We start from the raw sequence: 42941 nt of genomic DNA, 5'->3' as shown, positions 1-42941 counted from the left end.
ACCTGGGGCTGCTGCGGCTGCTGGCTGGGGGCCGGCGGCGGGGTGGGGGCTTGCGGCTGCTCGGAGCCTTTCGGCTGCTCGCGATCAGTCATAGGGCCTTCCTTTCCTCATGCGTCTCTTGGCGCTGCGTTTCGACGTTTTCGTCGCCTTGGCCGTCCGCGTCCGGCAGGAACAGCTCGGCTGTCGCCTCCACGAGCGCGACGGCGCCGAAGGTGCAGGCGGGCACGCACAGCCCGCATCCGATGCAGTAGCGCGCGTCGAACGCGAGCCGTCCGTCGGCGGGGTCGGGGAATCGCGCGCCGGTGGGGCAGGCTGACGCGCAATCGAGCGTGTTTTCGCAGAGCGCGCAGTCGGTGGCGGACACCGCCACGGGAACGCGCGGGGCGATGGACGGATCGCGGTCGATGGCTTCGAGCAGAAGCTGGCGCTTCGGCTGCATGGTCTTGCGCGTGAGCCCGTCGGGCACGAAGTCGTTGAACTGCACGCCGTCGGCGAGGTTGAGCCGCGCGCGTGCCCGCGCGCGCTCCTTGCGCTCGTAGAACTGCTGGAGCACTTCGGAGTTGCGCAGACGGCGCTTGCCCGTGGCGATGTCGCCCACGTCGCCGACGAGGTTCGCGAAGGCGCTTCGCCGGTCGAGGCCCTCGGGGCTCGCCAGGTCGCGCACGAGGTTCTCCTTTTCAGGGATGACGTCGGTGAAGCCCACCTTGCCGCCGCTCCACTCCTCGGCTGTCGCGATGGCGTGCGAGTACAGGGCCTCGCCCATCTCGCCCGCACGGTCGCAGTCGGCGCAGTAGGACAGATCGGCCGCCACTTTCACCGGCACGTTCTCGGACAGCACGAGCGTCCAGAACTCGGGCGAGAGCGCGGCGAGGCAGGGCAGCACCACGACGTTTGCCGCCGGCTCGAGGCCGGGGAAGACGTTCTCCTTGCAGGTGAGCACCACGTCCTCGCCGCGCAAGGCGATGCGGCGGATGCGCGCGTGCACGTCGATCATCGTCACGCGCGTGGACGAGAACGCGTCGCAGATGCCGAGGCAGATGCCGCAGCGCGTGCAGGCGTCCTCGTCGATGGTGGGGCGCCCGTCTTGCTGGAAGGAGACGGCGTCGTGCGGGCAGGCGAGCGCGCACCGCGCGCAGTCCGCGCCGCGGACGCGGACGCAGAAGTCGCGCAGCACGACGATCTGCCCGGAACCGCCTCGCTCCTGCACGCCGTCCGTCCGATCGGAGGCGCGTTCCGATCGGACGTCGGCGGCCTCAGGCACCGAACGCCTCTTTTGCCACCTGGTCGATGCGCGCCAGCACGTCGGCGCGCTCCAGAAGCTCTATGCTCTCGAAGAGCGGCGGCGACACCATGTTGCCGCACACGGCCACGCGCAAAGGCTGCAGCACGAGCTTGAGCTTCAGGTCGAGTTTATCGGCAAGCGCCCGGCACGCCTCCTCGAGCGGCGCGGCCTCCCACGGCCGGCCCTCGTCGGCCAGCACGGCGCGGCACGCGGCCAGCGCCTCGTCGGCCCGCGCGCCCTCCTTTTTCAGCACCTTGGCGACGCTCTTCTCGTCCAGCTCGCGCACCTCAGGCCCCCAGAACAGGAACCCCAGCTTGGCGGGTATCTCGTCGAGGCGCGCGAGGCGCTCGGCCACGAGCGGGTAGAGCTTGCGATACCATTCGGGGCGCGCGTCGAGGTCGGCCGCGGCGCGCGAAATCGCGTCCTCGGACAGCTCTTCGTCGGCGGCGAGGCCCGCATGCGCGCGCCAGAGCCACGGCAGCGACGCGCGCACCCATGCGCTCGCGCCCATCTCCTTGATGTACTGGCCGTTCATCCATTCGAGCTTCGTCTCGTCGAACACGGCGTCCTTCTTCGTCACGCGGTCGAGGCTGAACTCGCGGCAGAGCGTGGCGCGGTCGATGATCGTCGTCTCGCCGTCGAGCGACCAGCCCAGAAGCGCGAGGAAGTTCACCATCGCGTCGGGCACATAACCGCGCTCGCAGAACTCCTCCACGCTCGCCGCGCCGTGGCGCTTCGAGAGCTTCTTGCCGTCGGGGCCGAGGATCATCGACAGGTGCGCGAACGTGGGCACGGGCAGCCCCAGCGCCTCGTAGATGAGTATCTGGCGCGGGGTGTTGGACAGGTGGTCGTCGCCGCGGATGACGTGCGTGATGCCCATGTTCGCGTCGTCGCACACCACGGCGAAGTTGTAGGTGGGGCTTCCGTCGGTGCGCACGACTATCATGTCGTCCATCACCTCGGCGGGGAAGCTCACGTGGCCGTACACGGCGTCGTCGAACTCGATGGGCCCGTGATCCTCGGGCACGCGCAGGCGCCACACGTGCGGCTCGCCGGCCTCGATGCGGCGGGCGGCCTCGGCGGCATCGAGGCCGCGGCACGTGCGGTCGTAGCCCGCGTAGCCGCCTTCGTTCGCCTCGGCGGCGGCGCGCTTGGCGTCGAGCTCCTCCTTCGTGCAGAAGCAGGGGTACGCGCTCCCGCGCTCCTTCATAAGCTCGAGCGCCGCGGCGTACGTGTCCGTGCGCTGCGTCTGGAAGTAGGGGCCGGCCTCGCCGCCCACCTCGGGGCCCTCGTCCCAATCCAGCCCGAGCCACTTCATGGCGTTGAGGATGACCTGCACGTTCTCCTCGGTGGAGCGCTCGGGGTCGGTGTCTTCGATGCGCAGGATGAAGTCGCCGCCCATCGCGCGGGCGAACGCCCAGTTGTAGATGGCCGTGCGCGCGCCGCCCACGTGGAGGCGGCCGGTCGGGGAGGGTGCGAAGCGCACGCGCACGCGCGCGCCGGTTGCGTTGGTCATGGAGAGGATCCTTTACGTCTCGTCGTTCGTCGTGCGTGGGCCCGCGCCTAGTGGGCGGGCGTGCGGCGGCGCAGCAGGGCGCCGACCACGATTGCCAGTATAGATGACAAGCCGGTGGCCGCAAGCCACACGGCCCCCATCCCCATCCAAAATTCGGGAGGGTACATGGTGATGAGCAGCGAATCGTAGGAGAAGGTCCAGGTGCCGCTCGCGAAGAATAGCGAATGGAAGGCGGCGAAGAAGCCGTTGAAGTCCGCGACCACCCATGCGGCCAGCAGCGCGAAGGCCGCCACCACGACGGCGCCCGCAGCTGAAAGCACGCCGCCGAGCGCGCGGCGCCCCACGCGGATGGCCACGTGGGCGCAAGCCGCGACGGCCAGCAGGGCGACGGCGGCGAGCGCGATGCGCGCGGCTGCCACGACGCGGTAGACGTCGTCGAGGTGCGACAGCGCGTCGGAGGTGAGCGTGTACTGCTCGGGAGCGGCGGCCAGCTCGTCAGGGCTCGCTTCGGCGTAGCGCGTGTTCGCGCTGTTGTTGATGTCGCAGAGCGTGGCGAACACGGCCTCGCGGTCGTTCGAGCCCACCGTGTAATCGCGGGTCGCCACCGCCGCCCGCACGAGCTCGTCGTGCGAGAACGGCGTGTCCGGGTTGCCGTCGCCCGAGAACGCGTTCGCGAGCAGCTCCGTGGTCTGCGGGAGCGCCGCGCACGCCGCGAACCCGGCCGCCACGAGCGTGACCGCCAGCGACGCGACGGCCACGACGGCCGCTGCCTTGTTGATCAGGTTGGACATAGCTTCCTCTCCCTGGCTCTCATGGCGCGCTTTTTGGCGCGCAGGTCAGTGGCGCTCGCACGAGCAGACCAAACGATCCCCAAGTCCTTTAGTCGGCGTGCGAGGCGCCGCCGACCGAGCGCGCCGCCCGCCGCGCCAAAAAGGGCCGCACCACTTGCGGTGCCGCCCGCCGCTCCCTAATCCACCCAGATCGTGGCGGCGGTCATGCCCTGCATGTCCTTGGAGATCGTCGGCAGTGGCCCCAGGCGGCTGAACACGCCCGCGAACGCGCCGTCGTACAGGTACAGCCCGTTCAGGTTGTTGTAAAGCGCCGGCTCGCGGCGCACCTCGCCGTCGGCCAGCGCGTCGATGCCCGTGTCGGGCGGCAGCGTCTCGGTCTGGAAGGGGCGGATGTAGCGCTGCACGATGAACGGATGGCCCGCGCGCCCGTTCGCGAACCGGTCGACGAGCTCCTCCCATTCCGCTTGCGTGACCGCGACCCCCGCGTACACGTCCTCGGCGCCGTAGTGGTCGGTCGGCTTGATGATCCATTCGCAGCGGTTCTCGCGGATCTGCGGCAGGTTGACGTGGTTCTCGTCCAGAAACGCGGTCAGGGGCACGGTCTGCTCGATGAACGACACCTCGTCGGCGTCGAGGAAGGCGGTCGTGCGCTCGTCGAACAGCGCCTTGAATATCTGCTTGTCGTGCGCGATGTGCCCTGCGAAGCTGCCGATGAGCGCCACTTTCTCGGCCCGCACGGCTTCGATGAGCTGCTGGGACTCGTCCCAATGGTCGATGACGTCGTTGGTGACGCAGCGCCGCCAGACGGCGTCGATGCGCTCGCCCTCGCCGTCGCGCAGCGTCTCGCCGTCGAAGGAGAGGTCGCGCACGTCGGCGACGACGCACTCCGCGCCGCGCTCGCGGAACAACTCCGCGAACACGTGGAACTCGTCCACCACGCCGTTTTCCAGGTAGTCGCAGATGGCGATGCGCGGGTTCTCGACGCGGCGGTCGTAGGTGGCGTAGATGCCGAGAAACGCCTCGACCCACGGCTCGAACAGCTCGCAGCCCTCCACGCGGTGGCGGCGCGCGAACTCCTTGAACGTCTCCGACCGAGCCACCGACGCGGTGATCTCGCGGTTCTCGTTCATGCCCGACGAGCCGTCAGCGTTGAACTCGCAGAACCTCACGCGCAGGTCGTCCTCGTCGAAAAACGTGTCCACGCGCGCGAACGGCAGCACCGAATCGTAGCCGCGCGGCAGCAGGATGAGCTCTTCGAGGCGCGGGTCGAAGTCGAACACGCGGCGGTAGGCGGGGTCGGCCAGGTAGCGCTCGATCACCTTGACGAGGATGCGGTGGGCCGTCTCGGCGGTCCGCTTCATGGCCTCGCGCGTTTCGCGGTCGAACAGGCGGGGGACGAAGGTGCTGGCCACCACCTGGTGGTGCACGATGGCGGTCGATCCTTGCATGTAGTCGTAGGCGGCGCGCCGTCCGGCGACGTCGCCGTCGAGGGAGTCCATGATGGCGAAGTATTCGCGGGTGTAATCGGCGTTTGCGGTCATGGCGTGGTCCTTTCGGGTGCTGTCGCGCCCTTCGGCGGCGCGGGCCGGCCGAGGGGCGGTTTTTCCGGAAAGTGTATCACGGCGCGCCTCGCGCCGCGGGCGGGGTTGCGGTATCGCCATACGAACGGCGAAGCCCCGGAACCTGCCTTCAACCGTGCGGGTGCGCCTGCGCGGCAGGGCGATCGGGCCGGCGCCCACGCTTCCCGCTCGGCTCTTGGCCGGCGGCCTGTGGTATCCTGTTCGAGACAAGGTGCGCGGACAGGAGCGGAGGGCGACGATGAGGGTGGCCGTTTTCGTCGACGGGGCGAACTACTTCTACATGCAAAGGAAGCTGGGCTGGCATATCGATGCCCGCAAGCTGCTGGATTTCTGCCGGAGCTTCGGGGACGTGCAGGATGCCTATTACTACGTCGGGACGGGCGCCCCTCCCGAGGCGCAGCAGCAGGCGTATCTGGGCGCGCTCGCGCGCATCGGCTACTCGCTCGTCACCAAGCAGATCAAGACGATCTTCGATCCCCATACCGGCGAGTCGAAGCAGAAGGCGAACCTCGACGTCGAGATCGTGCTCGACATGTTCAACACCGTCGACACCTACGACATGGCGGTTTTGGTGAGCGGGGACGGCGACTTCGAGCGGGCGCTGGAGCTTTTGCGGGCGCGCGGGAAGAAGTTCAAGGTCATTGCCACGTCGGGCCTCGTCGCGAAGGAGATCCGCTCCGTCTGCGGCATGCATTACGTGGACTTCGCGGACATCAGGGGCGAGGTTGAGCGGACCGGGGAGGCCCGTTAGCGGGCGGTTCGTCCCAGGGGCCGTCTGCACGCCCCTCTGCGCGCGGTTGCGCGACCGCTCGTGGGGGTTGTGCGCGCGCAATGGGCGCGGTATTGCGCGGGGGAGGGTTTCAGGGTACCATCGGCAAGGTTTCGCAGGGGCTTTCGGCCGCTTCGCGGCGTCCTCTGTTTTTTATCGAGAGTCGGGGGAGAGAGTTGGCTCTGGGATCCCGACACCAACCTGGCGTGCGCGCCAAGGTGGTCCGGCCTACAGCGATGAAGGAGGAAACTCATGGCCGAAGCATCGTCGTACCTGTTCACGTCCGAATCCGTCACCGAGGGGCACCCCGACAAGATGTGCGACCAGATATCGGATGCCATCTTGGACGCCATCATCTCCAAGGAGATAGAGCTCGAGCGCGAGGGCTACATCGCCCCCAGCGGGCAGCCCGCCGACGTGTCGCGGATGCGCTGCGCGTGCGAGACGATGGCGACCACGGGGCTCGTGGTCGTGGCGGGCGAGATCCGCACGCAGGCGTACGTGGACGTGCCGGCCATCGTGCGCGAGGTGGTGTGCGGCATCGGCTACGACCGCGCCAAGTACGGCTTCGACGGCACCACCTGCGGCGTGGTGAACGCCATCCACGAGCAGAGCCCCGACATCGCGCAGGGCGTGGACGAGAGCTGGGAGGCGGTCCACGGCGGGGCCGCGGACGATCCCTACGAACGCATCGGCGCGGGCGACCAGGGCATGATGTTCGGCTACGCCTGCGACGAGACGAAGACCCTCATGCCCATGCCCATCTACCTGGCCCAGCGCATGAGCGAGCGCCTCGCCGCCGTGCGCAAGGACGGCACGCTCGACTACCTGCGCCCCGACGGCAAGACCCAGGTGAGCGTGCGCTACGAGGACGGTGCGCCGAAGTGGGTGGAGAAGGTGGTCGTGTCCACGCAGCACGCCGAGGACGTCTCGCCGGACGAGCTGCGCGAGGCCATCATCAACCACGTCGTGGGCCCGGTGTTCTCCGACGAGGGGACATCGATCATGCCGGGCATGGAGATTCACGTGAACCCCACGGGCCGCTTCGTCATCGGTGGGCCGATGGGCGACTGCGGCCTCACGGGCCGCAAGGTCATCGTGGACACCTACGGCGGCATGGGCCGCCACGGTGGCGGGGCCTTCTCCGGCAAGGACTGCACGAAGGTGGACCGCTCGGCGGCCTACGCGGCGCGCTGGGTGGCGAAGAACGTGGTGGCCGCGGGGCTCGCGCGCCGCTGCGAGGTGCAGGTGGCCTACGCCATCGGCATGGCGCGCCCCGTGAGCGTGATGGTGGACACGTTCGGCACGGCCGCCGTGGACGCCTCGACCATCGAGCGCGCGGTGGCCGAGGTGTTCGACCTGCGCCCCGGCGCCATCATCGACGCGCTGGATTTGCGCCGCCCCATCTACCGCAAGACGGCCGCCTACGGCCACTTCGGTCGCGAGTTGCCCGAGTTCACCTGGGAGCGCACCGACAAGGTGGACGAGTTGCGGGCGGCGTGCGGTTTGGCGTAAGGCCGCTTGCGGGCGCGCCCGTCCGGCCCGGCGCGGTCGGACGGGCGTCGCCGTCTTTCTGCATCGCCCCGATCGCCCTTCGCGGGCTCCGAGCTCCCGAAAGCCGGTCGGCAGGCGGCGGGCGGGATCGCCGTGCGCGATTTCGCCGTCGAAATGGCCACCAAACCGCGTTCTGGCACAGATTCCCCTGCTTTCCCCCTTGCTCTTTTCTGCGACCTGGGGTTTCGGCGAGAGCTAGGAGGGAAAGGGGGATTTTGGCTGCGATTCCGTGCCAGAACGCGGTTTCGTGGCCAAAAAACGGCCCGCGCCACGCATGCGGCGGCGCGCGCTGCTTGCCGCCTCCTGCCTTCCGTTTGCGAGAGCGATCTTGCCGTCGTCCCCGTTCTGTTCGGCACGCGAGGCTCCTTCACCGGGGGGGTCGTGCGCCCGAGCCGCGTCTTCGCCGAAGTTTCCGAGCGCGCCCGAGCCGCGCGGTTTTCGTGCGGCCTTGTCGGGCGCGCCTTCCACGGCCCGGGCTTGGAATATACTGGAAGCCATGAAACTCGCATCGGTCATCCTCGACATACCCACGCAGGCGCTCGACGCGCCCTACACCTACGCCGTGCCCGAGGACGGCGGCGAGGGCGACGCGCCCATCGAGGTGGGCTGCGCCGTGCTCGTCCCGTTCGGCGGGCGGCGCGCGGTGGGCTTCGTCATCGAGCTGGCGCAGGACGACGAGTGCGACTGGCTTGACGGGATCGACCCCGCCAAGCTCAAGGGCATCGTGCGCGCGGTGAGCCGCCCTTACTTCGACGAGGAGGGCGCGGCGTGCGCGCGTTGGCTCTCGGAGCGCTACATCGCGCCCCTGTCGTCGTGCGTGCGCCTGTTCACGCCGCCGGGGGGCGTGCCGCGCATGGTGCGCTCGCGCGAAGGCCGCTGGCGGCTCGAGGAGCCGGCGGTGGGGGAAGTGGACGACCGCTGGGTGGTGCCCGGCCCCGCGCTCGCCGCGTTCGAGCCGCGCGGAAACGCGGTGAAGCAGGCCTCCATCGCCGAGGCGCTGCGTGCGGGAGAGCTGCGCGTGGCGGAGCTCGCCGCCGAGTTCGGCGCGGTGTCCGACGCGGTGAGGGCGCTTGAGCGCAAGGGCGTGGTGCGCGTGGAGCGCCGCCGCCGCCTGCGAGGGGTGCCCGGCGGCGGGCGCGGGCGCTTCGAGGGAGGCGGCGGGTTCTCGCCCAGCCCCAAGCCGCCGCTCACCGCCGGGCAGGCGGCGGCGCTCGCCGCCATCGACGCGGCGCGCGAGCGGGCGGCGGGCGAGGTCGTGGTCGTGGACGGCGTCACGGGCTCGGGCAAGACCGAGGTGTACCTTCAGGCCATCGAGGGCGCGCTTTCGGCGGGGCGCACGGCGTGCGTGCTCGTGCCCGAGATCTCGCTCACGCCGCAAACCGTGGGGCGCTTCCGCGGCCGCTTCGGCGACACGGTGGCCGTCATGCACTCGCGCATGAGCCAAGGCGAGCGCTTCGACCAGTGGGACTTCATCCGCAGCGGGCAGGCGCGCGTCGTCGTCGGCGCCCGCAGCGCGCTGTTCACGCCGCTGGCCAACGTGGGCCTCATCGTCATCGACGAGGAGCACGAGGGCTCCTACAAGCAGGACAGCGCGCCGCGCTACCATGCCCGCGATGTTGCCGTGTGGATGGCGCGGCGCGCGGGCGCGGCGGTGGTGCTGGGCAGCGCGACGCCTTCCATCGAGACGCTGCACGCCTGCGCGAAGGACGCCGCGTGGCATCGCGTCGAGCTGCCCGAGCGCGCCAACGGCCGGCCGCTTCCCGAGGTGCGCGTCGTCGACATGGCCAAGGAGTTCTCCGGCGGGTCGCGCTCCATGTTCTCCGGCGCGCTTTCGCGCGCGCTCGCCGAGGAGCTTTCCGCGGGTCGCAAGGCGGTGCTTCTGCTCAACCAGCGCGGCTTCGCGAAGTTCCTTTTGTGCCGCGAATGCGGGTTTGTGCCCGAGTGCCCGTCGTGCTCCACCTCGCTCACGTTCCATGAACGAGGGAATCTGCTCGTGTGCCACCACTGCGGCCACCGCGTCCCCGCGCCGCCTACGTGCCCGGAGTGCGGCAGCCCCTATCTGAAGAAGTTCGGCGCGGGCACCCAGCGGGTGGAGGCCGATCTGCGGGTGCTCCTCGACGCGATGCCCAGCGTGGGGCCGGACGTGCCCATCGTGCGCATGGACGCCGACACCACGTCTGCCAAAGGCGCCCACCAGCGGCTGCTCGAAACATTCGCGGAGGCCGACGCGGCGGTGCTCCTCGGCACGCAGATGATCGCGAAGGGCCTCGACTTCGAGGACGTCACGCTCGTGGGCGTCATCAACGCCGACACCATGCTGAAGCTTCCCGACTACCGCGCCGCCGAGCGCACGTTCGCGCTCGTGGAGCAGGTGGCCGGCCGCGCCGGGCGCGCCGCGCTGCCGGGGCGCGTGCTCGTGCAAACCTACGAGGCCGCCGCCGCTCCCATCCGCGCCGCGGCGGCCCACGACCGGGCGCTCTTCCTGCGCGACGAGCTGCCCAAGCGCCGTCTTCTGGGTTACCCCCCCTACGTGCGCATGGCGAACGTCCTTCTGTGGGGAACGGACGAGCCCGCGGTGCGCGCCGCCGCCCTCGAGCTCCAGCGCGACCTCGAGCGCGCGGTGCGCGACTTCGGCGGGGACGGATGGAGCGTGCTTCCCGCCGTGCCGTGCGCGCTCGCGAAGCTGCGCGGCACGTACCGCTGGCACGTGGTGGCGAAGTGCCCCTCCGACGCCGACCTTTCGCGCGCGCTCCTGCCGCTGTTCCGGCGCCGCAAGCCCGACAAGCTGGTCAACGTGGCCGTGGACGTGGATCCCGATGACCTGCTGTGACGCGCCGCCCGCCGGCTCCGCTCTCGCGGACGATCCTTGCGAAGGCGCGCTCGCACCCGGTCGGCTTCGACGCTTTGGCGAGGATGCGGAAGGGGATTGCGCGGGGACGAGATTCGCGGTTCGGGTATCCGCTTTTTGTGATACACTGTTTGGCTGTATCTTTGCGCCCCGAGCGCATGCGCGCATGCGCGCACGCCGTCCTGTTGGAAAGGAAGATCACGTGGCCCAAGCCTCCAAGAAGCAAGCATCCGCGCAGACGAAGAACGTCTCGGCCAAAGCCCCGATCGATGCCGAGGAGATACTTGACGACGAGGCGCTCGACGCCGACCCCGACGTGGTCGCCGCGGATTCCCTCGACGACGACAAGCTCGACACCGGCCTTGGCGGCGACGGCGACGAGGAAGACCTGCTCGAAGGCATCCCCGAGGAGGAGCTCAAGGCAACCGTCGACGTCCAACTGCCGAAGGTGACCAAGAGCAAGGTGCGCTCGGCGGCGCGCAAGCGCGGCGCCGACGCGGGCGTGACCATGCTCACGGGCGACCCGGTGCGCATGTACCTCAAAGAGATCGGCAAAGTCCCCTTGCTCACGGCCGCCGAGGAGATCGACCTGGCCATGAAGATCGAGGCCGGCGTGGCCGCCATGGAGGAGCTCGACAAGGCCGAAGACGAGGGCATCGAGCTCGACCGCCGCGAGAAGCGACGCCTCGGCCGCATCGAACAGGTGGGCTTGGACGCGAAGCAGCAGCTCATCGAGGCGAACCTGCGCCTCGTCGTGTCCATCGCCAAGCGCTACGTGGGCCGCGGCATGCTCTTCCTCGACCTCATCCAGGAAGGCAACCTCGGCCTCATCCGCGCGGTGGAGAAGTTCGACTACACGAAGGGCTTCAAGTTCTCCACGTACGCCACGTGGTGGATCCGCCAGGCCATCACGCGCGCCATCGCCGACCAGGCCCGCACCATCCGCATTCCCGTGCACATGGTGGAGACGATCAACAAGCTCGTGCGCATCCAGCGCCAGCTTCTGCAAGAGCTGGGCCGCGAGCCAACGCCGGAGGAGATCGGCAAGGAGATGGGTCTGCCGCCGGAGCGCGTGCGCGAGATCCAGAAGATCAGCCAGGAGCCAGTGTCGCTTGAGACGCCCATCGGCGAAGAGGAGGACAGCCAGCTGGGCGACTTCATCGAGGACGACGCCGCCGTGGTGCCGCCCGACGCCGCCAGCTTCAGCATGCTCCAAGAGCAGCTGAGCAAGGTGCTCGACGGCCTGGCCGAGCGCGAGCGCAAGGTGATCAGCCTGCGCTTCGGCTTGGAGGACGGCCATCCGCGCACGCTCGAGGAGGTGGGGCGCGAGTTCGGCGTCACACGCGAGAGAATCCGCCAGATCGAGAGCAAGACGCTCGCGAAGCTGCGCCATCCGTCGCGCTCCTCGAAGCTGAAGGACTATCTGGAGGACTGACGTTCCACCGGCCTGCCTGCCGGTGGAACTGCCCGACGCTGCGAAGCCCCCTCGCACCGATCCCCGCCCCTTTCTCGCTTGCCCTCACGTGGCCCTGCCCGGCACCCGTGCAGGGCGCGCCCTCGCGGGCGCATGGTGGGGAATCGAACAAACCGCTGGCTTGTTCGACAGCCGCGAAACGGGCCGATTGTCGGCACGAGGGGGCTTCTCGCTGACTTGCTGGCGCCAACCTGCGCTATCGGATGATTGGACCTGCGCCATGGAAAACGAAGACATCGAACTGTTCGCGAGCTGCCTCGCCGGTTTGGAAGCGCCGCTCGCCGATGAGCTCAGGCGCATGGGCGTGAGGCGCGTGCGCCCGCTTGCCGGGGGCGTGGCCGCGTTCTGCGACGTGCGCGGCGCGCTGTCCGCGTGCCTGTGGTCGCGGCTCGCCTCGCGCGTGCTCGCGGTGGTGGGGCGCGTTGACGCGTCGGACGCCGAGCGCTTGCACGAGGGCGTGCGGGGCCTTCCGTGGGAGGACGTCCTTGCTTGCGGGGCGAGCATCGCCGTGCAGACGCACGGCGCGAACGACGAGCTGCGCAACACCCGCTTCACCGCGCTCAAGGTGAAGGACGCGGTGTGCGACAGGATGCTCGGGCAGACGGGGCGTAGGCCCGAGGTCGATCCCGAGGAGCCGGACGCGCTCATCGACGTGCGGGTGCGCGGTGCGCGTGCCACGTTGTCGCTCGATTTGTCGGGTGGGCCGCTCTACCGGCGCACGTGGCTTTCTGCCGACGACGGTGCCGACGCGCCGCTTTCTTGCGCCCAAGCAGCCGGGCTGCTCGCGCTCGCGGATTGGCAGAGGCTCTGTGAGGCCGGCGCGGCGCTCGTCGATCCCGCGTGCGGCGACGGAGCGCTCGTGGTGGAGGCCGCGGCGTGGGCATGCGACCTCGCGCCCGGGCTCGTGCGCGAGCGCTGGGGGTTCTTCGGCTGGGGAAAATCCGAGCCCGAGGTGTGGAACGATCTCGTCCGAGAAGCCGACGAGCGTTTCGAGCGCGGTCTGGCGCGCATCGCGGGCGCGGACGCGCTCGAGGCCCCCTCGTCCGCGCCGCCCGACCGGGCGCGCGTGCGCATTGCGGGAGCCTCGTCGTCCTCCCCGGCCATCGCCCGGGCGCGTCTGCTCGCGCGCCGCGCCGGACTGCGTCAGGCGCTCACCGTGGAGCTTGCCGACGCGCAGTCAGCGGACGGGCAGGTTGCGCGCGCGTGCGCGGCGGCCTCGCGCGACGCGTCCGACGGGGCCGCGCGCTGCTTGGTGGCGTGCATCCTGCCGACGGGGGATCGCGCTATGTCCGAGGCGCGCGCCCGGGCCGATGCCGCGGCGTTCGCGGCCGCGTCGGCATCCGCGCCGGAGGGATCGGTGTTCGCGGCGGTCGGCGGCGAGGGCGTGGAGGAGCGCTTCGGCGTCGCGCCCGCCCTTGGGGTCGAGATCGGGAAGGGGCGCGTGGCGACGAAGGCCCTCGTGTTCGATGCGCCGCCCGTCGGCACGACCGAGGTGAGCGTGCCGGATCCTGCCGGGGGCGCCGAGCACCTCGTCGAGGTGTTCGAGGAGGCTTCCGGGCAGTTCGCCGCCCGCTTGCGCAAGACGGCCAGGGAACGGCGAAAGTGGGCGCGCCGCGAAGGCGTCACCTGCTACCGCATCTACGATGCCGACCTGCCCGACTATGCCGTGGCCGTCGATGTGTACGAAGGGGCGGGCCAGGCGGCTGGCAACACCTACGTCCACGTAGCGGAGTACGCGCCGCCGCGCAGCGTCGATCCCGTGAAGGCGCGGCGCCGCTTCGACGACGTCCTTGCGCTCGTGCCCGTCGTGCTGGGAGTGCGGTCCGACCACGTGTTCTCCAAGGTGCGCCGCCGCGAGAAGGGCGGCGGGCAGTACCGCGAGGCCCGCCGGCGCTCCTACGTGACGCAGGTGCAGGAGGCAGGCTTCGAATTCGAAGTGGACTTGGCGGGCTATCTGGACACCGGCCTGTTCCTCGACCATCGCCTCACGCGCGCGCTCGTGGGCGCGAAGGCGCAGGGCAGGCGCTTCCTCAACCTGTTCGCCTACACGGGCACGGCGACGGTCCATGCGGCTGCGGGCGGGGCGCGATCGACTGCCACGGTGGACCTGTCGCAGACCTACCTCGACTGGGCGCGGCGCAACATGGCCGCGAATGGGTTCGAGGGTCCCGAGCACACGTTCGAGCGCGGCGACGTCATGGCCTGGATCACCGAGGCGCGCCGTGCGGGCCGTCGCTTCGACCTCGTGTTCGTCGACCCGCCCACGTTCTCCAACTCGAAGGCCATGGGGCGGCGCACCTGGGACGTGCAGCGCGACCACGTGGAGCTGCTCATCGGCGTGTCGCGCCTTTTGTCGGAGGAGGGCGAGGCCGTGTTCTCGTGCAACCTGCGCTCGTTCAAGCCCGACGAGGAGGCGCTTGCGCGCTACGGCGTGGCCCTCGAGGACATCACCGCGCAGACCATCCCGCACGATTTCGAGCGCAATCCCCGCATCCATAAGTGCTACCTGGTGAGGAGGGGGTAGGGGTCCTGGCGCGAAGGGAGCCCCCCTCCTCTTGGTGCGTCGTCGGCGCATCGGCACGCGCTGCCCCCGCCTCGTCTATCGCACGCAGCGTCCTGGCTGCAAGGGCGCTGCGTGCCGCGTTTAATCTGCGCGGTTGCACTCCGCGCCATGGGGGAGGGGGCTTTCATCCCCGCGCTTTCGCGCTTCTCCCAAAGCAGGCTTCACGCCGCCCATGAGCTTGATGAAAACGTTGACGACGAAGCCGGTGGCCGCCGCTGCGATGACGGTGCCTTCACGCACGCCCGCGACGGTGCCCATGAGCGCGATCGACGCGACGACGGCCAACCCGACGCAGCCGAGGTCGAAGCCCACCTTCGTGCGGCCGAAGCTCCATCCCGTGATGCTCGTGACGGCGCATACGAACGCCTCGCCGCTGTTCATGACCACGTTCGCAACCACGGTGCATGCCACGCCGAACGCGAGCGCCGCGACGCCTGCGGCCAGCACGGCAAGCGACGCGGGGTAGCTGTGCGGCTGGACGAACGAGAGCAGGCTTCCGAAGGCGTCGATGCCGATGCTGAACAAGACGGAGATGGGCACCTGCAGAAGCGCCGCCGCCTTGAAGCGCCGTCTGAGGATGGCGATCTGCCCGATCAGGAGGGCGGCGTTCCAACCGAGCATGAACGCGCCGTACGACACGTTCGGAAACGACAGGCTCAACACGTAGCCGAGCGACGAGATGGGCGAGGTGCCCAGGCCTGTCTTCGTGATGAGGACGATGCCCGCCGCCATGGCAACGATGCCGAAGGCGAGCAGGCAGCATCGTGCAGCGAGCTGTCTCATAGGTTCCTTGTCGTCTGTTGTGCGGGGAAGCGGGATCGCAGGCGATCGCCTGACGCGCTTTCTGGCTTTGATTGTATCCCTGCGAGTCGGCTCCCGCAAGCTGCGCCCGCCGCTTGCGGGGTGTGGTATCGTGGTGTCGTGGAATCGGCAGGGGGGGGCAGAGGCCGTCGGGGCGAAGCGTGCGGAAGGGCCGGCTTCGCTTCGCATGGCGGGCGGGAAGGAGCGCTTCGTGGAGATTGTCGTCGGCATCGTCGCTTTGGCCGCCGTCTCGATCGTCGGCATCGTGTACGGGGCGTTTCTGTTCGCGGGCAGCAAGGCGTGCTTCCGCGTTGTATGCGGAGGCGAAGACTTCCTCGCGCTTTGTCCGAGCGACGCGGAGTTCAGGAAGAGCGCACGTCGCTCGGCGGTGGCGGTGTGGATGATCGTGGCGATCATGTGGTGCGCGACGGCGAGCGCGTACGCCTGCCTGGACGACGCCGTTCGCATCGCGGTTCGCGTTGCGGGCGCTGTGGCGGGCGCAACGGTTGTCGTCGTGGTCGTCCTGCAGGTCAGGCAGCGCGCCGACCTGCTGAGGAAACACGGTGGGTGATCCGCAGGACGCTCGGGCGGGCGGCTTCGGCGGGCGGTCAGAGGGTGCGGAAGGGCGGGTGGAAGGCGGGCGCGCATGCGGTGCCGGAGGGCGGCGAGGCGGTTTGGCCGACGGGAGTTGGTGCGAGAGGCCGAAGGCGCTCAGAGGCGAAGAGGGCGAGAGAGCAGGCGAGGGCGAACCCGCCCGCAAGTTCGGCCCCTTCGCTGCATAGGGCAAGGATCTCGAGACGCGATGCTCTCCTGATTGCTGCCGCTTGCGCCTCTCGAGAAGCTGCCCCCTTCCAGGCGATCAGGCGTTTTCTCCGGGTGAACCGTCTCGGATCGCAGAATCCGGCCCGATGCCTCCCAAAAAGGCCGAGCTTCGGCAGCAAGCCGGTAATTTCGGCGCTATTTCATCCTTCCGGCGGCAGCATCCCTCAGACGGCAGCGCTTTCTTGGGGCGGCATGGCTTCGCGCCGCTGTGCCCTGGTTGTGTCTTGAAGGGCTTTTGGGGCGAGAAAACAAAAGGTCGCCAAAAACCGGCGACCTGCTAGTTTCATGGTGGTCGCTACAGGATTTGAACCTGTGACCCCCGCCGTGTGAAGGCGATGCTCTCCCGCTGAGCCAAGCGACCATTTCAAAGTGCGCCGTAGCGCGAATAAGTATTCTAGCGGCTTGTCCGACGGATTGCAAGCCCTCTTTTGCTATTTTTTCTTAATCTCGACGAGGTCTGGAAGTGGGGTCTGGAAGTGTTGGAAGCGCTCTGAAAGTTTCGAAAACGCCGAGAAGTGTCTTTTCGTGCAGAAAGCCTCTTTGCAGATAGGCGTTCTGCCTGTCATGCTGGATGCTGCGCGGCATGTGCGCTCTGCCTTCAAAGATTTTGTTGGTGCGGTCGAGCACTTGAATTGATGTCGTTGTCGTGTACCCGTCCGGTCGTTCGTTAAATAGTCTCTCAAAGGACTAAAATGTCCGTTTGTAAGTCTCTGTAAGGACTAAATTGGCAAGGGAGTCATATGGAATGCGAAATGGCGGAAAAGCGCCGTGAGGCATTGATCATACGCATGGGGCGTGCGGTGAGTCGGGTGAGCGGCACGTATGCGAAAGCCGAAAAGCTCATGGGTCTCAATCCATATTTGACGAAGGTGCTGTATGCGCTTTCGTTTGAGGGCAGCATCACGCAAAGCGAGATATGCGATGCCTATGAGATGCCCAAGCAGACAGTCAACAACATCGCGAAACGTCTTATCGAGAAAGGCTTGGCCGAAATACGATGCGGCGATACCAACCACAAGAACAAGCCGATCGCGCTTACCGAAGACGGAGTCGCGTTCGCCGATCACGTGCTTACGCCCATGTTGCTGTTCGAAAAGCGGGTGCTGTCCGATATGGGTGAGGAATCTTACGAGAGGCTGATCGCCCTCCTTGAGCAGGAAGCCGATTCGATAGAATGGGCGCTTGCGCAAGGGGATCTGCGCGAAGAAGCGGCTTGCGGAATCGAGGAGAGATGATAATTCTCGCGCGATTTCTTAAGAACTACAAGCTCGCCTGCGTTGGCGTGGGCGTGTTCATGCTCGTTCAGGTGGTGGCCGCGCTGCTCATTCCGACGCTCGTCGCAAGCATCGTCAACGACGGCATCGTGGTGGGGGATATGGATCACGTGTGGACGATGGGTTTTGCGATGCTCGGTGCCGCCGCCGTCTCGGCTGCGGCGGCGCTTGCCGCCACCTATGCCTCTTCCTTTATTGCGACTGGTGTTTCCCTCGACCTAGCATGCGCGCTCTACGAGAAGATTCATCGCCTTCCGTATCTTGAAGTGGGCCGCTTCGGCGTCGCCTCCCTCATCACGAGATGCACAAGCGATGTGAACCAGATTCAGCAGGCGCTTCTCATCTTCATCGGAATGCTCTTGCCGGTGCCGTTCATGGTCGTCGTCGGCATGGCGCTCATGTTCTCGAAAGATGCCGTGCTTGCCGATGGCATCGTCGGCATCATGATCGCCATCATCGTCGTCTTCCTCGTTCTCTCGCGTGTCGTCATCCCCTCCTTCGAGAAGCTGCAAAGGCAGCTTGACACCATGAACCGTACGGTGAGGGAAAGCGTTGCCGGCGTGCGCATCGTCCGCGCGTTTCGGCGCACCAAGTGGGACGGGCTTCGAATGGAGGGCGTTGCGGAGGACTATGCGGCAACGGCCATCAAGACGAACAGGATATTCGCCGTCGCCGTGCCGTTTGTCATGCTGCTCTTCAACGTGGCGACGTTCATGATACTTTTCGTGGGCGGCAACCAAGTGGCCGAGGGGGCGTTGGAGATCGGCGACATCATGGCGCTCGTGGAGTACGCCATGCTCATCCTCGGCTATCTGCTGATGGGCGTTGCCATGCTGGTGTTCATCCCTCAAGCCCAGGTGAGCGCGCGCCGTATAAGCGAAGTGCTTGAGGGCGAAGGGGCGTCGTCTGCCGAAGGGGCCGAGGAGGCCGGAAAGGCCGTCGGCGAGGGGCTTTCCCGCAGTTCGGGCATCGATGGCAAACGGCCTGTTTCCGGCCCGGCCGTGGAGTTCAAAGGCGTTGGCTTTTCCTACGAGGGGGCCGAAAAGCCCGTCCTCGAGAACGTGAGTTTCACGGCCAACCTCGGCGAGACCACGGCGATCGTCGGCGCGACGGGTTCGGGGAAATCCACGGTGGCGAACCTCCTCATGGGCTTTCTCGAAGCGGGCCAAGGCGACATCCTCCTTTTTGGAAAGCCTCTCGGCTCGTATGGTTCGGACGATCCGCATGAGCGGATAGGCTTCGTGCCGCAGAAACCCTTTCTCTTCAGCGGGACGATCGCGGACAACCTGCGCCACGGCTTTGCTCGCGCGACCGTGCGGCAGATGTGGTCGGCGCTCTCGACCGCCCAAATAGCCGATTTCGTGGAAGGCTTGGAAAAAGGGCTTGATTCGCCGGTTTCTCAAGGCGGTGGGAATTTCTCGGGAGGTCAGCGCCAGCGGCTCGCCATCGCCCGCGCGGTCGTGCGCCAGCCTGACGTGCTTTTGCTTGACGATTCGTTCTCGGCGCTTGACGCGACGACCGACCTCGCGCTTCGCAGGGCCCTCAAAAGGGACGCCACGAACAGCGCGAAGATCGTGATTGCGCAACGGGTGTCGAGCATCATCGATGCCGAGCGCATCGTGGTGCTCGATGAGGGAAGGGCTGTCGGGGTGGGAACCCATTCCGAACTGCTTGAAACCTGCCCCGAATACCGCGCCATCGTCCAATCCCAGGAAGGGTAGGTGGCACTATGTCGGAGACAACGGAGGCCGTAGGGTTCGGAGCGGACGAGATGAGCGCCGAGAAGGCGCGGGATCCGCGCGGAACGGCCAAGCGCTTCTTCCGCGACCTCATGGTGCAGAAAGGGCGGTTGCTGGCGATCACGCTCTGCTTGCTGGGGGCGGCGGCGTGCAGCGTGTTCATCCCCATCACCCTCGGCGCGGCCATAGACGAGGTGTTCGATGGCGTGAGGCGGGCGGTCGAACACGAAACGGCGTTTCAGGTGAGCTTTGAAACCATGGGCACGGTGCTGGTTGAGCTTATCGCGCTCTACCTCCTGAGCGCCGCTCTCACGTTTGTCGAGGAGTACTTGATGGCAAGCGTCGCCCAGAACTTCGCATTGAAGCTCAGGCGCGAGATGGCGGCCAAATTGGAGCGTTTGCCCGTGAGCTATTACGACGCTCATCGACGGGGCGACATCCTAAGCCGCATGACCAATGACGCGAAGCGGGTTGCCGATACGCTGCAGGAGGGCATCGCCCAGTTCATCACCGCTACTGCGACCATCGTCGGCTCCTTCGTCGTTATGGTGGGCGTTAGCGTGGAGCTTACGTTCTGGGCGTTCGGCACCGTCGTTGCCGGAATAGCGCTCACCATGATCATATCGTCTGCCACCTACAAAGCGTATGCGAAAAACCAAGAGACGCTCGGTCGTTTGAACGCCCAGATCGAAGAGGGGCTTACGGGGCATGCGACCATCCGCGCGTTCGGCTTGCAGGAGGAGTCGACGCAAAAGGTGCGCGCGGCGGCAGACGCCTATCGCAAGGCGGGGCTTAGGGCACAGTTCCTCACTTACGGCGTCATGCCGATCGTGCGCTTCGCGAGTCAGTTCGGTTATGCGGCCATCGCCGTGCGCGGCGCGATGATGGCCGTAAGCGGCACCATCACGCTCGGCGACATCCAGGCCATGCTGCAGTATGTCGATCGCATTTCGGAACCGGTGTCCGAATTCGCCTTCACCATCACGAGCGCGCAAGGCGCTCTCGCCTCGGCGGAGCGCATCTACCAGCTGCTTGACGAAGAGGACGAGCTCGACCTGCGCACCAATGCCAAGGTGCTTCCCAAGCCATGCGGCAAGGTGGAATTCGAACGGGTGGAGTTCGGCTACGATCCCGATGCCCGCCTCTTCAAGGACGTGAACGTGGCCGTTGAGCCGGGCACGATGGTTGCCATCGTCGGACCCACCGGCGCGGGCAAGACGACGTTCGTGAACCTTCTCATGAGGTTCTACGACCCGCAACGCGGGCGCATCCTCGTGGACGGGATGGACATCCGCAACATGAGTCGCGACGAGCTTCACGGGGTTTTGGGAATGGTGCTTCAGGACACGTGGCTCTTCAATGGGAGCATCGCCGAGAACATCGCCTACGGGAAACCGAATGCCTCCCGCGAAGAAATCGAGCGGGCGGCGAAGGCGGCGCGCATCGACCACTTCATCAAAACGCTGCCGCGCGGTTACGACACCGTCGTCGACGACGAGCTGCTGCCGATGTCGGCAGGGCAGAAGCAGCTCATCACCATCGCGCGGGCACTTCTGGCCGATCCCCCCATCCTCATCCTCGATGAAGCCACGTCCAATGTGGACACGCGCACCGAAGCCGCCATCCAGGAGGCCATGGCGAACCTCATGGAGGGGCGCACGAGCTTCGTGATCGCGCATCGGCTTTCGACGATCCGCGACGCCGACCTCATCTTGGTGATGGAGGCGGGGGATATCGTGGAGCAGGGGACGCACGAGGACTTGATGGCGCGAGGCGGCCGCTACGCCGAGCTTCAGAAAAGCCAGGCGTCGGCTTTGGTTGCCTGACGAATGGAGAAGCGCGGATGCGGAGCGTCCGCGCTTGGGAAGGAAGGAAAACGTGGCTATCAAACTATCGGATTCGTTCACCTACGGGCGGCTCGCTTTGTTCGCCGCGCCGTCCATCGTGATGATGGTGTTCGCGTCCGTCTACAGCGTCGTTGACGGGCTTTTCGTGTCGAACTTTGCCGGCAAGGACGCGCTGGCCGCCGTCAATCTGGTGTTTCCGCTGGTGACGGCATTAGGCTGCATCGGTTACATGCTGGGCACCGGCGGCGCTGCGCTCGTGGCGAAGATCATGGGGGAGGGTGATGGCGAGCGCGCGAACCGGTTGTTCACGTTCGTCTTCCTTTCGGCGGTGGCGTTCGGAATCGCGCTCTCGCTCGTGGGGTCTGCATTCATGGGGCCGTTTTTGGGGTTCATGGGAGCCGAAGGCGGTCTTGTCGACCTCTCCGTCCAATACGGGAGGATCCTCTTCTTTGCGCTGCCGTTCTTCATCCTCCAAAACGTCTTCCAGAGCTTTTTCGTGGCGGCCGAGAAGCCGCATGTCGGATTGGCCGTTATCGTGGCGGGCGGTCTGACCAACATCGCGCTCGATTACGCGTTCATCGGCGTGTTTGGCTGGGGCGTCGTCGGGGCCGCGCTTGCGACTGCCGCAGGACAGGCCCTCGCGGCGATCGTGCCGATCGTCTACTTCGCAACGAGCAGGACGTCGCGGTTGCGTTTGGCGAAGCCCGCGTTCGAGCTCCGCTCTCTTGGCAAGGCGTGCGTGAACGGCTCTTCGGAGCTTATGACCGAGATCGCGGCGTCTGTCGTGGCCATGCTCTACAATTTCCAGCTCATGGGGCTCGCCGGCGCCGACGGTGTGGCTGCGTACGGCATCATCATGTACGTGAACTTCGTGTTCACGGCCGTCTTCTTCGGCTTCTCCATGGGAACGGGGCCGATCGTCAGCTACAACTACGGGGCCGGACGGCATCTCGAACTCAAGGGGCTGCTTAGGAAAAGCCTAGTGATCGTGGGGGTGTTCGGCATCGCGATGTTCGGGCTGTCCCATTTCGCGGCGGTTCCCCTGGTGAACCTGTTCGTGGGCTACGACGCGTCCTTGGCGGAGATGACCCTCCACGGCTTCCGTATCTATTCCGTGGCTTTTCTCCTGATGGGGTTCAGCATCTACGGCTCGGCATTCTTCACGGCGCTCAACAACGGCCCCGTGTCGGCGCTGATCTCGTTCGTGCGCACGCTTGTGCTCGAGACATCCACCGTCATGCTGCTGCCCATTTGGTTCGGCATCGACGGCGTTTGGAGCGCGATCATCGTTGCCGAATCGTGCGCGCTTCTTTTGACGGCCGGTCTTTTGGCTGGCTTCCGCAGGAGGTACCACTATTGAGTTTTGCTCCGATTGGTGCAGATCCGGGCACGAATATCTCTTTCCAAGCCGAGGCAAGCGAGGCGCTTTTCCTTGCTTGTTTCGAGATTTTCCGACTTGGCCGACGCATCGGCTTTCCCGGCCTTTGCATCCGGTCGGTTTTGGGATAGAATAGCGGAGCGCTTCGGGCCTATAGCTCAATGGCGGAGCAGGGGACTCATAATCCCTTGGTTGCAGGTTCGAGTCCTGCTGGGCCCACCAAGCATTCCATCGGCCGCGTCCCAAAGGGCGCGGCCGTTCTCATGCGTCCAACGCGAAGCGCCACGCGCAGTTGCACGTCGCGTCCGTCGCCTCGGGGAAGCAGCTGAGGCATTCGCATCCGATGCGCTCGTCGATGCCGCGGGCGAACTCTCCGTACTCCACCTCGCCGACGCTCTTGCAGGGATGGAACCCCATGCCCTTGCGCTCGCGCGCGTTCTGCACGCGGCAGTCGGTGATGCGGTAGACGAGCGCGCCGTCTTCGTCGAAGCGGAGCTCGTCGGCGTTGGCCGCCGACTGGCAGCGCAAGGGCAGCGCGCGAGCGAGGCCTGCGAGCCCCGGATGCTCTTCCAAGTCGAGGAACGCCTTGATGCGGCGCGCCTCGACCCTGCTGAAGCGCCGCCACGCCTCCACGTCGTGGCGCATGGCGGCGTCCATGCCCTCGCGCCGCTCAAGGGACTGGAACCACGTGCCGTCGAGCGCGACGAGGTTCTTGGCGTAGATGACGAGCAGCTTTTCGAGCTCGTCTCGGGAAAGCGCGCGCAAAGCGTCGTTCATGTCGCTCCTCTCTTCGGGCTGCGGGCGTTCGTCGCCCGCCGCAAGGCGTTTCGTGCGCCTCGTTTCAGTATAGCTTTGCCAGACGGGTCCGCGCGACGCGCAAAACCGCTATACTGTTGCGTTGCCGACCAACCGTGCACGACGACGATGGAGACCCTGTATGAGCATCGACAGCTTTGAAGCGAGCAAGAGGCGCAGCGACGAGATCCGCGCCGACCTTTCCGCCCATCCCGAGAACTACCTCATGCTGACCGGCGACCGCCCCACCGGGCGGCTGCACCTCGGCCACTACTTCGGCACCATCCGCGAGCGCGTGGCGCTGCAGGGCCTCGGTGTGCGCACGAACATCATCATCGCCGACTACCAGGTGATCACCGACCGCGACACCACCGAGCATATCCAGGACAACGTGCGCAACATGGTGATCGACTATCTGGCGTGCGGCGTGGACCCCGAGAAGACGATGATCTTCACGCACTCGGCCGTGCCGGCCCTAAACCAGCTCATGCTGCCGTTTTTGTCGCTTGTCACCGAGGCCGAGCTGCAGCGCAACCCCACGGTGAAGTCCGAGATGGAGGCGTCGGGGCACGCGCTCACGGGGCTTTTGCTCACCTATCCCGTGCATCAGGCGTGCGACATCCTGTTCTGCAAGGGCAACGTCGTGCCGGTGGGCAAAGACCAGCTGCCCCACATCGAGCAGACACGCCTCATCGCGCGCCGCTTCAACGAGCGCTACGGGCGCGTGTTCCCCGAACCCGCGGGCCTGCTCACCGACGCGGTGGAGATCCCCGGCCTCGACGGGCGCAAGATGTCGAAGAGCTACGGCAACGCCATCAGCCTCTCCGCCACCGAGGAGGAGACGGCCAAGCTCATCAAGAAGTCCAAGACCGATTCCGAACGCGCCATCACCTTCGACAAGGAGAACCGCCCCGGCGTGTCGGCGCTGCTCACCACGGCGGCGCTGTGCACCGGGCGCGCGGAGGCCGATATCGCCGCCGAGATCGGCGAGGCGGGCGCGGGCGCGCTCAAGAAGTACGTGACGGAGAGCGTGAACGGCTTTCTGGCCCCCATCCGCGAGCGCCGGCGCGCTTTGGAGGGCGACCTCGGCTACATCGAGGACGTGCTGCGCGAGGGCAACCGCCGCGCCAACGAGATCGCGAACGCGACGCTCGACGAGGTGCGCGCGGCCATGGGGATGGTGTACTGAGCGCCTTGCGGACGCTTGGTCTTGCGGGCAAAGGAGGGGTGCGCAACCTGCGCTCTCGCGGGAAGGGCCTTTCCTTCGGAGGCGGTCGGGCTTCTGCGTCGGCGTTTGCGGAAGCTGCCTCGGGTCGTGCCTGGCGGGCGGAGGCCGGCTCTCAGCCGCCGGACTTGGGCCATGTTGCAGGGCCGGACGTGATGGGGCCGCGGCCTTCTTGCCGTTGGCCCTTCCCGGCTCTTTGCGTTTGAGCAGTCCTGCTCGGCTCGTAGGGCGCTTCGTCTCGCGTCCTGCCGGAAGGCCTGACGTCCATGCTGGTCATCGGCCTTTCGAGTCCGTCGGCGGCACTCGGCGCGGGTTTTCCGGCGGGTTTTGACGGAAATACGCCTTTGTCTCCGAGGACTCGGATGCCTGCGCGGCCTTGATCCGGAATATCCCCTGGTCGGCTCCCTCCCTTTTCGCCGACTTTCCCTGGCGGAGCCCGAGCGGAGGCGGGTTTTTCGTCAAAACCATCCAAGAAACGCCCTTTCCGTTGGCTGAGCGACGGTTGGCCGGATCGGTCGAGGCCCGTCTTCCCTCCGTCGGGTCGGCGTCGGCGCGTTCCGATCCGTCCGGGGCAGGGGGCTCGGAAGCGCGCCGGGCGCCTCTGCTTCATCTGCTCGCATGCTCGGCCGATGTCCGAAGGGTGCCGAAAGGGGCGCTTTTGCAAAGACGCCGGAATTCTTTGAAATTCGGTCTTGCGCAATGGGAAGGTTCCGGTATAATTCTCACTTGCGCGCTCAAGCGCACCGTATTCCTCGGTAGCTCAACGGCAGAGCATCCGGCTGTTAACCGGAGGGTTGTAGGTTCGAATCCTACCCGGGGAGCCATTTGTAACGTATGCGAACCCGTCCGATTCATCATCGGGCGGGTTCGCTCGTTCATGCGGGGGCAGGCGGGAGAGCGGCGCGCCGGCCGGCCGGGCCGAGGGGAGCAGCCGCCGTCGGGGGACGTCGAAGAAAGAGGGAGCCATGCGCGATGTGACCTTGGGAAGCACGGGGATCACCGTGCCGCAGAACGGGTTCGGCGCGCTGCCTTTGCAGCGCATCGGAGAGGACGAGGCCGTGGCGCTCGTGCGGGCGGCGTTTTCGGGCGGCATGCGCTACTTCGACACGGCGCGCGCCTATTCGAACAGCGAGCATCGCGTGGGGCTGGCCTTGGAGGGTGTGCGCGAGCGGGCGTTCGTCGCCACCAAGACCATGGCGCGCACCCCCGAGGCGTTCTGGGCCGACCTTGAGAAGTCGCTGGCCGAGCTGCGCACAGACTACATCGACGTCCATCAGTTCCACTGCGTCGACCAGGCGTACGCTCCCGGTGACGGAACGGGCATGTACGAGTGCATGCAAGAGGCGAAGGCCCAGGGCAAGGTGCGCCACATCGGCGTGACGGCGCACAAGCTGGAGGTGGCGTTCGACTGCGTGCGCAGCGGCCTGTACGAGGTGCTGCAGTTCCCGCTGAGCTACCTGTCGGGCCCCCGCGAGCGCGAGCTCGTCGAGGAGTGCCGACGGGCGAACGTGGGCTTCGTGGCCATGAAGGGCCTCGCGGGCGGCCTCATCGCCGACAGCCGCGCCGCCATGGCGTTCATGTCCCAGTTCGACAACGTGCTGCCCATCTGGGGCGTCCAGCGCGAGAGCGAGCTTGCCGAATGGCTGTCGTACATGGATGACACGCCCTCGATGGACGAAGGGCTGCGCACGTTCGTCGAGCGCGAGCGCGTCGAGCTGGCGGGCGATTTCTGCCGCGGGTGCGGCTACTGCATGCCGTGCCCCCAGGGCATCGTCATCAACCAGTGCGCGCGCATGGCGCTCATGCTGCGCCGCGCCCCGTCGAGCGCGTGGCTCACCGAGCAGTGGCAGCGGGCCATGGGGGACACGAGGCGCTGCACCGAATGCCGCGCTTGCACGGCGAGATGCCCCTACGATCTGGACGTCCCGTCCCTGCTGCGGAAGAATCGCGAGGACTACGAGCGCGTCCTTGCCGCCGGGGGAGCCTAGGCGCGCGCCTCGCCGCGCATCTCTCGCTCCTTCGCGAGCATCGTCTCGTAGTTGTCTATCTTGTAGTTCAGGCGGTCGAGGCCGGCCTGCATCTCGGCTATGCGCTCCCGCACGAGGTCGCGCTGCTCTTCGAGGATGGCCTTGCGGGCCTCGATCGTCGAGTCCCCCTGCTCGAACAGGGCCATGTACTCGATGAGCGCCTCGATGGACACGTTCGCGGCGCGCATGCACTTCACGAACTGCACGCGCGCGCAGTCCTGCTCGCTGTAGTCGCGGATACCGCTCGGGGTGCGCGTGACGTTCGGCAAAAGGCCGATGCGCTCGTAGTAGCGCAGCGTGTCGGCGGAAAGCCCGTACTCCTTGCTCACTTCGGCGATCTTCATGCAGCCGCTCCTTTCCTCGCCCTTCCCATTGAAGCACATGGAGCGCGCTCCAAGTCAAGCGGTTCGGCGACGCGTGCGGTTTCCCGGGCGGGGCGACTTCGGGGCGCTTCGGGCGGGCCGAGCGCCTCTTGACTTCGAGTGCGCTCGAAGGAATATGATGAAGGGGAAGCGTTCGTCCGAACAGAGTCAGATGGGAGCGATCATGGACATGAAGGAGAGCTTGGGGCCCGCGGCGGTGTTTCCGCTCGGGGAGCCGAACGACGCCTACGCGGCGTACTTCTCAGGGCGAAGCCATCTTGCGCCGCTCGCGGAGGTGGGCGGCGTGAGCGCGAGCAACGTGACGTTCGAGCCGGGATGCCGCAACAACTGGCACGTCCACCACGGGGGAGGCCAGATCTTGCTGGTCACCGGTGGACGCGGGTACTACCAGGAGTGGGGCGGGCCTGCGCGCGAGCTTGCTCCGGGCGATGCGGTGGGCATCCCGCCGGAGACGAAGCACTGGCACGGCGCCGCGCCCGACAGCTGGTTTTCGCATGTGGCGATCTCCGTGCCGGCCGAGGGCGCGTGGAACGAATGGCTCGAGCCGGTGGGCGATGAGGAGTACGCCGCGCTTTCGTAGGCGCTACCGGTAGAGGCGGCGGGCGATGAACGATACGGCCAGCGCGAAAGCCGCTGCTGCGAGCGAGGCCGCACCGGGGGTCTTCCTTCGACGCGGGTGCGCGCGCAGATCGGCGATGCTCGCGTTGGGGTTTCTGGTCATGGCTCCTCGCCTCCTTGGCTCGTCGCGCGCGGCCGGCCTTCCGCTTGGCTGTTTCGGCTCGACGCTCATTGTAGGCGCTTTCTGGTGTGCTTCTGGTGTCGTCGCCCCCGCTTTTCCGCAGGCGGCCTCTTCCGGTATCATGGACGGGCTGCGCGCAGGACGCCGCGACGGATGCGGGGCGCGCAGCGAAGGCAGGATGCGACCAGAAAGCACGCACGCACCATGATCATGCAGCTCGAACATATCGCGAAGTCGTTCGGAGGCCGCCAGCTCTTCCACGACGTGACGTTTCGCCTCGAGGAGTACGACCGCCTCGCGCTCGTCGGCCCGAACGGCGCGGGCAAGACCACCATGCTCAACATCATCTCCGGCCAGGAGGACGCCGACGAGGGCCGGGTGCTGTTCGCGAAAGGCGCCCGCGTGGGCTACCTGGAGCAAGAGGCCATCGAGATGGCCGAGCAGCCCATCTTCGAGGAGGTCATGTCCTCGCAGGTGGAGGTGCTCGAAGCCGAGCGGCGCCTCTACAAGCTGGAGTGCGAGCTGGGCGAGAGCCCCACCGAGCAGCAGCTGGCCGCGGCGGGGCGCGCCCGCGACGCCTACGAGGCGCTGGGCGGCTACACCATCGAGGCCAAGGTGCGCGGCGTCATGTTCGGCCTCGGGTTCAAGGAAGAGGACCTGCGCCGTCTGACCACCGAGTTCTCCGGCGGCTGGCAGATGCGCATCGCGCTCGCGAAGCTGCTCATCCGCAACCCCGAGGTGCTTTTGCTCGACGAGCCGACGAACCACCTCGACCTCGAGAGCGTGAAGTGGCTCGAGGGCTTTCTGCGCGGCTACGCCGGCACCGTCGTGGTGGTCAGCCACGACCGGGCGTTCATGGACAACATGGTGGACCGCGTGGCCGAGGTGGACAACGGCCAGGTGAACCTGTACAAAGGCAACTACTCCGCGTACCTCAAGGCCCGCGAGGAGCGCCTCGAGCGCCTGCGCGCCGAGAAGGCCAAGCAGGACGAGGAGATCGCCCACATGGAGGCGTTCATCGAGAAGTTCCGCTACAAGCCCACGAAGGCCAAGCAGGTGCAGGACCGCGTGAAGAAGCTCGAGAAGATCAAGCGCATCGAGCTGCCCGAGGAGAAGAAGACCGTTCATTTCAACTTCAAGCAACCGCCGCGCACGGGCGACGAAGTGGTGCGCGCTCGCGGTCTCGTGAAGCGCTTCGGCGACAAGACCGTCTACGACGGCTTCGACTTCACCATGTACCGCGGCGACAAGATCGCGCTCGTGGGGCCGAACGGCGCGGGCAAGTCGACGCTTCTGAAGATGGTGGCCGGCGCGCTCGCCCCCGATGCGGGCACGATCGACTACGGCGTGCACGTGACCAAGACCTACTACGCGCAGCACCAGTTGGAGGAGCTGCATCCCGGCAACACGGTGTTCGAGGAGCTCGACCACGCGGCGCCCGGCTGGACCATCAGCCAGGTGCGCACGCTTCTGGGGGCCTTCCTGTTCACGGGCGACGCGGTGGACAAGAAGGTGAGCGTGCTCTCCGGCGGCGAGAAGAGCCGGCTTGCGCTCGCGAAGATGCTCGTGGCGCCGCGGCCGCTTCTGTGCCTGGACGAGCCGACGAACCACCTCGACATCGCGAGCGCCGACATCCTCGAGCAGGCCCTGCGCGCCTTCGAGGGCACGATCCTCTTCATCACGCACGATCGGCACCTCATCCGCGGCGTGGCGAACCGCATCGTGGAGGTCGTGCCCGGGCGGGTGACGAGCTACGACGGCGACTACGACTACTACCTGTTCAAGAGCGGCCAGCTGGACGGCCCGGCGCCCGAGGAGCGCTCGCTTGTGGACGAGGTCATGGGCGAGGGCGCGCCGGGCGGATCGAAGGGGCGCAAGGGCGCGAAGCCGACCGCGAAGGGGACGGGCCTTCGGACGGGGGGAGGCGCCGCCGGTCGCACCGCCGATTCGGGGGCGAAGCCCGAGCTCACCGCGCCGCGCTCGAGCGCGCCCAAGACCAAGGAGCAGAAGCGCCGCGAAGCCGAGGCGCGCAACCGCGCCTACGCCGCGCTCAAGAACCATCGCAAGCGGATAGCCCAGCTCGACGCGCAGATGGAGCGCGACAACGCGCGCATGGCCGAGCTGCTATCGCTCATGGCCGATCCGGATTTCTACATCAACGAGGACGCCTCCTCCGACGCCATCGCCGAGTACGCCCAGCTCAAGCAGCGCTTGGCGGCCGCCGAGGAGGAGTGGCTTGCGCTCAACGAGGAGTTGGAGGCCGAGATGGCGCGGCAGGCCGAGGCGCGCTAGCGTGGGCGCGCCGCTCAACGTCGTGCTCGTGGAGCCGGAGATCCCGCAGAACGCGGGCAACGTCGCGCGCACCTGCGCGTGCACGGGCGCACGGCTGCATCTTGTGGAGCCGATGGGCTTTCGCCTGACGCAGAAGCAGCTCGCGCGCGCCGGGTGCGACTACTGGGACGAGGTGGACGTCGTGCGCTGGCCCTGCGCCGCGGCGTTCTTCGAGGCGCACGGCGAGGGCGAGCTGCACCTGTTCACCGGGTGCGCCGCGCGCTCGTTTGCGGACGCCTCGTACGGCGAGGGCGCCTTCCTCGTGTTCGGCCGCGAGAGCCGCGGCCTCGACCGGGACCTCATCGACGCGCACGCCGCGCGCTGCGTGCGCATCCCCATGCGCGCGGGACTGCGCAGCCTCAACCTCTCGAACGCCGTCGCCATAGCCGCCTACGAGGCCCTGCGCCAGCAAGGCTGGCCGGGCCTCGGGTAGGACTGCGGGACCGGGACGCGTTGCCCGACGACGCCGCCGTCGCGAACGCGTTGTCGCCCGAAAAACTCGGTTTTCCGTCCGAAAACGTGTGTTTCGGGCGACAACGCGCTCTTCCGACGTATAGTGGGGGCATCGTCCGCGCGAAACCAAGGAGGTCGCCTATGGCCCGCGTCTACAACTTCTCTGCCGGTCCTGCCGTGCTGCCTGAAGAAGTGCTGCGTCAGGCGGCGTCTGAAATGCTCGACTACCGGGGCTGCGGCATGTCGGTCATGGAGATGAGCCACCGCTCAGCGGCGTTCAAGGGCATCATCGAGGAGGCCGAAGCCGACCTGCGCGAGCTTTTGGGCGTTCCGGAGAGCTATCGCGTGCTGTTTTTGCAGGGCGGCGCCACCTTGCAGTTCGCCGCCATCCCCATGAACCTCATGCGCCCCAGGCCCGACGGCTCCTCCGGGACGGCCGACTACATCGTGAGCGGCTCCTGGTCGAAAAAGGCGTTCAAGGAGGCCAAGCTCTACGGCGAGGCGCGCTGCGCGGCCTCGTCGGAGGACGGCGGCTTCTCCTACGTGCCCGACGCGGACTCCCTCGACCTCTCGCCCGACGCCGACTACGTCTACATCTGCCAGAACGAGACCATCTACGGCACCCGCTATCCGAAGCTGCCCGACACGGGGAACGTGCCGCTTGTCTCCGACGCGTCGTCGATGTTCCTCTCCGAACCCATGGACGTGTCCCGCTACGGCCTTATCTACGGCGGCGCGCAGAAGAACATCGGGCCGGCCGGCGTGACCATCGTCGTCGTGCGCGACGACCTGGTGCGCGACGACGTGCTCCCCTTCACGCCCACCATCATGCGCTACAAGACGCAAGCCGACGCGGGCAGCCTCTCCAACACGCCTCCCGCCTGGGGCATCTACGTGTGCGGGCTTGTGTTCAAGTGGCTCAAGGAGCGCGGGGGGCTTGCGGCCGCGCGCGAGCGCAACGAGGAGAAGGCGCGCGTGCTCTACGACTACCTGGACCAGTCGAAGCTGTTCAAGGGCACGGCCCGCAAGGAGGACCGCTCGCTTATGAACGTGCCGTTCGTCACCGGCAGCGACGAGCTCGACGCGCGCTTCGTCGCCGAGGCCAAGGCGGCGGGCCTCGAGAGCCTCAAAGGACACCGCAGCGTGGGCGGCATGCGCGCGAGCATCTACAACGCCATGCCCCGCGAGGGCGTCGAGGCGCTCGTGCGCTTCATGGAGAGGTTCGAGGCCGAGAACCGATAGGGCGCGACTGCCGCGCGGCGGGAAGCGTTTCTCGTCGGCGCGGACGGCGCCGATCAGGCTCGGCGCCGTCCGCTGCCCGCTGCTTGCCATCCGCTCCCGCCGTCCAGCGCTTGCCGTCCGCCGCAAACGACCTTGCCCAGCCTTTTCGGTAAGACATTGTGGAATTTTCTGCAATATTTTACCGCACCACCTTCAAAAGGCTCTTTGGGAAAGGGTTTCCGCGAGGTTTCGGCAAAATATCGGAGAGTCTTTTCGGATATCTTACCGTTTCAAGGGTCCTCGTCGCCCCATCGCGCCTCCAGGTGCCCATTTCGGTAAAATACGAACGAAAACTTGCGAATCCGTTACCGTAGACGATCTGTTGCGCGAGCAGGGGTTCCTGCACGGCTCCTGCGGCTTTTCGAGCCTCGGCTGCCCGCATCCTGCGCTTCCGTCTGCCCGTGCGCCCTGCGTTTCCTTGTGAAGTTTCGCCTGTCAGATGTGCCAGACGGCCCGGTTGCGCTAGACTGGTCGGCATTATGATTTCCATCCCGTACCTCATCTGCTCCATCTTGAGCTTCGTCCCCGCCATCGTGCTGCACGAGGCGGCGCACGGCTTCGCGGCGTGGCGGCTGGGGGATCCCACGGCCAAGCGCGCGGGGCGGCTGTCGATGAACCCGCTCAAGCACGTCGACCCCTTCGGCACCGTCATCATGCCGCTTCTGCTCATGGCCGCGAACATGCCCGTGTTCGGCTACGCGAAGCCGGTGCCGTACAACCCGGCGTACTTCAAGGATCCGCGCAAAGGCGACCTCATCGTGGGCCTCGCCGGCCCTGCCGCCAACCTCGCGCTGGCCGCTCTGGGCGCAGTCGCGCACGCGCTCGCCGCGTGGGCGCTGCCCGTGCACCTGCTCGCCCAAAACGACCTGCTCTTCTATTTCCTCACGTTGTTCCTTCCCCTGTTCTCGCTCATCAACCTGTACCTGGCCTTCTTCAACCTGCTGCCCATCCCGCCGCTCGACGGCTCGTCCGTCTTCGCGTTCTTCCTGCCGCGGAAGCACCTGCCGAAGTACTACCGGGTGCAGCGCTACGCGTTTCCCATCTTCATGGTCGCGGTCATCCTCGTGCCCTACGTGCTGCACGTGAACCCTGTCGGCATCTACTTGGACGCCACGGCGGGAACCGTGTTCGACCTCTTGTTCTCCTTCGGCGGGTAGAAGGGGCGGGTCCGTGTCGTACAAGGTTCGCATAGACAGCTTCGAAGGCCCTTTCGACCTTCTTCTGCACCTGGTCAGCCGCCAGAAGGTGGATATCGGGGCCATCTCGATCACGCAGATCGCCGACCAGTACCTCGCCGAGGTGGCGCGGATGGACAGCCTCGACCTCGATGTGGCGAGCGATTTTCTGCTGGTTGCCTCCACGCTGCTCGAGATCAAGGCCGAGAGCCTGCTGCCCCGCGAGCGCGACGCGGCCACAGACGAGCTGGAGGAGCTCGCTCCCAGCGAGGCGCGCGACATCCTGGTGGAGCGGCTTCTGTCCTACAAGCAGCACAAGAACGCCGCCGCCGCGCTGCACGCGCGCTTCGTGAGCGAGGGGCGCATGCATCCGCGTCCGTTCGGCCCCGACGCGTGCTTTTTGAACCCCATGCCGGACTATTTGAAAGACGTCACGCTCGACGGCCTCGCGCTGCTGGCCGCCCGCGCGCTCGCGCGCCGCGACGTGTTTTTGCTGGAATCGGAGCACATCGCGGCGAAGCCCATCCCGGTGGAGGTGCACGTGCGCGCCATACACCAGCGCATCCGCAACAAGAAACGGCTGCGCTTCTCCGAGCTCGCAGACGTGCGCACGCCCCTGCCCGTGGTGGTGGTGACGTTCCTCGCCATCTTGGAGCTGTACAAGCGCGCGATGGTGACGATCGAGCAGTCCGAGCTGTTCGGAGACATCGACATCCGCTACATCGAGGGGTCGGGCGAGCTTCTGCTCGACGGAGACGACGCCCTCACGTCGGTCGAGGAGGGGTAGGCCGTGTTCCAAGGATTGCAGGAAAGCCAGTTGAAGGGCGCGATCGAGGCGCTGCTGTTCGTCACGGACGAGCCGGTGGGCACCATCGCGCTGGCCGACATGCTCGAGGTGGAGCCCGCCGAGGCCGAGCGCGCGCTCGTCGAGCTGCGCGCGCAGCTGGCCGAAGAGGGCCGCGGCGTGCAGCTGCGCGAGGTGGCCGGTGGCTGGCGCTTGTACACGCATCCGGCCTACCACGAGCTCGTCGAGCGCTACGTGCTGTCGTGGGACACGCGCAAGCTCTCCCAGGCGGCCATGGAGACGCTCGCCATCGTGGCGTACCTGCAGCCGGTGACGCGCGGCGGCGTGGCGTCGGTGCGCGGCGTGAACTCGGACAGCTCCATCAACTCGCTTGTGGAGAAGGGGCTTGTGCGCGAGGCGGGCACGGCCGACGCGCCGGGCAACCCCACGCTCTACGCCACCACGCGCGCGTTCTTGGAGAAGTTCGGCCTGCGCTCGACGGCCGACCTGCCCGACCTCGACCAGTTCGCGCCCGACGACGACACCCGCGCCTTCATCCGGGAGCGCTTGAGCGCCACGCGCGAGGACGTGCGCATCGCCGCGGAGGCGCGCACGGACGGAGGGGCCGATCCCGACGATCCGCTCGGAGGCGCGGAACTGGACTTCGACGACGAGGCGGTGGTCGAGGGCGCGCGGGACCCGCGCGAGGACGCGGCCGCCCGTGCCGCCCAGCAGATGCTCGCCGACGCCATGGCGGGCGGGTTCGGGCTCGTGGACAAGATCGACTTCGACGAGCTGACGTTCGAGACGGACGATGAGTGATCCGCTTCGCCGCCCTGCCAAGCGGCGGAACCGGTTGACGCTGCGGGTCTCCGCGGCACTCCGCTTCGGCGCTCTCGGCCTTGCGCGGCAAGCGCGCAAGGCGCGTCCGCTCGGACGCAGGGCGCGGCGCCGAGCAAGCCACCGGCCTGTTCGGTACGGAGGCGCGCTCGGCTGCGAAACGCGTCGATGCGGGGCACTGCGGAAACCCTCGCTGACTTTGGAGGACCTGTGATGGACGAAAGCACCGGTGCGCGCGTCGTGCCCATGCGGCTGCAGAAGTTTCTGGCGCGCGCGGGCGTGGCGAGCCGGCGGGGGTCGGAGAACCTCATGACGGCGGGCCGCGTCACCGTGAACGGGCGCGTCGTCACCGAGCTCGGCAGCAAGGTGGATCCGCGCGTGGACGAGGTCGCCGTGGACGGCAGGGCGGTTCGCCTCGCGGACGGGCCGGTCACCCTCATGCTGCACAAGCCCGCCGGCTACGTGACCACGATGTCCGATCCGCAGGGCCGTCCGACCGTGGCAGACCTCGTGCCGACGGATCGCCATCCGGGGCTGTTCCCGGTGGGACGGCTCGACGCGGACACGACGGGGCTGCTTTTGTTCTCCACCGACGGCGAGCTGGGCAACGGCCTTCTGCATCCGAAGCGCCACGTGACGAAGCGCTACCTGGCCTGCGTCGAGGGCCGTCCGGCCGAGCGCGAGCTCGCGCGCCTGCGCCGCGGCATCGATTTGGACGACGGCCCCACCCGGCCCGCCGACGTGCGTCTGCTCGAGGGGGCGGCCGCCCGCCGCGCCGAGCGCCTTCTCGACATGCCGCCCGCCGCGCCGCCGCGCTCCTCGAAGGAGTACGCCGCCGTGTGCGAGGGACGTGCGGCGGCGCGCTCCATCGTTCGCGTGGCCCTATGCGAGGGCCGCAAGCGCCAGGTGAAGCGCATGCTCGCGGCCGTCGGCCATCCGGTGGTCGCCCTGCATCGCGATTCCTTCGGTCCGCTTGGGCTGGGAGGCTTGCCGAGGGGCGAGTGGCGGGAGCTTTCCGCAGAGGAGGTGGCCGCGCTGCACGCGGCGGCCTTGGGCAGAGATTAATGCTAGAATGGTGCCGAAGCGGCGCGTCGAGGCCGCTTTTGAACGACAGGGCCGTCGCGCACGGTCGGAGGAAGGAGTGTCGCATCGCATGGCTCGCATGCACGCAGCGCACAGGGAGGGATCGGGCGAGGCGGGGTTCAGGCGCATCGCCGTCGTGGGCTTCGGCCTGATCGGCGCATCGTTTTCCGCCGCTGTCCGCGAGGCGCATCCGGATACGGAGGTGCTTGCCGTCGACGTGGACGCGCGCACGCGCGCCGAGGCGCTCGAGCGCGGATGGGCGAGCGAGGCCGCGCATCCCGACGACGCGGCTTTTCGGGAGTTCGTCGAGGCCGGCTGCGACCTCGCGGTGCTCGCCGCGCCGGCGGATGCGCTCGAGGGGCACTTCGAGCGCCTTGCCTCGTGGGGTTATCGCGGCATCGTCACCGACACGGTATCCACGAAAAAGCGCGTCTGCGAGCTCGCGGCGCGGATATTGCCGCATCCCGAGAACTTCGTGCCGGGGCATCCCATGGCCGGCTCGGAGAGAAGCGGCATCGACGGGGCGCGGCCCGACCTGTTCAAGGGCGCGCACTGGATACTCTGTCCGGATGCGGGCACGCCGGCCGAGCACTTCCCGCGCATGCACGAGCTCATCACCTCGCTCGGCGCGCGCGTCGTGGTCCTTCCGCGCGAGGAGCACGACGAGGCGGTGGCCGTGGTGAGCCACGTGCCGCATTTCGTGGCTTCCTCGCTCGTGCAGCTGGCCAGCCGCCACGCCGACGACCAGCAGGCGCTCATGCGCCTGGCCGCCGGCGGCTTCAAGGACACCACGCGCATCGCCGCCGGCTCTCCGGAGCTGTGGTGCGGCATCGCGTTCGACAACAAAGACGCGCTCTCGGCGGGCCTCGAGGAGATGCGGGGCATCATCGCGTCGTTCTCCGACGCCCTCGCCTCGGGCGACCGCGCGCGGCTCACCGCGCTTCTGGCCGAGGCCGCCGAGGCGCGCCGTGCGCTGCCCGCCGCGTGGGTGCCCTCGACCGAGCGCCTGCTGGAGGTGCGCATCCCCATGGAGGACCGTCCCGGCGTGGTGGCCGAGGTCACCACGCACGCCAGCTCGGCGGGGTGCAACATCCAGTCCATCGAGATCGACCACGTCACCGAGGACAGCGCCGTGCTCAGCCTCGTGCTCACCGACGAGGGCGACGTCGGCCAGCTGTCCTCGCGCCTCATCGACGCGGGGTTCTCGGTGTCGTTCAGCCCTCTGACGCCGAAGGAGCATGCCCATGTCGCATGATCAAGCCTCCGCGACGATCGTCGCGGCACCTCTTCCCGCGCCGCTTCGCGGTTCCATTCGCGTGCCCGGCGACAAGTCCATCTCCCACCGTGCCGTGCTGTTCGCGGCGATGGCCGAGGGCACGTCGCGCCTTTCGGGCGTGCTCGACTCCCAGGACGTGCGCTCCTCCATCCGCGCCGTGCGCGCGCTCGGCGCCGAGGCGTCGCTTGAAAAGCAGCCCGACGGCAGCCTCGCGGGCACCGTGACCGGCTGGGGCGGGCGCGGGCCGAGCCAGCCCGACGGGCCCATCGACTGCGGCAACTCCGGCACCACCGCGCGTCTGCTCATGGGCGTGCTCGCGCCGTGGGACGTGCGCGTGGAGCTCACCGGCGACGAGTCGCTCGTGCGCCGTCCCATGCGCCGCATCACCGCGCCGCTCATGAAGATGGGCGCGCGGTTTCTGCCCGAAGGGCGCGAGACGCTGCCCATCACCGTGTGCGGCTCGCGGCGCCTGCGCGCCATCGCCTACGACGCGCCGATGGCCTCCGCGCAGCTCAAGACCGCCGTGCTCTTGGCCGGCGTCTTCGCCGAGGGCGTCACCGTCCTGAACGAGCCGGCCCCCTCTCGCAACCACACCGAGCTCATGCTGCCCGAGTTCGGCGTGGACACCACCGCCGCCGACCGCACGGCCAGCGTGACCGGCCCCGCGCGCCTCAAGGCGTGCGAGGTGCGCGTGCCGGGAGACCCCTCGTCGGCGGCGTTCATCGTGTGCGCGGCGGCGGTGCGGCCCGGCAGCTCCGTTCGCGTGGAGGACGTGAGCTTGAACCCCGCGCGCATCGGCTTCGTGCGCACCCTCGAGCGCATGGGCGCCGACGTGAGCGTGTGCCGCACGGGCGCGGCGGGCAAGGAGCCCTACGGCGTCATCGAGGTGCGCCACACGCCGGATCTGCATGGCTGCGAGGTTCCGGCCGAGAAGATCGCCTCCATCGTCGACGAGGTGCCGGTGCTCGCCCTCGTGGCAGCGCACGCGCGCGGCGTGACGGTGTTTCGGGAGGTGGGCGAGCTGCGCGTGAAGGAGACCGACCGTTTGGCCGCTGTCGTGGAGGGCCTTGCGCGCCTCGGCGTGGACGCATGGGAGGAGGGCAACGACCTCGTCATCGAAGGCCGGCCCGGCCTGCGCACGCCCTCGGGGGCGGCCTTCGACTCGAAGGGCGACCATCGCCTCGCCATGACCTGGGCGCTTGCGGGCTTGTGCGGCACGGCCCCCGTCGAGGTGAGGGACTTCGACGCGGTCAAGGTGAGCTATCCCGGATTCCTCTTCGACATCGAAAGGTTGGCACGATGATCATCGCCATCGACGGCCCGAGCGGGGCCGGAAAGTCCACGGTCGCGAAGGCCGTGGCCAAAAGGCTCGGATTCTCCTGCCTCGACACCGGCGCGATGTACCGCGCGGTGGCTTGGCGGGCGCTCGCGGACGGCGTCGCCCTCGATGACGCCGAAGGGCTCGGGCGCATCGCGCGCGAACGCGAGGTGTCCTTCGTGCACGAGCCGGGCGACCCCATGCCCAAAGGGGTCGCCATCGACGGCGCGGACGTGAGCACGGCCATCCGCACGGCCGAGATCGACCGCGCCGTGAGCCCCGTGTCGGCCGTGGCCGCCGTGCGCGAGGCGCTCGTCGCCCAGCAAAGGCGCATCGGGCGTTCGGGCGACTACGTGGTGGAGGGCCGCGACATCGGCACGGCGGTGTTCCCCGAGGCCTCGGTGAAGGTGTTCCTCACCGCGTCGGCCGAGGAGCGCGCGCATCGCCGCGTGCGCCAAAACGTCGATCGCGGGGTGGGATCCATCGACTACGGGGAGGTGCTCGCCGACATCCGCCGACGCGACGACATCGACTCGTCCCGGGCGGCCTCGCCGCTGAAGCCCGCCGAGGACGCGGTGCGCCTCGACTCCACGGGCCGCTACATCGAAGACGTGATCGACGACATCTGCGCGCTTGCTCGCCAGGCGCTCGCGCGGCCCGGCGCCGCCGGGGCGGGCGATGCCGACGGGCGCGTGCGGGCGGGGGAGGGCGTGCGATGAGCGTCGTCTTGCCCTACGAGAAGATGTGGGACATGCCGCTGGGCGGCACGTCGGAAGAGCGGCAGGTGCCGCATTGGGCCGGCAACGTCATCTGGGGCTTTTTGTCGTGCGTGTTCAAGGTGTGCTTCCGCTACCGCGTGGACCATCGCGAGCGCATTCGCGCCTTCGACGGCAGAAGCGGCGTCGTGGTCGTGGCGAACCACACGTCGTTTCTGGACGTGGCGTTCATGTATTTGGCCACGCGTCCGAAGCAGTGGGTGCGCTTCATGGGCCGCGAGAGCCTGTTCGACAACGCGCACGGCCTGGTGGGCCAGATCCTCTCGCGCGTGGGGGCGTTTCCCATCAAGCGCGACGCAGCCGACCGCACGGCCATCAAGCGCGCGACGCGCATGCTGAAGAACAACGAGGTGGTGGGCATCCTGCCCGAAGGCACGCGCCGCGGCAAGGGCTCCAAGACGCCCGAGATCCACTCGGGCGCGGCGTTCATCGCCAAGATGGGCAAGGCCCCCATCCTGCCCATGACCGTGCGCAACGCCGAGCTCGTGAAGCGCAAGGGCGAGCGCTTCCGCTTCCCTAAGATCACCATCGAGTACGGCAACCCCGTCCTCGTGGAGGACTTCGATTTCCTGCCGAAAGAGGACCGTCTGGAAGGCTGCACCTGGTACGCCATGCGCGAATGCTTCGCGCTGTCCTTGCGCGTGCCGCGCGAGCAGGTGGACATGCGGGCGCTGTTCCCGAACGGGCGCGACTTCACGGACGTGTTCGCGGCGCACCCCGTGCCCGAGCGCGCCGCCGAGGAGGTTGCGGCGGGCGTCGGGGCTGTCAAAGGGCCTGGCACGGCCAAGGCGGCCCCGGCCGCCGAAGCGGACGGCGGTTCGGCGCGATGAGGGTCGTGCGGGCGCGCAACGCGGGGGCGTGCTACGGCGTGCAGCGCGCGCTCGACATGGCGCTTGCGGCGGTGGAGGGGGGAGGCGCGGCCTCCACGCTGGGGCCGCTCATCCACAACCCGCAGGTGGTGGCCGATCTGGCCGCGCGCGGCGTGCGCGCCGTGGAACATGTGGAGGACGTGCATGCGGGTTCCATAGTCATCCGCAGCCACGGCGTGACGCCCGCGGTGCGCCGCGCGGTCGCCTCGCGCGGGCTTCCCGTGGTGGACGCCACGTGCCCGCATGTGGCGCGCGCGCAGAAGGCGGCCGCCCAGCTGGGGGAGCGCCTGGGGCGCGTCGTCGTGGTTGGCGAGGCGGGGCACCCCGAGGTGGAGGGGCTGGTGGCGTGCGCCCGCGAGGCGGGGGCGGAGGTGTTCGTGGCCGCCTGCCCGGCCGACCTGCCCGCCTGCCTGCGCGAGCCGGTGGGCGTGGTGGTGCAGACCACGCAGACGCGTGCGGCGCTCGACGCCGTGGAGGCGGCCCTGCGCGCGCGCGGCGTGAACCCTGAGGTGAAGAACACGATCTGCTCTGCCACGAGCCAGCGGCAGGAGGCCGCGGCCGAACTGGCGGGGGAAGTGGACGCCATCGTGGTGGTGGGCGGGCGCAATTCGTCGAACACGACGCGCCTCGCCGACATCTGCGCGGCCTCGTGTCCGCGCACCTACCACATCGAGTCGCCCGACGAGGTGGATCCCGCGTGGTTTGCCGGGTGCGAGAGCGTGGGCGTGACGGCGGGCGCGTCCACGCCGGAGGCGCACATCGCCGCCGTGGTCGCCCGCCTCGAAGCGCTGTAGGCGGCGCGGGCTGCCGTCGGTCGTCAGCTGGCGGCAGCCTGCACCTCTGCTCCCCGCTCCGGCTCGTGGGCCGCGCGGGCGCGCCTTACCCTTCCGCATCCTCGTCCAGCGTGTTCGCCAGCGGCTTCTCACGCAGAAGCGCCATCATCACCACGCTCAGCACGGCGAACGGCAGCATGAACCAGAACACGGGCGCCAGCGCGTCGTTGTAGGCCGCGCCCACGGCATCGTGCACGCCCTCGGGCAGCGCGCGCACGATGGCCGGCGTGATGGCGTTCACGTCGGTACCCAGCACATCCGTGCCGCCCACGGAGGCGAGGCTTTCCGGCAGCGTGCGCAGAAGCCCGCTCGTGAACAGCATGCCGATCACCGACGCGCCCAGCGTGGTGCCCATCTCGCGGAAGAAGTTCGTGGCGGCGGTGGCCATGCCCACATCGCGCGCGGGGAACTCGTTCTGCACGATGAGCACCAGAATCTCGAAGTTCAGCCCCAGGCCGAAGCCGATCACGGCCAGCGCCACGGCGATGAGGGCGATGGGGATGTCTGCCGTGATGGCGGTGAGCACGGCCACGCCCGCCACGAGCAGCACGAAGCTGCCCACCATGAGCTTCTTGTACGTGCCCAGCTTGCTGACCGCGTATCCCGAGATCAGCGACGAGGCGAACCACGCGATGTTCAGGGGCAGCTCCATGTAGCCGGCGGCGGTGGCGCTCATGCCATGCGTGATCTGCAAGTAGGTGGGCAGGTAGGTGAGCACGCCCATCATCACGAACATGCTGACGAAGCCCGCCACGGTGCAGACGTTGAAGTTGCGGCTCTTGAACAGCGCAAGCGACATGATGGGATCCTTCGCGCGCCGCTCGGCCAGCACGAACAGCACGCCGCCCGCCACGGCGGCCGCGCCCAACCCCACGATGACGGGCGAGGTCCACTCGTACTCCACGCCGCCCCATGCGGTGGCCAGCGTGAGCGCGGTGAGCGCTGCGGCCAGCGCGGCGGTGCCCCACACGTCGAACGTGGCGTTCTCCACCTTGTGCCGCGGCTTCGGCAGGCAGATGACGGCCGTGACGATGGCGACGGCAGCCAGCGGCACGTTGATCCAGAAGCACCAGCGCCAGCCGAGGGTGTCGGTGAACAGGCCGCCCAGAAGCGGGCCGATGACCATAGGCACGGCGTAGGCCAGCCCGATGGCGCTCAGGTACAGCGCGCGTTTGCGCGGCGGCACCACGTCGGCCACGATGGCCTGCGAGAGTATCATGAGCCCGCCGCCGCCCAGGCCTTGCACGGCGCGGCCGGCCACGAGCCCTTCCATCGAGGTGGTGGAGCCGCAGACGAGCGATCCTGCGACGAACAGCCCAAGCGCGCCGATGAACAGCCCCTTGCGGCCTATGAGGTCGCCCACCTTGCCGTAGAGCGGCATGGTGACGGTGGCGACCAGCACGTAGGCCGTGGTGACCCACAGCATGTGGGTGGCGCCGCCCAGCTCGCCCACGATGGTGGGCAGCGCCGTCACCACCACGGTTTGGTCGAGCGAGCCTACGATCATGGCCACCAGAAGCCCGATGAACACCGCCAGCACCGAGCCTTGGGAGAGGACGGAGGGGGCTTCGGGGACGGAGGAGGCGGGGTTGCCGCTCGATGCTGCGGCTTCGGAAACGGGTTCGAAGCCGGTGTTGCTGCCGGTTGACGCCGCAGACGGTGCCGCAGGTGTGGCCGCGGAGACGGTTCCGTCGATTCGCTCCCTTCGCCCTGTCTGTTCTGTTTGCTTCTTCTGCTCCGTCATCTCGTTTCCTCGTCTTTCCGATCCTCTTTCTTCAGCGCCTCTTCGAAAGCGTCGAAGAGGCGCGTGTTGATGTCGTGGGCCCGCCCCATGTCCTCGGCGCCGACGAGGCGGGCGCATTCCAGCTCGATGTCACGCAGCGCGCCGATCACGCGGCGGTGGTACGCTTCGCCGGCAGGGGTAAGGAAGTGCAGCTTGCTGCGGCCGTCCGCGGCGGCGCGGCGGTGGTCGGCCAGCCCGCGCCGTTCGAAGCCGCCCATGATGGCGCCGACGGTCTGCTTCGGCAGGAACATCAGCTTCACCAGATCTTTCTGTCTGATGCCGTCGGGATGCTCGCCGAGGATGTCAAGCGCCGCCAGCGCGTGGTACGATTCGCCGTGGCGCTTCGCGAACGCGCTGTACAGGCTGTCCATGCGGAAGAAGTCCCGATACAGGTCGTCCAAGCGCCGCTCCAGCTCCCGCTGCTCGTCGAACTCGTCCATTTCGCCCACCCTTTCCTCGTCGGATTCCGCGTCTTCCTTCCCCTTCAATATAGTCCAACTTCGGACTATATGCGCATCCTGCGCAAAAAGTCCAATTTCGGACTACTTTCCTTGAACCCCTGCGAACTCCTTGAGGGCAATTGCTTCGCGCGCCGCTTCTTTGCCGCGCAGCGATCGCTTCGCCGACAATTCCGAAAACTCCTCTTTTCCGAAAGCCCCTTTGTGCGCTTTCGGAAAAAGAGGAGGAAGGGGGGATCGAGGGGCGAAGAGTGGGATGGCTCGTATACACATC

Annotated in this window: 36 protein-coding genes, 3 tRNA genes and 1 riboswitch; of the genes, 27 read left to right on the top strand and 12 right to left on the bottom strand. The window is 67.7% G+C overall.

What is annotated here, in order from left to right; all coding sequences use genetic code 11:
• Positions 1-88 precede the first annotated feature (88 nt).
• The 4 genes from C2L80_RS04665 to C2L80_RS04650 all read right to left on the bottom strand — a co-directional run bounded on the left by C2L80_RS04665 (position 89) and on the right by C2L80_RS04650 (position 5130).
• Positions 89-1261, bottom strand: coding sequence for a 4Fe-4S dicluster domain-containing protein (locus C2L80_RS04665; RefSeq protein ID WP_239938706.1), 1173 nt, complete (start codon positions 1259-1261; stop codon positions 89-91).
• Complete coding sequence (gene gltX / locus C2L80_RS04660; RefSeq protein ID WP_103262761.1) at positions 1254-2798, bottom strand: glutamate--tRNA ligase; 1545 nt, start codon at positions 2796-2798, stop codon at positions 1254-1256. The genes C2L80_RS04665 and gltX overlap by 8 nt, the downstream gene beginning before the upstream one ends.
• Positions 2799-2845: 47 nt before the next feature.
• The gene (locus tag C2L80_RS04655; RefSeq protein WP_103262760.1) at positions 2846-3589 is read right to left on the bottom strand and encodes a lipoprotein intramolecular transacylase Lit; all 744 of its coding nucleotides are present in this window, start codon (positions 3587-3589) and stop codon (positions 2846-2848) included.
• Between the two features lie 176 nt (positions 3590-3765).
• Complete coding sequence (locus tag C2L80_RS04650) at positions 3766-5130, bottom strand: ATP-grasp domain-containing protein (protein WP_103262759.1); 1365 nt, start codon at positions 5128-5130, stop codon at positions 3766-3768.
• 277 nt (positions 5131-5407) lie between these two features.
• Between C2L80_RS04650 and C2L80_RS04645 the strand changes: the two genes are divergently transcribed.
• The 5 genes from C2L80_RS04645 (at position 5408) to rlmKL (ending at position 14338) form a co-directional block, all read left to right on the top strand.
• A complete protein-coding gene (locus C2L80_RS04645; protein ID WP_103262758.1) occupies positions 5408-5920 on the top strand; it encodes a LabA-like NYN domain-containing protein in 513 nt (170 codons plus the stop codon).
• A 168-nt stretch (positions 5921-6088) separates the two neighbouring features.
• A riboswitch (SAM riboswitch) is annotated at positions 6089-6181 on the top strand.
• A 9-nt stretch (positions 6182-6190) separates the two neighbouring features.
• The gene (gene metK / locus C2L80_RS04640; RefSeq protein ID WP_103262757.1) at positions 6191-7453 is read left to right on the top strand and encodes a methionine adenosyltransferase; all 1263 of its coding nucleotides are present in this window, start codon (positions 6191-6193) and stop codon (positions 7451-7453) included.
• A gap of 535 nt (positions 7454-7988) precedes the next feature.
• A complete protein-coding gene (priA, locus tag C2L80_RS04635; RefSeq protein WP_103262756.1) occupies positions 7989-10322 on the top strand; it encodes a replication restart helicase PriA in 2334 nt (777 codons plus the stop codon).
• Positions 10323-10542: 220 nt separating this feature from the next.
• Positions 10543-11775 carry an RNA polymerase sigma factor RpoD gene (rpoD, locus tag C2L80_RS04630; RefSeq protein WP_087197514.1) on the top strand — a complete coding sequence of 411 codons (1233 nt, stop codon included), beginning with the start codon at positions 10543-10545 and terminating at the stop codon, positions 11773-11775.
• 259 nt (positions 11776-12034) lie between these two features.
• Positions 12035-14338 carry a bifunctional 23S rRNA (guanine(2069)-N(7))-methyltransferase RlmK/23S rRNA (guanine(2445)-N(2))-methyltransferase RlmL gene (gene rlmKL / locus C2L80_RS04625; protein WP_092197886.1) on the top strand — a complete coding sequence of 768 codons (2304 nt, stop codon included), beginning with the start codon at positions 12035-12037 and terminating at the stop codon, positions 14336-14338.
• Between the two features lie 120 nt (positions 14339-14458).
• On the opposite strand, the gene C2L80_RS04620 is transcribed toward rlmKL, so the two are convergent.
• Positions 14459-15160: a YczE/YyaS/YitT family protein gene (locus C2L80_RS04620; RefSeq protein ID WP_087197518.1), complete on the bottom strand. Its 702-nt coding sequence runs from the start codon at positions 15158-15160 to the stop codon at positions 14459-14461.
• A gap of 229 nt (positions 15161-15389) precedes the next feature.
• Here C2L80_RS04620 and C2L80_RS04615 point away from each other — a divergent pair, with 229 nt between their 5' ends.
• Positions 15390-15749, top strand: coding sequence for a translation initiation factor IF-2 (locus C2L80_RS04615; RefSeq protein WP_129589892.1), 360 nt, complete (start codon positions 15390-15392; stop codon positions 15747-15749).
• Between the two features lie 537 nt (positions 15750-16286).
• On the opposite strand, the gene C2L80_RS04610 is transcribed toward C2L80_RS04615, so the two are convergent.
• A tRNA-Val gene (locus C2L80_RS04610) sits at positions 16287-16361 on the bottom strand.
• Positions 16362-16740: 379 nt separating this feature from the next.
• Between C2L80_RS04610 and C2L80_RS04605 the strand changes: the two genes are divergently transcribed.
• The 5 genes from C2L80_RS04605 to C2L80_RS04585 all read left to right on the top strand — a co-directional run bounded on the left by C2L80_RS04605 (position 16741) and on the right by C2L80_RS04585 (position 22460).
• Positions 16741-17235, top strand: coding sequence for a MarR family winged helix-turn-helix transcriptional regulator (locus C2L80_RS04605; RefSeq protein ID WP_087197521.1), 495 nt, complete (start codon positions 16741-16743; stop codon positions 17233-17235).
• On the top strand, positions 17232-18995 hold the full coding sequence (locus tag C2L80_RS04600) for an ABC transporter ATP-binding protein (protein WP_087197524.1): 1764 nt from the start codon (positions 17232-17234) through the stop codon (positions 18993-18995). Before C2L80_RS04605 ends, C2L80_RS04600 begins: the two co-directional genes overlap by 4 nt.
• A gap of 8 nt (positions 18996-19003) precedes the next feature.
• Positions 19004-20839 carry an ABC transporter ATP-binding protein gene (locus tag C2L80_RS04595; protein ID WP_087197526.1) on the top strand — a complete coding sequence of 612 codons (1836 nt, stop codon included), beginning with the start codon at positions 19004-19006 and terminating at the stop codon, positions 20837-20839.
• Between the two features lie 52 nt (positions 20840-20891).
• Positions 20892-22220: an MATE family efflux transporter gene (locus tag C2L80_RS04590; protein ID WP_224759070.1), complete on the top strand. Its 1329-nt coding sequence runs from the start codon at positions 20892-20894 to the stop codon at positions 22218-22220.
• A 165-nt stretch (positions 22221-22385) separates the two neighbouring features.
• Positions 22386-22460, top strand: a tRNA-Ile gene (locus tag C2L80_RS04585).
• Between the two features lie 39 nt (positions 22461-22499).
• Here the strand turns inward: C2L80_RS04585 and C2L80_RS04580 are convergent.
• Positions 22500-23015 carry a DUF6125 family protein gene (locus C2L80_RS04580; RefSeq protein ID WP_103262755.1) on the bottom strand — a complete coding sequence of 172 codons (516 nt, stop codon included), beginning with the start codon at positions 23013-23015 and terminating at the stop codon, positions 22500-22502.
• Positions 23016-23175: 160 nt separating this feature from the next.
• Between C2L80_RS04580 and trpS the strand changes: the two genes are divergently transcribed.
• The 3 genes from trpS to C2L80_RS04565 all read left to right on the top strand — a co-directional run bounded on the left by trpS (position 23176) and on the right by C2L80_RS04565 (position 26246).
• Positions 23176-24222: a tryptophan--tRNA ligase gene (gene trpS, locus C2L80_RS04575; RefSeq protein WP_103262754.1), complete on the top strand. Its 1047-nt coding sequence runs from the start codon at positions 23176-23178 to the stop codon at positions 24220-24222.
• 785 nt (positions 24223-25007) lie between these two features.
• Positions 25008-25082 (top strand) — tRNA-Asn (locus tag C2L80_RS04570).
• A 141-nt stretch (positions 25083-25223) separates the two neighbouring features.
• Complete coding sequence (locus tag C2L80_RS04565; protein WP_087197532.1) at positions 25224-26246, top strand: aldo/keto reductase; 1023 nt, start codon at positions 25224-25226, stop codon at positions 26244-26246.
• On the opposite strand, the gene C2L80_RS04560 is transcribed toward C2L80_RS04565, so the two are convergent.
• Positions 26243-26629, bottom strand: coding sequence for a MerR family transcriptional regulator (locus C2L80_RS04560; RefSeq protein ID WP_087197534.1), 387 nt, complete (start codon positions 26627-26629; stop codon positions 26243-26245). The two genes, C2L80_RS04565 and C2L80_RS04560, sit on opposite strands and share 4 nt — an antisense overlap.
• Positions 26630-26783: 154 nt before the next feature.
• Between C2L80_RS04560 and C2L80_RS04555 the strand changes: the two genes are divergently transcribed.
• Entirely contained in the window at positions 26784-27248 is a 465-nt protein-coding gene (locus C2L80_RS04555; RefSeq protein WP_239938704.1) for a cupin domain-containing protein, read from the top strand.
• 3 nt (positions 27249-27251) lie between these two features.
• Here C2L80_RS04555 and C2L80_RS13835 read toward each other — a convergent pair whose 3' ends face one another.
• On the bottom strand, positions 27252-27389 hold the full coding sequence (locus C2L80_RS13835) for a hypothetical protein (RefSeq protein WP_157941012.1): 138 nt from the start codon (positions 27387-27389) through the stop codon (positions 27252-27254).
• 222 nt (positions 27390-27611) lie between these two features.
• Between C2L80_RS13835 and C2L80_RS04550 the strand changes: the two genes are divergently transcribed.
• The 12 genes from C2L80_RS04550 to ispH all read left to right on the top strand — a co-directional run bounded on the left by C2L80_RS04550 (position 27612) and on the right by ispH (position 40387).
• Entirely contained in the window at positions 27612-29699 is a 2088-nt protein-coding gene (locus C2L80_RS04550; RefSeq protein WP_103262753.1) for an ABC-F family ATP-binding cassette domain-containing protein, read from the top strand.
• Position 29700: 1 nt separating this feature from the next.
• Positions 29701-30171: a tRNA (cytidine(34)-2'-O)-methyltransferase gene (locus tag C2L80_RS04545; RefSeq protein ID WP_087197540.1), complete on the top strand. Its 471-nt coding sequence runs from the start codon at positions 29701-29703 to the stop codon at positions 30169-30171.
• Between the two features lie 161 nt (positions 30172-30332).
• Positions 30333-31433, top strand: coding sequence for a 3-phosphoserine/phosphohydroxythreonine transaminase (gene serC / locus C2L80_RS04540; RefSeq protein ID WP_087198633.1), 1101 nt, complete (start codon positions 30333-30335; stop codon positions 31431-31433).
• A 518-nt stretch (positions 31434-31951) separates the two neighbouring features.
• Positions 31952-32629 carry a site-2 protease family protein gene (locus tag C2L80_RS04535; RefSeq protein ID WP_087198632.1) on the top strand — a complete coding sequence of 226 codons (678 nt, stop codon included), beginning with the start codon at positions 31952-31954 and terminating at the stop codon, positions 32627-32629.
• Between the two features lie 13 nt (positions 32630-32642).
• Positions 32643-33434, top strand: a complete 792-nt coding sequence (locus tag C2L80_RS04530; protein WP_103262752.1) for a segregation and condensation protein A — start codon at positions 32643-32645, stop codon at positions 33432-33434.
• Positions 33435-33437: 3 nt separating this feature from the next.
• Complete coding sequence (scpB, locus tag C2L80_RS04525; RefSeq protein WP_087198630.1) at positions 33438-34253, top strand: SMC-Scp complex subunit ScpB; 816 nt, start codon at positions 33438-33440, stop codon at positions 34251-34253.
• 231 nt (positions 34254-34484) lie between these two features.
• Positions 34485-35336: a pseudouridine synthase gene (locus C2L80_RS04520; protein WP_087198629.1), complete on the top strand. Its 852-nt coding sequence runs from the start codon at positions 34485-34487 to the stop codon at positions 35334-35336.
• Between the two features lie 88 nt (positions 35337-35424).
• Positions 35425-36609, top strand: coding sequence for a prephenate dehydrogenase/arogenate dehydrogenase family protein (locus tag C2L80_RS04515; RefSeq protein ID WP_239938702.1), 1185 nt, complete (start codon positions 35425-35427; stop codon positions 36607-36609).
• Complete coding sequence (aroA, locus tag C2L80_RS04510; RefSeq protein ID WP_087198628.1) at positions 36599-37933, top strand: 3-phosphoshikimate 1-carboxyvinyltransferase; 1335 nt, start codon at positions 36599-36601, stop codon at positions 37931-37933. The genes C2L80_RS04515 and aroA overlap by 11 nt, the downstream gene beginning before the upstream one ends.
• Complete coding sequence (gene cmk, locus C2L80_RS04505) at positions 37930-38667, top strand: (d)CMP kinase (protein WP_103262751.1); 738 nt, start codon at positions 37930-37932, stop codon at positions 38665-38667. The genes aroA and cmk overlap by 4 nt, the downstream gene beginning before the upstream one ends.
• Positions 38664-39554, top strand: a complete 891-nt coding sequence (locus C2L80_RS04500) for a lysophospholipid acyltransferase family protein (RefSeq protein WP_087198626.1) — start codon at positions 38664-38666, stop codon at positions 39552-39554. The genes cmk and C2L80_RS04500 overlap by 4 nt, the downstream gene beginning before the upstream one ends.
• Positions 39551-40387 carry a 4-hydroxy-3-methylbut-2-enyl diphosphate reductase gene (gene ispH, locus C2L80_RS04495; protein ID WP_087198625.1) on the top strand — a complete coding sequence of 279 codons (837 nt, stop codon included), beginning with the start codon at positions 39551-39553 and terminating at the stop codon, positions 40385-40387. Before C2L80_RS04500 ends, ispH begins: the two co-directional genes overlap by 4 nt.
• Before the next feature lie 85 nt (positions 40388-40472).
• Here ispH and C2L80_RS04490 read toward each other — a convergent pair whose 3' ends face one another.
• The 3 genes from C2L80_RS04490 to C2L80_RS14130 form a co-directional block, all read right to left on the bottom strand.
• Positions 40473-42170: an MDR family MFS transporter gene (locus C2L80_RS04490; protein WP_103262750.1), complete on the bottom strand. Its 1698-nt coding sequence runs from the start codon at positions 42168-42170 to the stop codon at positions 40473-40475.
• Positions 42167-42649: a MarR family winged helix-turn-helix transcriptional regulator gene (locus C2L80_RS04485; protein WP_087198623.1), complete on the bottom strand. Its 483-nt coding sequence runs from the start codon at positions 42647-42649 to the stop codon at positions 42167-42169. The genes C2L80_RS04490 and C2L80_RS04485 overlap by 4 nt, the downstream gene beginning before the upstream one ends.
• Positions 42650-42751: 102 nt before the next feature.
• Positions 42752-42941 (bottom strand): hypothetical protein (locus tag C2L80_RS14130; RefSeq protein ID WP_204600535.1); only part of this gene is annotated, 190 nt, incomplete at its 5' end.

The sequence above is a fragment of the Rubneribacter badeniensis genome (assembly GCF_002899695.1).
GTDB classification, from domain to species: Bacteria; Actinomycetota; Coriobacteriia; order Coriobacteriales; family Eggerthellaceae; genus Rubneribacter; species Rubneribacter badeniensis.
Note: the sequence above shows the minus strand (reverse complement) of the source record. Positions and strands in the feature narration are given on the sequence as shown.

Bases quoted from the DNA above. Each gene is read 5' to 3' on its own strand.
- C2L80_RS13835 (WP_157941012.1), bottom strand. From the start codon at position 27,389: ATGACCAGAAACCCCAACGCGAGCATCGCCGATCTGCGCGCGCACCCG.
- C2L80_RS04645 (WP_103262758.1), top strand. From the start codon at position 5,408: ATGAGGGTGGCCGTTTTCGTCGACGGGGCGAACTACTTCTACATGCAA.
- ispH (WP_087198625.1), top strand. From the start codon at position 39,551: ATGAGGGTCGTGCGGGCGCGCAACGCGGGGGCGTGCTACGGCGTGCAG.
- serC (WP_087198633.1), top strand. From the start codon at position 30,333: ATGGCCCGCGTCTACAACTTCTCTGCCGGTCCTGCCGTGCTGCCTGAA.
- C2L80_RS04595 (WP_087197526.1), top strand. From the start codon at position 19,004: ATGTCGGAGACAACGGAGGCCGTAGGGTTCGGAGCGGACGAGATGAGC.
- C2L80_RS04535 (WP_087198632.1), top strand. From the start codon at position 31,952: ATGATTTCCATCCCGTACCTCATCTGCTCCATCTTGAGCTTCGTCCCC.
- priA (WP_103262756.1), top strand. From the start codon at position 7,989: ATGAAACTCGCATCGGTCATCCTCGACATACCCACGCAGGCGCTCGAC.
- C2L80_RS04490 (WP_103262750.1), bottom strand. From the start codon at position 42,170: ATGACGGAGCAGAAGAAGCAAACAGAACAGACAGGGCGAAGGGAGCGA.
- C2L80_RS04515 (WP_239938702.1), top strand. From the start codon at position 35,425: ATGGCTCGCATGCACGCAGCGCACAGGGAGGGATCGGGCGAGGCGGGG.
- C2L80_RS04520 (WP_087198629.1), top strand. From the start codon at position 34,485: ATGGACGAAAGCACCGGTGCGCGCGTCGTGCCCATGCGGCTGCAGAAG.
- metK (WP_103262757.1), top strand. From the start codon at position 6,191: ATGGCCGAAGCATCGTCGTACCTGTTCACGTCCGAATCCGTCACCGAG.
- cmk (WP_103262751.1), top strand. From the start codon at position 37,930: ATGATCATCGCCATCGACGGCCCGAGCGGGGCCGGAAAGTCCACGGTC.
- C2L80_RS04550 (WP_103262753.1), top strand. From the start codon at position 27,612: ATGATCATGCAGCTCGAACATATCGCGAAGTCGTTCGGAGGCCGCCAG.
- trpS (WP_103262754.1), top strand. From the start codon at position 23,176: ATGAGCATCGACAGCTTTGAAGCGAGCAAGAGGCGCAGCGACGAGATC.
- C2L80_RS04500 (WP_087198626.1), top strand. From the start codon at position 38,664: ATGAGCGTCGTCTTGCCCTACGAGAAGATGTGGGACATGCCGCTGGGC.
- C2L80_RS04620 (WP_087197518.1), bottom strand. From the start codon at position 15,160: ATGAGACAGCTCGCTGCACGATGCTGCCTGCTCGCCTTCGGCATCGTT.
- C2L80_RS04655 (WP_103262760.1), bottom strand. From the start codon at position 3,589: ATGTCCAACCTGATCAACAAGGCAGCGGCCGTCGTGGCCGTCGCGTCG.
- rlmKL (WP_092197886.1), top strand. From the start codon at position 12,035: ATGGAAAACGAAGACATCGAACTGTTCGCGAGCTGCCTCGCCGGTTTG.
- C2L80_RS04555 (WP_239938704.1), top strand. From the start codon at position 26,784: ATGATGAAGGGGAAGCGTTCGTCCGAACAGAGTCAGATGGGAGCGATC.
- C2L80_RS04600 (WP_087197524.1), top strand. From the start codon at position 17,232: ATGATAATTCTCGCGCGATTTCTTAAGAACTACAAGCTCGCCTGCGTT.
- C2L80_RS04605 (WP_087197521.1), top strand. From the start codon at position 16,741: ATGGAATGCGAAATGGCGGAAAAGCGCCGTGAGGCATTGATCATACGC.
- C2L80_RS04560 (WP_087197534.1), bottom strand. From the start codon at position 26,629: ATGAAGATCGCCGAAGTGAGCAAGGAGTACGGGCTTTCCGCCGACACG.
- C2L80_RS04485 (WP_087198623.1), bottom strand. From the start codon at position 42,649: ATGGACGAGTTCGACGAGCAGCGGGAGCTGGAGCGGCGCTTGGACGAC.
- aroA (WP_087198628.1), top strand. From the start codon at position 36,599: ATGTCGCATGATCAAGCCTCCGCGACGATCGTCGCGGCACCTCTTCCC.
- C2L80_RS04650 (WP_103262759.1), bottom strand. From the start codon at position 5,130: ATGACCGCAAACGCCGATTACACCCGCGAATACTTCGCCATCATGGAC.
- gltX (WP_103262761.1), bottom strand. From the start codon at position 2,798: ATGACCAACGCAACCGGCGCGCGCGTGCGCGTGCGCTTCGCACCCTCC.
- C2L80_RS04580 (WP_103262755.1), bottom strand. From the start codon at position 23,015: ATGAACGACGCTTTGCGCGCGCTTTCCCGAGACGAGCTCGAAAAGCTG.
- C2L80_RS04565 (WP_087197532.1), top strand. From the start codon at position 25,224: ATGCGCGATGTGACCTTGGGAAGCACGGGGATCACCGTGCCGCAGAAC.